At 61.8% G+C, this 54,075-nt stretch carries 57 protein-coding genes and 2 pseudogenes (1 of these 59 only partly in view); 22 read left to right on the top strand and 37 right to left on the bottom strand.

Annotation, left to right across the window (positions count from 1 at the left end):
• Positions 1–110: 110 nt before the first annotated feature.
• On the bottom strand, positions 111–326 hold the full coding sequence (locus tag ACQ7C1_RS14770; protein WP_430958786.1) for a hypothetical protein: 216 nt from the start codon (positions 324–326) through the stop codon (positions 111–113).
• A 188-nt stretch (positions 327–514) separates the two neighbouring features.
• Here ACQ7C1_RS14770 and msrB point away from each other — a divergent pair, with 188 nt between their 5' ends.
• Positions 515–928 (top strand): peptide-methionine (R)-S-oxide reductase MsrB, encoded by a 414-nt coding sequence (msrB, locus tag ACQ7C1_RS14765; RefSeq protein WP_064801305.1) that lies wholly within the window; start codon positions 515–517, stop codon positions 926–928.
• A 162-nt stretch (positions 929–1,090) separates the two neighbouring features.
• Here msrB and ftsH read toward each other — a convergent pair whose 3' ends face one another.
• The 7 genes from ftsH to ACQ7C1_RS14730 form a co-directional block, all read right to left on the bottom strand.
• Positions 1,091–2,926 carry an ATP-dependent zinc metalloprotease FtsH gene (ftsH, locus tag ACQ7C1_RS14760; RefSeq protein WP_430958785.1) on the bottom strand — a complete coding sequence of 612 codons (1,836 nt, stop codon included), beginning with the start codon at positions 2,924–2,926 and terminating at the stop codon, positions 1,091–1,093.
• A gap of 14 nt (positions 2,927–2,940) precedes the next feature.
• Entirely contained in the window at positions 2,941–4,326 is a 1,386-nt protein-coding gene (locus ACQ7C1_RS14755) for a DegQ family serine endoprotease (protein ID WP_085777479.1), read from the bottom strand.
• 79 nt (positions 4,327–4,405) lie between these two features.
• Positions 4,406–4,771: an SPW repeat protein gene (locus tag ACQ7C1_RS14750; protein ID WP_097599839.1), complete on the bottom strand. Its 366-nt coding sequence runs from the start codon at positions 4,769–4,771 to the stop codon at positions 4,406–4,408.
• A gap of 30 nt (positions 4,772–4,801) precedes the next feature.
• Positions 4,802–5,131 carry a DNA-directed RNA polymerase subunit omega gene (locus ACQ7C1_RS14745; RefSeq protein ID WP_430958784.1) on the bottom strand — a complete coding sequence of 110 codons (330 nt, stop codon included), beginning with the start codon at positions 5,129–5,131 and terminating at the stop codon, positions 4,802–4,804.
• A gap of 8 nt (positions 5,132–5,139) precedes the next feature.
• Positions 5,140–5,883, bottom strand: a complete 744-nt coding sequence (locus ACQ7C1_RS14740) for an NADH dehydrogenase ubiquinone Fe-S protein 4 (RefSeq protein ID WP_430958783.1) — start codon at positions 5,881–5,883, stop codon at positions 5,140–5,142.
• 66 nt (positions 5,884–5,949) lie between these two features.
• The gene (locus ACQ7C1_RS14735; RefSeq protein ID WP_183703722.1) at positions 5,950–6,459 is read right to left on the bottom strand and encodes an Hsp20/alpha crystallin family protein; all 510 of its coding nucleotides are present in this window, start codon (positions 6,457–6,459) and stop codon (positions 5,950–5,952) included.
• 88 nt (positions 6,460–6,547) lie between these two features.
• A complete protein-coding gene (locus ACQ7C1_RS14730; RefSeq protein ID WP_183703719.1) occupies positions 6,548–7,027 on the bottom strand; it encodes an Hsp20 family protein in 480 nt (159 codons plus the stop codon).
• Between the two features lie 214 nt (positions 7,028–7,241).
• On the opposite strand from ACQ7C1_RS14730, the gene ACQ7C1_RS14725 reads away from it, so the two are divergent.
• Positions 7,242–7,463 carry a hypothetical protein gene (locus ACQ7C1_RS14725; protein ID WP_183703716.1) on the top strand — a complete coding sequence of 74 codons (222 nt, stop codon included), beginning with the start codon at positions 7,242–7,244 and terminating at the stop codon, positions 7,461–7,463.
• 38 nt (positions 7,464–7,501) lie between these two features.
• Here the strand turns inward: ACQ7C1_RS14725 and ACQ7C1_RS14720 are convergent, their stop codons facing one another.
• From ACQ7C1_RS14720 to groES, 5 genes are all read right to left on the bottom strand, one after another.
• Positions 7,502–9,712 (bottom strand): amylo-alpha-1,6-glucosidase, encoded by a 2,211-nt coding sequence (locus ACQ7C1_RS14720; protein WP_183703713.1) that lies wholly within the window; start codon positions 9,710–9,712, stop codon positions 7,502–7,504.
• 14 nt (positions 9,713–9,726) lie between these two features.
• Positions 9,727–10,821, bottom strand: a complete 1,095-nt coding sequence (locus ACQ7C1_RS14715; RefSeq protein ID WP_430958782.1) for a glycosyltransferase family 4 protein — start codon at positions 10,819–10,821, stop codon at positions 9,727–9,729.
• Positions 10,822–10,907: 86 nt separating this feature from the next.
• Positions 10,908–11,330, bottom strand: a complete 423-nt coding sequence (locus tag ACQ7C1_RS14710; protein WP_183703708.1) for a hypothetical protein — start codon at positions 11,328–11,330, stop codon at positions 10,908–10,910.
• Between the two features lie 90 nt (positions 11,331–11,420).
• A complete protein-coding gene (gene groL, locus ACQ7C1_RS14705; protein WP_430958781.1) occupies positions 11,421–13,049 on the bottom strand; it encodes a chaperonin GroEL in 1,629 nt (542 codons plus the stop codon).
• 51 nt (positions 13,050–13,100) lie between these two features.
• Complete coding sequence (gene groES / locus ACQ7C1_RS14700; RefSeq protein WP_430958780.1) at positions 13,101–13,415, bottom strand: co-chaperone GroES; 315 nt, start codon at positions 13,413–13,415, stop codon at positions 13,101–13,103.
• Between the two features lie 279 nt (positions 13,416–13,694).
• Here groES and ACQ7C1_RS14695 point away from each other — a divergent pair, with 279 nt between their 5' ends.
• The gene (locus tag ACQ7C1_RS14695) at positions 13,695–13,967 is read left to right on the top strand and encodes an usg protein (RefSeq protein WP_430958779.1); all 273 of its coding nucleotides are present in this window, start codon (positions 13,695–13,697) and stop codon (positions 13,965–13,967) included.
• An 86-nt stretch (positions 13,968–14,053) separates the two neighbouring features.
• Here the strand turns inward: ACQ7C1_RS14695 and ACQ7C1_RS14690 are convergent, their stop codons facing one another.
• From ACQ7C1_RS14690 to ACQ7C1_RS14675, 4 genes are all read right to left on the bottom strand, one after another.
• Positions 14,054–14,755 carry a pentapeptide repeat-containing protein gene (locus tag ACQ7C1_RS14690; protein WP_221113204.1) on the bottom strand — a complete coding sequence of 234 codons (702 nt, stop codon included), beginning with the start codon at positions 14,753–14,755 and terminating at the stop codon, positions 14,054–14,056.
• A 171-nt stretch (positions 14,756–14,926) separates the two neighbouring features.
• Complete coding sequence (locus ACQ7C1_RS14685) at positions 14,927–15,478, bottom strand: GNAT family N-acetyltransferase (RefSeq protein ID WP_430958778.1); 552 nt, start codon at positions 15,476–15,478, stop codon at positions 14,927–14,929.
• A gap of 75 nt (positions 15,479–15,553) precedes the next feature.
• Positions 15,554–16,222 carry a PAQR family membrane homeostasis protein TrhA gene (gene trhA, locus ACQ7C1_RS14680; RefSeq protein ID WP_097599851.1) on the bottom strand — a complete coding sequence of 223 codons (669 nt, stop codon included), beginning with the start codon at positions 16,220–16,222 and terminating at the stop codon, positions 15,554–15,556.
• 129 nt (positions 16,223–16,351) lie between these two features.
• Positions 16,352–16,771 carry a universal stress protein gene (locus ACQ7C1_RS14675; protein WP_085777466.1) on the bottom strand — a complete coding sequence of 140 codons (420 nt, stop codon included), beginning with the start codon at positions 16,769–16,771 and terminating at the stop codon, positions 16,352–16,354.
• Positions 16,772–16,957: 186 nt separating this feature from the next.
• On the opposite strand from ACQ7C1_RS14675, the gene ACQ7C1_RS14670 reads away from it, so the two are divergent.
• Entirely contained in the window at positions 16,958–17,911 is a 954-nt protein-coding gene (locus ACQ7C1_RS14670) for a VOC family protein (RefSeq protein WP_430958777.1), read from the top strand.
• Between the two features lie 11 nt (positions 17,912–17,922).
• On the opposite strand, the gene ACQ7C1_RS14665 is transcribed toward ACQ7C1_RS14670, so the two are convergent.
• Positions 17,923–18,306: a hypothetical protein gene (locus tag ACQ7C1_RS14665; RefSeq protein WP_430958776.1), complete on the bottom strand. Its 384-nt coding sequence runs from the start codon at positions 18,304–18,306 to the stop codon at positions 17,923–17,925.
• Positions 18,307–18,521: 215 nt separating this feature from the next.
• Between ACQ7C1_RS14665 and ACQ7C1_RS14660 the strand changes: the two genes are divergently transcribed.
• Both ACQ7C1_RS14660 and ACQ7C1_RS14655 read left to right on the top strand, forming a co-directional pair.
• Positions 18,522–19,688, top strand: a complete 1,167-nt coding sequence (locus ACQ7C1_RS14660; RefSeq protein WP_430958815.1) for an AI-2E family transporter — start codon at positions 18,522–18,524, stop codon at positions 19,686–19,688.
• Positions 19,689–19,706: 18 nt separating this feature from the next.
• Entirely contained in the window at positions 19,707–20,999 is a 1,293-nt protein-coding gene (locus tag ACQ7C1_RS14655; protein ID WP_430958775.1) for an NAD(P)/FAD-dependent oxidoreductase, read from the top strand.
• A 54-nt stretch (positions 21,000–21,053) separates the two neighbouring features.
• Here the strand turns inward: ACQ7C1_RS14655 and ACQ7C1_RS14650 are convergent, their stop codons facing one another.
• Both ACQ7C1_RS14650 and ACQ7C1_RS14645 read right to left on the bottom strand, forming a co-directional pair.
• Positions 21,054–21,851, bottom strand: coding sequence for a polysaccharide deacetylase family protein (locus tag ACQ7C1_RS14650; protein WP_430958774.1), 798 nt, complete (start codon positions 21,849–21,851; stop codon positions 21,054–21,056).
• 98 nt (positions 21,852–21,949) lie between these two features.
• Positions 21,950–22,339: a DUF930 domain-containing protein gene (locus tag ACQ7C1_RS14645; protein ID WP_085777460.1), complete on the bottom strand. Its 390-nt coding sequence runs from the start codon at positions 22,337–22,339 to the stop codon at positions 21,950–21,952.
• Positions 22,340–22,582: 243 nt separating this feature from the next.
• On the opposite strand from ACQ7C1_RS14645, the gene ACQ7C1_RS14640 reads away from it, so the two are divergent.
• On the top strand, positions 22,583–24,691 hold the full coding sequence (locus ACQ7C1_RS14640) for a S9 family peptidase (RefSeq protein WP_430958773.1): 2,109 nt from the start codon (positions 22,583–22,585) through the stop codon (positions 24,689–24,691).
• 249 nt (positions 24,692–24,940) lie between these two features.
• Positions 24,941–25,480 (top strand): DUF1697 domain-containing protein, encoded by a 540-nt coding sequence (locus ACQ7C1_RS14635; protein WP_430958772.1) that lies wholly within the window; start codon positions 24,941–24,943, stop codon positions 25,478–25,480.
• Positions 25,481–25,500: 20 nt separating this feature from the next.
• On the opposite strand, the gene ACQ7C1_RS14630 is transcribed toward ACQ7C1_RS14635, so the two are convergent.
• Positions 25,501–26,958 (bottom strand): MFS transporter, encoded by a 1,458-nt coding sequence (locus ACQ7C1_RS14630; protein ID WP_430958771.1) that lies wholly within the window; start codon positions 26,956–26,958, stop codon positions 25,501–25,503.
• A gap of 260 nt (positions 26,959–27,218) precedes the next feature.
• On the opposite strand from ACQ7C1_RS14630, the gene ACQ7C1_RS14625 reads away from it, so the two are divergent.
• Entirely contained in the window at positions 27,219–28,721 is a 1,503-nt protein-coding gene (locus tag ACQ7C1_RS14625; protein ID WP_430958770.1) for a protein adenylyltransferase SelO, read from the top strand.
• A gap of 140 nt (positions 28,722–28,861) precedes the next feature.
• On the top strand, positions 28,862–31,201 hold the full coding sequence (locus ACQ7C1_RS14620; protein WP_430958769.1) for a glucose/quinate/shikimate family membrane-bound PQQ-dependent dehydrogenase: 2,340 nt from the start codon (positions 28,862–28,864) through the stop codon (positions 31,199–31,201).
• Positions 31,202–31,510: 309 nt separating this feature from the next.
• On the opposite strand, the gene ACQ7C1_RS14615 is transcribed toward ACQ7C1_RS14620, so the two are convergent.
• Complete coding sequence (locus ACQ7C1_RS14615) at positions 31,511–33,517, bottom strand: BTAD domain-containing putative transcriptional regulator (RefSeq protein WP_430958768.1); 2,007 nt, start codon at positions 33,515–33,517, stop codon at positions 31,511–31,513.
• Between the two features lie 174 nt (positions 33,518–33,691).
• Here ACQ7C1_RS14615 and ACQ7C1_RS14610 point away from each other — a divergent pair, with 174 nt between their 5' ends.
• A complete protein-coding gene (locus ACQ7C1_RS14610; protein ID WP_221113215.1) occupies positions 33,692–33,931 on the top strand; it encodes a DUF1127 domain-containing protein in 240 nt (79 codons plus the stop codon).
• Between the two features lie 28 nt (positions 33,932–33,959).
• Here ACQ7C1_RS14610 and bla read toward each other — a convergent pair whose 3' ends face one another.
• The 3 genes from bla to dmeR form a co-directional block, all read right to left on the bottom strand.
• Entirely contained in the window at positions 33,960–34,865 is a 906-nt protein-coding gene (bla, locus tag ACQ7C1_RS14605) for a class A beta-lactamase (protein ID WP_430958767.1), read from the bottom strand.
• 150 nt (positions 34,866–35,015) lie between these two features.
• Positions 35,016–36,023: a CDF family Co(II)/Ni(II) efflux transporter DmeF gene (gene dmeF, locus ACQ7C1_RS14600; protein WP_430958766.1), complete on the bottom strand. Its 1,008-nt coding sequence runs from the start codon at positions 36,021–36,023 to the stop codon at positions 35,016–35,018.
• 19 nt (positions 36,024–36,042) lie between these two features.
• Positions 36,043–36,315 (bottom strand): Ni(II)/Co(II)-sensing transcriptional repressor DmeR, encoded by a 273-nt coding sequence (gene dmeR / locus ACQ7C1_RS14595; protein ID WP_430958765.1) that lies wholly within the window; start codon positions 36,313–36,315, stop codon positions 36,043–36,045.
• 277 nt (positions 36,316–36,592) lie between these two features.
• Here dmeR and ACQ7C1_RS14590 point away from each other — a divergent pair, with 277 nt between their 5' ends.
• Both ACQ7C1_RS14590 and ACQ7C1_RS14585 read left to right on the top strand, forming a co-directional pair.
• Entirely contained in the window at positions 36,593–37,087 is a 495-nt protein-coding gene (locus ACQ7C1_RS14590) for a GNAT family N-acetyltransferase (RefSeq protein WP_221113218.1), read from the top strand.
• Between the two features lie 41 nt (positions 37,088–37,128).
• The gene (locus tag ACQ7C1_RS14585; protein ID WP_430958764.1) at positions 37,129–37,758 is read left to right on the top strand and encodes a glutathione S-transferase family protein; all 630 of its coding nucleotides are present in this window, start codon (positions 37,129–37,131) and stop codon (positions 37,756–37,758) included.
• Between the two features lie 48 nt (positions 37,759–37,806).
• On the opposite strand, the gene ACQ7C1_RS14580 is transcribed toward ACQ7C1_RS14585, so the two are convergent.
• From ACQ7C1_RS14580 to ACQ7C1_RS14570, 3 genes are all read right to left on the bottom strand, one after another.
• Entirely contained in the window at positions 37,807–38,721 is a 915-nt protein-coding gene (locus ACQ7C1_RS14580; protein ID WP_430958763.1) for a c-type cytochrome, read from the bottom strand.
• A gap of 86 nt (positions 38,722–38,807) precedes the next feature.
• Positions 38,808–39,248, bottom strand: a complete 441-nt coding sequence (locus ACQ7C1_RS14575; protein ID WP_183703662.1) for a c-type cytochrome — start codon at positions 39,246–39,248, stop codon at positions 38,808–38,810.
• A 129-nt stretch (positions 39,249–39,377) separates the two neighbouring features.
• Entirely contained in the window at positions 39,378–40,013 is a 636-nt protein-coding gene (locus ACQ7C1_RS14570) for a LysE family translocator (RefSeq protein WP_430958762.1), read from the bottom strand.
• Between the two features lie 129 nt (positions 40,014–40,142).
• Here ACQ7C1_RS14570 and ACQ7C1_RS14565 point away from each other — a divergent pair, with 129 nt between their 5' ends.
• Positions 40,143–40,835: a helix-turn-helix transcriptional regulator gene (locus ACQ7C1_RS14565; protein ID WP_097599868.1), complete on the top strand. Its 693-nt coding sequence runs from the start codon at positions 40,143–40,145 to the stop codon at positions 40,833–40,835.
• Positions 40,836–41,094: 259 nt separating this feature from the next.
• Here the strand turns inward: ACQ7C1_RS14565 and ACQ7C1_RS14560 are convergent, their stop codons facing one another.
• Together ACQ7C1_RS14560 and ACQ7C1_RS14555 are read right to left on the bottom strand one after the other, a co-directional pair.
• Positions 41,095–41,940 carry a metallophosphoesterase gene (locus ACQ7C1_RS14560; RefSeq protein ID WP_430958761.1) on the bottom strand — a complete coding sequence of 282 codons (846 nt, stop codon included), beginning with the start codon at positions 41,938–41,940 and terminating at the stop codon, positions 41,095–41,097.
• Between the two features lie 102 nt (positions 41,941–42,042).
• Positions 42,043–42,645 (bottom strand): superoxide dismutase, encoded by a 603-nt coding sequence (locus ACQ7C1_RS14555; RefSeq protein WP_430958760.1) that lies wholly within the window; start codon positions 42,643–42,645, stop codon positions 42,043–42,045.
• Between the two features lie 212 nt (positions 42,646–42,857).
• On the opposite strand from ACQ7C1_RS14555, the gene ACQ7C1_RS14550 reads away from it, so the two are divergent.
• The 3 genes from ACQ7C1_RS14550 to ACQ7C1_RS14540 all read left to right on the top strand — a co-directional run bounded on the left by ACQ7C1_RS14550 (position 42,858) and on the right by ACQ7C1_RS14540 (position 44,826).
• A complete protein-coding gene (locus tag ACQ7C1_RS14550; RefSeq protein ID WP_430958759.1) occupies positions 42,858–43,184 on the top strand; it encodes a hypothetical protein in 327 nt (108 codons plus the stop codon).
• A gap of 197 nt (positions 43,185–43,381) precedes the next feature.
• Positions 43,382–44,035: a class I SAM-dependent methyltransferase gene (locus ACQ7C1_RS14545; RefSeq protein ID WP_183706349.1), complete on the top strand. Its 654-nt coding sequence runs from the start codon at positions 43,382–43,384 to the stop codon at positions 44,033–44,035.
• A 59-nt stretch (positions 44,036–44,094) separates the two neighbouring features.
• A complete protein-coding gene (locus tag ACQ7C1_RS14540; protein ID WP_183706347.1) occupies positions 44,095–44,826 on the top strand; it encodes a sulfite exporter TauE/SafE family protein in 732 nt (243 codons plus the stop codon).
• A 15-nt stretch (positions 44,827–44,841) separates the two neighbouring features.
• On the opposite strand, the gene ACQ7C1_RS14535 is transcribed toward ACQ7C1_RS14540, so the two are convergent.
• Positions 44,842–45,186: a nuclear transport factor 2 family protein gene (locus ACQ7C1_RS14535; RefSeq protein WP_430958758.1), complete on the bottom strand. Its 345-nt coding sequence runs from the start codon at positions 45,184–45,186 to the stop codon at positions 44,842–44,844.
• Positions 45,187–45,296: 110 nt separating this feature from the next.
• On the opposite strand from ACQ7C1_RS14535, the gene ACQ7C1_RS14530 reads away from it, so the two are divergent.
• The gene (locus ACQ7C1_RS14530) at positions 45,297–46,559 is read left to right on the top strand and encodes an MFS transporter (RefSeq protein WP_430958757.1); all 1,263 of its coding nucleotides are present in this window, start codon (positions 45,297–45,299) and stop codon (positions 46,557–46,559) included.
• On the opposite strand, the gene ACQ7C1_RS14525 is transcribed toward ACQ7C1_RS14530, so the two are convergent.
• On the bottom strand, positions 46,521–47,138 hold the full coding sequence (locus tag ACQ7C1_RS14525; RefSeq protein WP_430958756.1) for a TetR/AcrR family transcriptional regulator: 618 nt from the start codon (positions 47,136–47,138) through the stop codon (positions 46,521–46,523). The two genes, ACQ7C1_RS14530 and ACQ7C1_RS14525, sit on opposite strands and share 39 nt — an antisense overlap.
• Before the next feature lie 117 nt (positions 47,139–47,255).
• On the opposite strand from ACQ7C1_RS14525, the gene ACQ7C1_RS14520 reads away from it, so the two are divergent.
• Positions 47,256–47,927 carry a glutathione S-transferase N-terminal domain-containing protein gene (locus tag ACQ7C1_RS14520; protein ID WP_430958755.1) on the top strand — a complete coding sequence of 224 codons (672 nt, stop codon included), beginning with the start codon at positions 47,256–47,258 and terminating at the stop codon, positions 47,925–47,927.
• A 12-nt stretch (positions 47,928–47,939) separates the two neighbouring features.
• Here the strand turns inward: ACQ7C1_RS14520 and nadE are convergent, their stop codons facing one another.
• Both nadE and ACQ7C1_RS14510 read right to left on the bottom strand, forming a co-directional pair.
• Positions 47,940–48,773 (bottom strand): ammonia-dependent NAD(+) synthetase, encoded by an 834-nt coding sequence (nadE, locus tag ACQ7C1_RS14515; protein ID WP_430958754.1) that lies wholly within the window; start codon positions 48,771–48,773, stop codon positions 47,940–47,942.
• A 233-nt stretch (positions 48,774–49,006) separates the two neighbouring features.
• Positions 49,007–49,337: pseudogene (locus tag ACQ7C1_RS14510) on the bottom strand (adenylate/guanylate cyclase domain-containing protein); the annotation flags it as partial.
• Here ACQ7C1_RS14510 and ACQ7C1_RS14505 point away from each other — a divergent pair.
• A pseudogene (locus ACQ7C1_RS14505) lies at positions 49,336–49,458 on the top strand (LysR family transcriptional regulator); the annotation flags it as partial. The pseudogenes ACQ7C1_RS14510 and ACQ7C1_RS14505 overlap by 2 nt on opposite strands.
• A 146-nt stretch (positions 49,459–49,604) precedes the next feature.
• Here ACQ7C1_RS14505 and ACQ7C1_RS14500 read toward each other — a convergent pair.
• The gene (locus tag ACQ7C1_RS14500) at positions 49,605–51,044 is read right to left on the bottom strand and encodes a tetratricopeptide repeat protein (protein WP_430958753.1); all 1,440 of its coding nucleotides are present in this window, start codon (positions 51,042–51,044) and stop codon (positions 49,605–49,607) included.
• 86 nt (positions 51,045–51,130) lie between these two features.
• Here ACQ7C1_RS14500 and ACQ7C1_RS14495 point away from each other — a divergent pair, with 86 nt between their 5' ends.
• Positions 51,131–51,406 carry a DUF4242 domain-containing protein gene (locus ACQ7C1_RS14495; protein ID WP_183706334.1) on the top strand — a complete coding sequence of 92 codons (276 nt, stop codon included), beginning with the start codon at positions 51,131–51,133 and terminating at the stop codon, positions 51,404–51,406.
• Positions 51,407–51,703: 297 nt separating this feature from the next.
• Here the strand turns inward: ACQ7C1_RS14495 and ACQ7C1_RS14490 are convergent, their stop codons facing one another.
• Positions 51,704–52,591: a branched-chain amino acid aminotransferase gene (locus ACQ7C1_RS14490; RefSeq protein WP_430958752.1), complete on the bottom strand. Its 888-nt coding sequence runs from the start codon at positions 52,589–52,591 to the stop codon at positions 51,704–51,706.
• A 243-nt stretch (positions 52,592–52,834) separates the two neighbouring features.
• On the opposite strand from ACQ7C1_RS14490, the gene ACQ7C1_RS14485 reads away from it, so the two are divergent.
• Positions 52,835–53,878, top strand: coding sequence for a zinc-dependent alcohol dehydrogenase family protein (locus ACQ7C1_RS14485; protein ID WP_430958751.1), 1,044 nt, complete (start codon positions 52,835–52,837; stop codon positions 53,876–53,878).
• Between the two features lie 164 nt (positions 53,879–54,042).
• Here the strand turns inward: ACQ7C1_RS14485 and ACQ7C1_RS14480 are convergent, their stop codons facing one another.
• On the bottom strand, positions 54,043–54,075 hold the 3' end of the coding sequence (locus tag ACQ7C1_RS14480; protein ID WP_430958750.1) for a LysR family transcriptional regulator. It continues 891 nt past the right edge of the window; 33 of the gene's 924 nt are visible here — the last part of the coding sequence; its start codon lies off the right edge, out of view; the stop codon is at positions 54,043–54,045.

The following is a 54,075-nucleotide window of genomic DNA, read 5'->3' as shown; positions in this document are numbered from 1 at the left end:
ACGAAGAATTATAGGACTTTAGGCCAAGCTTTACTCACAGCTTCCTGTGCATAAGTTCGGGGTAAAACAGGTTAAGGCGGCAATAGCACGGGTTCAGAGAGTTGCCGTGATCAGGCCAGTGAGCGGGAGAGACGCGTCAGCAGCCGGACGACCGAACCGTGCAGGATAAAGAGCAGAAGCGTCAGCGGCCAGAGCAGGCAGGCGACAAGTCCGGCGAGACGATGAAACGTCAAACCGGCATGATTCGCCCAGCCCTCCAGCAGCGTGACCGCCATGGCGGTCACGGCCACGAGGCCGTAGAGCAGGACGATTGCAGCTTCAAACACCAATGGCTCCTCAATGTACGTAACATTAACCCTAACAGAAAACCCTTAATAGATGTAAAAGCAGACGTCTTTCCCTGATAGCTGCATGCCGCCATTCCCGCGGCCCGGCGCCGGAGGCTTGATGAAACAAGGACGGCGCACCACATTTCTGGCGAAACGGAACCGCCCTTCGGCGAAAGGAGCACGTCATGTCCGAAACTGCAACCACCGCCAAGATCCATAAGTCAGACGCCGAATGGAAAGAGCAGCTCACGCCCGAGCAATACCGCATTACCCGCCAGCACGGCACCGAACGCGCCTTCACCGGCCCCTACTGGGATTCCTTCGAGACGGGGCTCTACCGCTGCGTCGGCTGCAACGCGCCGCTTTTCCGTTCTGACACGAAATTCGACGCCGGCTGCGGCTGGCCGAGCTATTTCGAAGCGGTTTCTCCCGATGCTGTGACCGAGCATCGCGACACGAGCTACGGTATGGTGCGGACCGAAATCCGCTGCGGCACCTGCGACGCCCACCTCGGCCACGTCTTTCCCGACGGCCCGCCGCCGACCGGCCTGCGCTACTGCATCAACGGCCACGCCATGGTATTCGAGCCAGGGGAATAACGCCGAGCCATGATCGGCACGATCAGAGCACTCCAGGCGGCATAGGTCGCCGCGGCGAATTAAGTTCCGGAGGCCACCTGAGCCCGGCAAAGGCCGCGCCGGCCTACGACGTCTCGGCCGCAATTGTCACCTTCTCGGCGGCCGATTGATCGTGCCGCCCACTCAAGTGGGCTGATCCGCCGCTTCGACCCTGACCAGAAGGGACCGCAAGTCGGTCTCATTTAGAGTCTCTTTTTCGAGGAGAAGCCGCGCCGCCCGTTCCAGCATGCTTTTGCGTTTCCGAAGCAATTCCACCGCCCTGCCGAACGTCTCGTCGACAATCCGTCGGACCTCTTCGTCGACCGCTGCGGCGGTTTCGTCGGAATATTCATGCTCCTGTGGTCCGTAGAACGGCTGGTCTGTCGCAAGGAATGAGCGCCGGTCCTTCTCAAGCGCGACGTGCCCCAGCTTTTCCGTCATGCCGTATCGGGTGACCATGGCGCGGGCGATATCCGTGACCTTGACGAGGTCGTCGGCCGCACCCGTGGACAAACGGCCATAGATGATCCATTCAGCCGCGCGTCCGCCGAGCAAGACCGCCATCTTGTTCTCGAGCTCCTCGCGGGTCATCAGAAATCTATCCTCCGTTGGCCGCTGAATCGTATAGCCGAGCGCGCCAATGCCGCGCGGGATGATCGAGACCTTGTGGACAGGATCGACACCAGGCAATGCCATCGCAACCAGTGCATGGCCCATCTCGTGATGGGCGACAATCTCCCGCTCCTTGGGATTGAGCAGCCGGTTGCGCTTTTCGAGACCTGCGACAATGCGTTCTACCGCGTTGTTAAAATCCTCCATACTGACAGCATCGGCTTTCCGGCGCGTGGCGAGCAGCGTTGCCTCGTTCGCGAGATTGGCAAGGTCCGCACCCGTAAACCCTGGTGTCAGCGCGGCAATCTGCTCGATGTCGACTTCCGGCGCCAGCTTCGACTTCTTCAGATGCACGTTGAGGATCTCGATGCGTCCGGCCTTGTCAGGTCGGTCGACCAGCACCTGGCGATCGAAGCGGCCGGCCCTCAGGAGGGCGGGATCGAGGATTTCCGGCCGGTTTGTGGCGGCAAGCAATACCAGCCCCGTAGACGAGTCGAAGCCGTCGAGCTCCACGAGCAGCTGGTTGAGCGTCTGCTCCTTTTCGTCATGACCGCCCGCCATCGGACCGATGCCGCGGGCGCGGCCGAGTGCATCGAGCTCATCGATGAAGATGATGGCCGGCGCCTTGGCGCGCGCCTGTTCAAAGAGATCGCGGACGCGCGCAGCACCGACGCCGACGAACATCTCGACAAATTCGGAGCCGGAAATCGAGAAAAATGGTACACCGGCCTCCCCTGCGACTGCGCGCGCCAGCAGGGTCTTGCCGGTACCAGGTGGGCCGACGAGCAGCACCCCTTTCGGCATCCGGCCACCCAGCCGGCCGTAACCTGCCGGATCCTTGAGGAAGTCGACGATTTCCTTGAGCTCCTCCTTGGCTTCGTCGACCCCGGCCACATCCTTGAACGTCACGCCGGTGTCAGACTGGACATAAATTCGTGCCTTGCTCTTGCCGATCTGCATGAGGCCGCCGCCAATCCCGCCACCCATGCGCCTCAGCACGAACATCCAGATGCCGACGAAGAGCGCCACGGGAATAATCCACGAAAGAAGATCACGCAGGAAGGTGCTTTCGATCTGACCGGTTACGATCACCCCATGGCTCTGAAGCTGCTGGGCGAGGCTGGGCTCCACACGCGTCGTCAGAAAAAAGGCCCGGCCGTTCTGCGGCTCCTTGTAGCGCCCCTGGATAAAGTTGTCGGAGACGGCGACTTCGGCGACCTTGCCGTCCCGGAGGTCCGTTTCGAACTGGCTGTAAGAGATCCCTGCAACTTGCGTCGTCGTCGCAAAAAGATACTGGATTGCCACGAGGACGAAGAAGGCGGCGATCCAATATCCGATGTTGAACTTTGTCTTGCTGTTCATAGCCATGAGGCCGCTCCCGGCTAGCGGATGACCAGCAGCAGCCGGCCGCCATCGCGGATCAGTTCGAGGGCGACTATAGCTGGTTTTTCGGCAATCGTCCGTCGCAAGTCGGCGATGGAAGCAACGGGAACGCGGTTTATCGCAACGATTAAGTCGCCGGCCCGAATACCGGCGCGAGCCGCGGTGCTGCCGGGAGCCACATTCTCTATCAGCACGCCGGAGACGCCCCCATCCCGCAATCCCCCTTTAGGGGCGTCCCGCATGCTGGCACCCTCCAGCGCCGTGCCGGACAGATCTGCAGGAGAGTGGTCTTCGGCAGCGATGGTGGCAGCAATCACCCTCTCGTCATCGCCACGCTTCACAGTCAAGCGGACGTTGCTGCCCGCCGGCGTAAGGCCGATCCGATTCCTGAGGTCAGTCGCGCCATGAACGGGACGCCCGTCGATCGCCGTCACCACATCGCCGGTCTTTAGTCCGGCCTGCTCGGCCGACGAGCCAGGCTCGACATTGGCAATCAGGGCGCCCCGCAAATCGCCAAGTCTTAGTGCCTCAGCCAGGTCGGGCGTTATATTCTGGATACCGATGCCGAGCCTGCCACGTCGCACTTCCCTATGGGCAATCAATTGATTCATCACCGTCACCGCCATATTGCTTGGAACGGCAAATCCGATGCCGACATTGGCGCCGGCGGGGCTGAGGATCGCTGTATTGACCCCGATCAGCTTGCCATCGAGCGTTACCAGGGCGCCCCCGGAATTTCCCGGATTGATCGAGGCATCCGTCTGAATGAAGTCCTCATAGCCTTCGATGTTCAAGCCGCTGCGTCCGAGGGCGCTGACGATGCCCGACGTAACCGTTTGACCGAGCCCGAAAGGATTCCCGATCGCAACGACATAGTCGCCCACCTTGAGGGCGTCGGAATCGCCGACCTGGATCGCCACAAGATTTTTTGCGTCGATCTGGAGCAGCGCGATATCGGTTTCCTTGTCACTGCCGATGAGTTTTGCCGGGAACTGACGCCCATCCTTCAGCGTGACGGAAATCTCCGTCCCGCCATCCACGACATGATGATTGGTGAGCACATAGCCTTTCGCAGCGTCGATGATGACCCCAGAACCGGCACTCATCCTACCCCGCCGTTGCTGCTCCGGCACATCAAAGAAGTGGCGGAAGTTCGGATCGCTGTAGAGAGGATTGTTTTCGGCTGGTGACCGCGAGACGACAGCGATATTAACGACGGCTGGGGTGATATGATCGAGCATCGGCGCTAAGCTTGGCAAGCTGGCAGCCGAAGGTACAGGCGCCGCTGTCTGTGCAATGACGGGGGTGACGGTGATCAGGACGGCTCCGGCGGCGATAGCTGCGGAAACGGCGATCGTGCGGAGCCTCGGGGCTAAATCGAACATCGGTTTGATCCTCGACTCTCCTCGTTTGAAACTTGAATTCGGAAGAACGGGCCCGGCGGCCGGACCCGTTCTGAGCCGCTTATACGGTTGACAGCGGATGGTTATGGCTGAACCAGATGCTGCCGGCGGCCACTACGGCGACCACAACACCCACAATCAGATGCACCCACATCGCCGCTGTCACGGCCGCAAAGCCCAGCACCCACGGTGCGACGACGGCCCATACGCCCAGGACAAGATTGACCCATTCCTCCACCTCATAGAAGGCGTAGAGAGCCGCTGCGGCGATCAGGGCGATGGCAGCGCCGACGATCCAGGCATTCCATGCGGCGCCGCTCTCGGCTGCGAAGCCGAGCAGCCATGGTGAGATCAGAAGAGCAAGACCGGCAACGATATTGACGATATCGAGAGCCGTCCGGTTGTTCGAATTCAGGGACTTCAGCATCGTTCATTTCTCCTCATCTGTTGTTTGACATCATCGATCGACCGCCTCATGCGATGAGGCGACGGGTGCGGCGGCAGTGCTTGAAAGGCCGTCGCCGCGAAGCTCGATTTTCGTGGGTGCAGGTGGTGGCAAAAAGCATGCGCCCGCTTGCGATGCGAACAGAAATGGCGCCATCTCGTCGTCGGCGAACGCACCGCAAGCAATCTCCTGCAATGCCATCTCGCTCGCGCTTGCGCACCGCGGATCAAGCCTTGGTTCGGCACCCCGCCTTAGTGCGCGGGTGCGGGCTGCTGCCGCGAGCGACAAAGCGAACCTGTTCGGAAGAATGTTCTGGCAATCGAAAACGATATGCGGATCCATGACCCACCTCATGCAGCTTCCCGATTGACCACAGGATGTGTTTGCGCGCTCTCGACATTTCGCTCGAGGGCAAGCAGCGCCTGCTCGACCTCATGGAGACGCGACGACCGGTCGTTCTCCGGCATGCCTTCGTTTGTTGCCTGGTCGAGAAGATATTCCGTCCAAGCCCAATTCATAAGGATCGAGCGCTTCGCTTGCAGCGAAAGCGAGGGATCAACAACGATGTCCATCGGCGACGACCACGTCGCCGGACCGGAAGAATCTCCTCGACTTGTCGCACCGTCCATGGCCTGCCCGTAGCTCTCGCTCAGCGGGGCAAGGCCAAGCCGGTCCAGTGTCGCGTCAGCGAAAGCATGCGACATTCTTTCGGTTCGGCGGCCGGTCATACGCTTTGCCGTAGCAGCAGCAGGCCGTTGCACGACATAAGTCAGACCGTGACGCTCGGCGTACCGGATGGCGGATCGCAGCGTGGGAAATTCGAGTTCCACCTGCGTCAGCATATCGCGATCACCCGTGTAACCCATCAAAGGCTCGATGAATGGGGCGCTGCTGCGCTCGAAGACGAGCCGCCAGCCCTTCGTTCGCGCTTTGCCCGACGTCGCAACGGAGCGGCACGGTTTGAAGATACGGGCAACGGCATTTTCGGGAAACAGTGATTGTCCGAACGAAAGTTTGCTCCGTTCGTTATCGTTCGACGCGCAGATAGTGTCAGATATTGGGGTTTTCCGATGTGTGTCTCTTGCGGTCTCCATGGTTCTATCCCTCCCTATCGGCGAAGGATGAGCGGCGGCCGGCCCGGGGGCCGGCCGCCGCGCTCGTCAGCTTCTGATGGCGATGCGCTTGACCTGTGACTGCGCCTTTTCGGTCTTTGGCAAAGTGACAGTCAGAACGCCGTTCTTGAAGGTGGCGTCGACCTGGTCTTCCTTGACCTCGGTGCCGAGCGGGATGCGTCGTTCGAAGCGGCCGTAGTAGCGCTCCGAAAACTGCTTCTCCTTGTCTTCCGTTTCCGAACGCTTCTCACCCTTCAGCGTGAGCACGCCGTCATTGAGAAAGACCTCGATGTCCTTTTCTTCAAGACCGGGTACTTCGGCCGTAACCTTGATTTGCTTCTCAGTGTCCGAAATCTCGACACTCGGCCAGCCTGCACCGAAGCCGCCGGCGCCGCGATGTGACGGCAGGCCGGGGCCAAAGCCGCGAAAAACGTCATCGAACAGCCGGTTGACCTCGCGGTGAAGCGACAGGAAAGGATCGCGGTCGTCGTCGCGAAGGAGACTCGGCATCTGATTGCCGTTGTTGCGGCCCCAGGGAATCAAATCACGAACACTCATGGCTTTACTCCTTTCTGGTGGTTCTTCGGCATTCCGGTGGGCGCCAGACGACGTCTGGCGCCACGTCTGCTCCCTGCTATTGGAACGCTTAGGCCGCCACCTGTTTCTCACCTTCGATCTGCTTTGTCTCGGCCTTGGGCAGCACCCCGTCGGCCTTGATCTCGATCTGGCGCGGCTTCATCTCTTCGGGAATTTCGTGCTTGAGATCGATGGTCAGCAGACCGTTGACCAGACCGGCGTCGACAACCTTGACATGATCGGCCAGTTCGAACCGACGCTGGAACGAGCGTCCGGCAATGCCGCGATGCAGATATTGAGCATCTTCGCTGTCTGCCTTCTGCCCTGATACCATCAGCATGTTCTGCTCTTGGGTGATTGCCAGCTCGTCCTGCGAGAAGCCCGCCACTGCCATGGCAATGCGGTAGTCGTTCTCGCCGGTCTTGACGATATCGTAGGGCGGCCAGTTGTCGATTGTCTCGGCGCGGCCTGCAGCCTCAAGCGCGTTCAACATTCGCTCAAAGCCGATGCTCGACCGGAACAGGGGAGAGAAATCGAGGTTTGTCCTCATAGCCATATCCTCCTTGCAAGCAACATGGACACAAGGAGACGCCAAGAGCGACCGGCGTCTCCTGGGCTTTCTGTCGATCCCTATTGGGCGATCAACAATACTAATATAATTCAGTGTCTTACAGTTTCAAGGGGATCGAATTTCTCGACGAGAAAAATTGATCTTTTTGAAGACGCCACCATATGTTCTGGAGCTTGAGCGAGGAGCAATTGTTATGACAATGACTTCACACGACGTCATCGCCGTCCTTGGGCCCGCCGACAAAACGCTTGTGGCCGAGATCATCGCAACAGGTGCAACCCAAGCCGAGCTTGCCGAGGCGTTTGCATGGGCCAACAACGACGAGGCCCTGGTGGGTGAAGGGCGGCATCTACCGACCGGCAGGGTTGCTGCGCTTGTTGACCTGCTGAGGTCGGACGAAGAGGAACCCGATTAGAAAAGGCGGTTGACCCGCCTTCCCTGCACCGTCCTTCATCAGGCCGTGGTGAGCACGCTGACATCGCCCTGTCGATTGATGACATCGACCACGACCTGGTGTCGAGACCGACGGATGGCCACGTCAGCCGAGCAATTGCCGATCAGCAGACGCCGCAAGATTACCTCGTCGAGAAACGAAGGAAGCCGCGGCACGCTGAAGCTGATCTGCAAATTATTCGGATCGAAGTCGAGGCCAAGGCAGGATTGCAGCAGCGACAAAGGGGCTGCTGCCGCCCATGCTTGCGGCGAGCAGGCAACCGGATAAGAGGTAGGACCGCGTGCGCGTTGACGTGGCAGGCCGCAGAGGAGTTCGGGAAGCCGCCGCAGGTCGATATAGGTCGCAGCGGCAAACAGCCCCTCGAAGATTCGCGCGGCTTCGGCGCGATAGCCATAGCGGGCAAGACCACTGGCGATCATGGCATTGTCATGTGGCCAGATCGAGCCATTGTGGTAGCTCATAGGATTGTAACGTGCTTCGGTCGAGGGAATGGTCCGGATGCCCCAGCCACAGAAGGAGGAAGCATTCATAAGGGTGCGGGTCACCTGTGCGACCCGTTCAGGATAAGCAATACCGGTGAACAGAGCATGGCCGGCATTGGAGGATCGGACCCGGCAAGGCCGTTTATCCCCGTCGAGAGCCAACACATAGGTGCCGAGTTCCTCATCGAAGAAGCTCATGTCGAAGGCGTGGCGCAGTCCCTCCGCGCGCGCGAGAAAGCTCGCCGCGCGCTCCGGCTTGCCCCTCCACCGGAAGATTTCGGCAGCACTTTGCCAAGCGCCGTAGACATAGGCTTGGACTTCGGCGATCGCGATTGGGCCCCGGGCCAATGTGCCATCGGCATGGAAGACCGAGTCGTGGCTATCCTTCCACGCCTGATTGATCAGACCTTCTTCCGTCAGCCGCCCGTATTCGACGAAGCCGTCGCCATCGCGATCCCCATGTTCGTCGATCCATGTCAGCGCCGCTTCGAGATTCGGCAGGAGACGGTCGATGGTCGCAAGGTCACCAGTTCGTTTGAGATAGTCGCCGGCCAGCATCACGAAGAGCGGCGTCGAGTCGATGCTGCCATAGTAACGCCGGAAAGGAACCTCGCCGAGTTCGGCCATTTCGCCGCAACGCACTTCGTGCAGGATCTTGCCAGGCTCGGCGTCTGAAGCAGGATCGACGTTCGTCGCCTGATTGGCAGCAAGATGACCCAGAACCCCGCGGGCGATCTCCGGATCGAGCCAAAGTGTCTCAAGCGCCGTGATCAGGGCATCGCGGCCGAAAACGGTGCTGAACCAGGGAATGCCGGCATAAGGATAGGGGCCTTCCGGCTTGTCGGTGATCAGCATGTAGAGGTCAGAGGCGCTGCGCCGCGCGACTTCGTTGAAGATCTCGTTGGAAGTTGTGACCGACGCTGCGCGCGAGGAGGAGGCGCGCAACGCACGGCGGGCATCCCGCAAGGTAAGAAAGAAGGAAAGGCGGCTCAGTCGATCGGCGGAGGTATGGTCGCAGCCGATCTGGATAAAGAGCGATTTGGTCTCGTGCGGCTCCAGATGGAGGTCGTAAGTGACGAGATCGCTACGAATCTCGGCCGGTTCAGGCATGAAGGAAAGGCGCGTCGACCGCTTGCGATCGTCCAGGCCAATATAGGAAAGCAGGATCCAATCCTGTTCCACGACGGCGGGAAGATGGTGCCCTCGCCTTGCCCTTGCGGTGCCGCGGACTTCAAAAAGATCGGCGAAATCGGCCCCGAAAGAGATCTGAATGCGAACATGTTGCCGCCGCTCGTCATAATTCCTCACGGCCAGCCGTTCATAACAACAGGCATTCCAGAGAAAGCGTGATCTGCGCAGATGAATCACGTCATGGCCTAGAACCAGCCTTCCCTTGTCATCGAACTGATCAGGATTAGTAAGATCACAGGTCAGGGTGGCATTGTCATCCCGCAGCGTCGACGACAGAAGCATGGGCCGCTGTTCGTTGATCGTCAGGTAAAGATGCGAGAGATGACGGGTGTCCCGGTGAAAAAGGCCTTCCGGACTGCCGGGACCGGAAAGAGCATCGCCATTATGATCGAAGACGGCAAAAGTATCGCCGTGCTTCAAGGTACGCGGCCGGCGCTCCTGCAGCGATGCGGCGGCCGGAATGAAGAACTGAGCGACCGGCGCCGTCAGGCCTGACGATGCCTTGGCGGGGTTGCTGTCCGCAGACACGTTCGACATGCCTCCTCCTTGCCTCAGGCAACAGCCTGCAGGTCGGGCGCTTGACTACGCGACCGGCGGATCGGCGCGGCTTTGATGCGAACGCCCGGCAGGTTGCGATAGATGTCGAGATAGTCGCACGCCATTCGTTTTGCAGTGAAGCGCTTTTCAAACGCGGCCCGTACCTTGTGCCGATCGAGGCGCAGCGCCCATTCGACGTTTTCGGCCGCCTCGGTGACGCTGTCGACCAGGATGCCCGAGATGCCATTGTCAATGACCTCGGGAACCGAACCACAGCCGAAAGCGATGACCGGCGTGCCGCAGGCCATGGCTTCGATCATCACCAGCCCGAAGGGCTCCGGCCAGTCGATCGGGAAGAGCAGAGCGCCTGCATTTCCAAGGAAGGCAGCTTTCTCACGTTCATCGATCTCGCCGATGAATTCAACATGCGGATGGCTCTTTATCATCGGCTCGATGACGGTTTCCCAATAGGCCTTGTCGGCATTATCGATCTTGGCGGCGATCTTCAGCTGCATTCCGACCTTTGCAGCGATCTGGATCGCGCGATCGGGGCGCTTTTCCGGAGAGATCCGACCAAGAAAAGCCAGGTAATTGCCTCCAGGGTTTTGCGTGAAGGGAAGCAGATCAGCCGGCAGTCCATGATAGACCGTTCCGCGCCAGTCGACCGGCGGCATCGGACGGCGCTGGTCGTTGGAGATCGACACCATCGGAATATCCGGGAACGCCGCGTAGAACGGCTTGAGATCCGGCAGGTCGAGCCGGCCGTGCAGTGTGGTGACAGTGCGGTCGGCGAAATCGCGGATCAGCGGGAAATGCAGCAGGTCGATGTGGAAATGCAGCACGTCGAACTCATGCGCCCGCTGACGGATCTCCTCCAGCATCAAGACCTGATGCGGCAAATGTTCCTTGACCGCAGGGTTCAGCCGCAAGGCGACGTCCGCACATGACACGAGCGTCGCCCGGGTGACGGAATCGCCGCTGGCAAAAAGCGTGACCTCATGCCCCTGTGCCACGAGTTCTTCGGTAAGGTAGGAAACGATCCGCTCCGTTCCCCCATAGAGCTTTGGCGGAACGCTCTCGGCGAGCGGCGCAATCTGAGCGATCTTCATCGGCAAAACCTCCTCAGTTGAGCAAACAGTCGTCGGCAACATCATGCCCGCGTCCTTTAGAGGCACACGGCAGGCCGGACGGAGGGTCAGGTTTCAAGTAGCGGTCGGCGCCGTCCTCCTTTCCAGTAGCTGCACAAGCCAAGGCCGGGAAGCCGGCGTACCGACGGTCTTCGACGACGCGTCCTGTGGGCACTCAAGGGAGCGGACGTATCTTGTTTCCCGGATGGTCGATCGCCTTTGTCCAAAGCCTTCAGCGCTTCGAGGATCTCGTCGTAGGATACAGCTTTTTCGGTCCCGGGGTAAAGGCGAAGGGCTGGTACGGATTCGATCGCGAAGATATCGGATGCCCATGAAGCGAGAATGGCCCGCTTCTCGTCGTTGCCGATGTCGGCGGCGGTAAGCACGTCACGCGGGTGACTGAAATGTTTCGCTGGATGAAGCAGATGTGCCGCACTGATGGCAGCCATGGCGCTCTGCTGCATGGAATTGCTGATGCTTTCCTTTCTCATAGCTCGCTCCATTGATGTTGACCGATGGAACTTGGTTCATTCGAGAGCGTGCGGCCCGCCCCGATGGCAGAGCGGGCCGAGTGGTCGCTGTTAGAAGTCCATGCCGGCGCCGGCGGGCATAGCCGGAGGAGCATCCTTCTTCGGCTTCTCAGCGATCATCGCTTCCGTCGTCACCAGCAGGCCGGCGATGGAGGATGCATCCTGCAGCGCGGTGCGAACGACCTTTGCCGGATCGATGACGCCCTGCGCGTAGAGATCGCCGAATTCGCCGGTCTGAGCATTCCAGCCATAGGAGAAGTCGCTCTTCTCGCGCAGCTTGCCGACGATGATGGAGCCTTCGGCGCCGGCGTTTTCGGCAATCTGTCGAGCCGGGGCCTCGAGCGCACGGCGGACGATGTCGACGCCGACCCGCTGGTCGTCATTGGCAGTCTTGATATTGCCGAGCGCCTTGACTGCGCGCAGCAGCGCCACGCCGCCGCCCGGCAGAATGCCCTCCTCGACCGCTGCCCTTGTTGCATGCAGCGCGTCGTCGACGCGATCCTTTTTCTCCTTCACCTCGACCTCAGTCGAGCCGCCCACGCGGATGACGGCAACACCGCCGGCGAGCTTGGCGAGGCGTTCCTGCAGCTTCTCGCGGTCATAGTCGGAGGTGGTTTCCTCGATCTGCGCGCGGATCTGAGCGGTACGACCGTCGAGCTCCGCCTTCGAACCGGCACCGTCGATGATGGTGGTGTTTTCCTTTTCGATGGCCACCTTCTTTGCCCGGCCGAGCATGTTGAGCGTCACATTCTCGAGCTTGATGCCGAGATCTTCGGAGATGACGGTGCCGCCGGTCAGGATGGCGATGTCTTCCAGCATGGCCTTGCGGCGGTCGCCGAAGCCGGGCGCCTTGACGGCGGCTATCTTCAGGCCGCCGCGCAGCTTGTTGACGACGAGCGTTGCGAGCGCTTCGCCTTCGACGTCTTCAGCGATGATGAGGAGCGGCTTGCCCGACTGAACGACGGCTTCGAGAACCGGCAGCATCGACTGCAGGTTCGACAGCTTCTTCTCATGAATTAGGATATAGGGATCCTCCAGTTCGACCCTCATCTTGTCCTGATTGGTGACGAAGTAGGGGCTGAGATAACCGCGGTCGAACTGCATGCCTTCGACGACTTCGAGTTCGGTTTCGGCAGTCTTGGCTTCCTCGACGGTGATCACACCCTCGTTGCCGACCTTTTCCATCGCTTCGGCAAGGTAACGGCCAATCTCGGCATCGCCATTGGCGGAGATCGTGCCGACCTGGGCAATTTCGGAATTGTTGGAGATCTTGCGGGCGTTGGTCTTCAGTTCCGCCACGATAGCATCGACGGCGAGGTCGATGCCGCGCTTCAGGTCCATCGGGTTCATGCCGGAGGCGACCGCCTTGGCACCCTCCTTGACGATCGCTTGGGCGAGCACCGTCGCGGTCGTGGTGCCGTCGCCGGCGAGGTCGTTCGTCTTCGACGCCACTTCGCGCAGCATCTGCGCACCCATGTTCTCGAACTTGTCTTCGAGCTCGATTTCCTTGGCGACCGAGACGCCGTCCTTGGTGATGCGCGGCGCGCCAAAGGATTTGTCGATCACGACGTTGCGGCCTTTCGGGCCAAGCGTGACCTTCACGGCATTGGCCAGCACATCGACCCCACGCAGCATGCGTTCACGGGCATCGCTATGGAATTTCACTTCTTTCGCAGCCATTCTTTAACTCCTTCAATAGGCAGCTTTTTTGACTAACGCGGGGCGAACGCCTCAAGCGGCGATCTTTTGGGCCGCCTGGGCTTCGATAACACCCATGACGTCGCTTTCCTTCATGATCAGCAGGTCCTCGCCGTCGATCTTGATCTCCGTGCCGGACCATTTGCCGAACAGGATGCGATCGCCGACCTTGACGTCGAGCGCCTGGATCTGGCCGGCATCGTTGCGCGCACCAGGACCGACGGCGATGACCTCGCCTTCCTGCGGCTTTTCCTTGGCGGTGTCGGGAATGATGATGCCGCCCTTGGTCTTTTCTTCGGAATCGACGCGGCGGACGAGAATGCGGTCATGAAGCGGTCGGAACGACATGTTTTCCTCCAATGGACAAACAATAACGATGTTGTTCCCCTGGCCGGACCGGATGACCAGTCCGGGCGGGTGCAAACCTCTGTCGAGCGTTTTGCGCGCATTGATCTGGTTTTGCGGTTTTTCGATTTCAAGAGGGCGCAGAGAAAAAATTAGCACTCACCCGAAGTGGCTGCTAACACCCTGAGAAGGAACAACAAAAGCCGCCGTTGCGTTGAGAATCCCGTTGATGGACGTCAAGATATGCGCCACCTTCTCGTTGTCGTGAAACGGAGATGAAGCATGCAATTTTCATCAGATCTAGAGCGCCAGCTCAGCGGTTACGGCCTTACCACTGCCCACATCCTCTACCGCCTTCCTGATTTCGAATCCGTCCTGCAGACTTATGTCTGGCAGGATTACGACCTCGCCCCGGGCTTTCCGGAAATGCACAAGTTCCTCGATTTCTGGCAGTCCAACCTTGACGGACCGCTGCATTCCGTCCGCTATAGCCATCAGCGGCTGATCGGACCGAATGAATGGCGTCGGGTCACTGGCGAGTTAAGGCTGCACTAGTTCGAACCGGACACAATCCACGTCGGCAAGGCATTGCTGCCATAGCTTTTCGTCAACCTGCACGGAATCTATGCAAAAGCCCGAGTTCACTCGTGCTCGGCAGGGCATGGCCAATTTGAAGGCGCAGAAAGGCCTGCCGGCAATTTGGTCGAGGCATCGCCGCAGGCCAGATCGATCTGCGCCTGCTCGAGGCCGGCGGCAGCCGAGAGGTCAAGGCCTTCGATGCGGGTCAGGAACATGAAGGCGCGCTCGAACGTCGCAGGGCCTTCGAAGACGGCGCTGGAGAGATCGGCGCGGGAGAGATTGGCGAAGGAGAATTTCACCCCCGTCAGTACCGCCTTATCGAAATCGGCGCGGCCGAGTTCGGCCTTTTCAAAGCTCGCGCCGGAAAGCCGGGCTCCCGCGAAATTGGCGCGCTGCAGCTCGGCCCCGGCAAAGGACGCGGCGTCCGCGACAATATTGGCGAAGCTGGCGCGATAGGCCTCGATCTTGGCGAAGTTGGCCCCTTCGGCATGTGACCCCTCAAGCGAGGCGCGCACCAAGCTCGCCTTTTCCAGATTGGCGGATTTGAAATTCGAACCGCTGAGATCGGTCAGCGAGAAATCGGTGCTGAAGAGATTGGCGCCTTGGAGATCGCTGCCCTGCAGCATCAGGTTCTTCTTCGTGCATTCCTGCCAGTCGAGCTTCGGCGAGGCCGTGCTGCCGCAATCGGCAGCACGCGAGGAAATCGGAGCAGCGGCGAGAAGAAGGAAGGCAAGGAGGCCGAGCGGCGATCTATGCATTACCATTGAATTGTTGATCTCCATGACGCTTATCACGCCGCCTCTCGCGAAGCAGGCGGCCTCTCTTTTCTACACAGCTCAGAATACAATAAAAAGATGGTGACCGCTCCGGCAATGATTTGCCGGTTCACTCCGTCCAGCGAGCGCTCGTCCCTCCGTCGGCCTTGGGCAGGCAGCTCAATCGGCCTCGCCGGGCAGGCGAAGCTCCATGCAGGTGAGGTCCAGCCAGCGGCCGAACTTGGTGCCGACCTCGGAAAATCTGCCGGCAATGCGGAAGCCGAGCTTTTCGTGCAGCCGGATAGAGGCTGTGTTATCAGCCTCGATGCCGGCGATCATCACATGGATATTGGCGGCCGCCGCACGCGCGATCAATTCGCGCATCAGGGCCTCGCCGATGCCGGCGCCGCGATGATCCTTGTCGACATAGACGGAATGTTCGACGGTGTGGCGATAGCCTTCGAAGGCGCGCCAGTCGCCATAGGAGGCGTAGCCCGCGACCTTGCCCGACATCTCGGCGACAATGACCGGAAAGCCGCGGCCCTTGCGCGCGCTAAGCCATTCCCGTCGGTTCTCGAGATCGACGAGCGTTTCGTTCCAGATCGCCGTCGTGTGCTCGACGGCATGATTGTAGATATCCCGGATGGCAGGAAGATCGGCTTCGGTGGCGTCGCGGAGAAGGACGGCGTCTGTCATGGGCGCTCGGTTCGGATTGACTGCGAGGGTTGGCATACGCTGCTGATCAAAAGATGTAAACGGCTGACACGCCAGAGAAAGGCTCGCGGGACGCGCTCGGCAGGCCGCAGCTCAGAAGGCTGGCATCGGCAGGCTGAAACAGGTGAAGACGGCTGAATAATGCACAGCCGCGGCGATGACGACGAAACCGTGCCAGATGGCGTTCTGGAAACGTAGTTTCTCCCAGACATGGAAGATGACGCCGAGCGAGTAGATAACGCCGCCGATAACGATCAACAGCATCGAAGCGGAGGGAATGCGCGCGGCGACAGGCCCCGCCACCAGCACGCCGCTCCAACCCATGGCCAGGTAAAGCAGGATGGCGAGGCGGTCATAGCGCCCTGGAAACACGCATTTCAGGACGATGCCGACAGCTGCGAACAGCCATATCGCCATCAGCATGAAGAAGAGCAGCGGATCGTCGGCGCCGCGTTCGAGAAAGGGCGTATAGGTGGCGGCGATCAGGATGAAGATCGCCGAATGATCGAAGCGGCGCAGGAACCATTTGGTGCGCGAGACTGGCCAGAGATTGTAGGAAAAGGAGATGGCAAGCGTCAGCACCAGTCCGACGCCATAGATCCAGGCGGCGGCGAGCGCGCCGTGGGAGCTCCAGACCGTGGCGTAGAAGATCAGAGCGGTGGCGCCGATCAGCGCCAGCACAAGACCGACGCCATGGACGATGCCGTCGGCGATCAGCTCATATCTGTCGTAAGCCCAGCGAATACCGTTGAACTCGGCCATGCACGCCAACCCGTTTCGTACCCGATTGCGATGGTCGCACCGAACGGGCGGGGGCGCAACAGCGGCGCATCGTGCGCGTGGTAAATCTTCGTGACAGACCACACAGGCGACCTCGACGGCGGCGCAGATTCAGATCTTCTGCCGCTCGACCAGCACGGAGCACTTGGCGTGCCGCACGACACGGTCGGCCGTGGCGCCGATAAAGTAGTTGGAAAAGTCCGGAATATGCGAGGCGAGGATGATGAGGTCGGCGCCGTGGCTTTCGGCGGCTGCGATGATGGCTTTGGCCGGCGGACCGTTGCGGATGTCGATCGTCGCCGTGACCCCGGTTGCGGCGACCAGCGCCTCCAGCTTGTCGCGACCATCCTTCATGGCGTCCTCGAGCATGTTGGCCGGCAGCTCGATCGCGACATAGGTCGGCACATCCTCGACGACGTTGAGCGCGACAATCTGGCCGCCCGCGTCGAGCAGCGAGGCGGCCTTGCGGAGAATGTTCTCTCCCCTGTCGAGGCTGCCGAGCGCGATCGCCACGATGATTTTCCTGTACATGGCTCCCTCCATGACTGAGATGCATAAGCTTGCTCAGATGAAGATATGGGCGCATTCACTCCGATCAAGCCGGTGAAGGTCATCGTCAACATCTGCTCAACGCTTCATCCTCAAAAACAAGCCTTCTGTGAACAATCGGGATAGGCCATATAGAGATCAAGTACGGCAACCGAAGAGACCAGGCGCATGAACCGGCGAGACTTCCTCGGATTTGCCACGGGCGGCATGGTTGCCGCCACCGCCGGTACACCTTCAACTGCAGAGGCAGGAGACCCATTGATGACGACAGAAACATCCTATGCGCTGACGCGGCCTGCCTATATCGACCAGTCGCATCTCGTCGTCACCGACCTCGGCCTCGTTTCCGGCTTCTATCAGTCGATGCTCGGCCTGAAGGTCATCGAGAAGACGACGAGCGGCGAAGTGCTGGGTGTCGGGAGCCATCCGCTGCTGACGCTGACCACGGCAAAGGACGCGGCAGTCGCGCCACGGAATGCCGCCGGTCTTTTCCACACAGCCTTCCTGATGCCCGACCGCACCGAACTGGCGCGCTGGCTGCGCCACGCCGCCCAAAACAACGTTGTGCTCGACGGCGCCTCGGACCATCTCGTCAGCGAGGCGATCTACCTTTCCGATCCCGAGGGCAACGGCATCGAAATTTATGCCGATCGGCCACACGAGCAATGGAAATTCCTTGAGGATGGCATGGTCGAAATGGCGACGCGGCGGCTAGACCTGCAGGCCCTCTATGACAGCGCACCGGAGGATCGCTGGGGCGGCATGGCTGAGGGAACTGCAATCGGCCATCTGCACCTGCAGGTCGGCGATATCCCGCAGGCTGATGCCTTCTACCGGGACGTGCTCGGCCTCAAGCTGATGGCCCGTTATCCCGGCGCGAGCTTCTTTGCCACCGGCGGCTATCACCACCATCTCGCCGCCAACATCTGGAACAGCCAGGGCGCCACCGCCCGCGCCGACAATATGACCGGGCTTTCGGACTACCGGATTCGTTTCAACGACAGGGAAGCACTCGACGCGGCGGTCTCGAGGCTCGAGGCGCTGGAGATTAAGAGCGAGAAACGCGATGGCGGCGTCTTCCTCAAAGATCCCTGGGGCATCGGCCTGACGCTGTCGGCCTGAGCCTCACGATCCTATTGAACCTTCTCGGTTCCTGATGGCGTCGTCACCTGCGTCGGCCCGCCGCCGTTTCCGCTCGGCGTTGGCGACCGGTCTGTCGCTTCGGGCGGCCGTGCAGGGCCGGAGGCCGGGTCGTTGTTGAAGGCGCCGGGACCGGAGGGCTGCGTATTGATCGCATCCGGCTTGGTCGAAGCCGTCGCCGTCGGATCATTGTTGCCGGGGTCCGGCCAGATCGCAACGCTTACGCCGGCAATGATCAGAACTGCCGCGCCCGCCACAAGAACGGTCCAAACCCACCAGCGCCGCTGATCCGCGGCTTTCAGCCTCGCCTCGTCCGCATAGGGGGGATCGGTCGAATAGGTCTCGGTGGTTTTCGTCTGATCGGGATCTGCAATCATGAGCACTCTCCTTCCGAGGTCGAACGCCAGCAACCGCGAGGTTGTTCCGGCGGCAGGATCAAATCGGCGCGCGAGCCGATGAAAGGATGAATGCTTCGGCGCCCTTGCCCGCAGGCTGACCGATGTCTTTAACGACGGCGCCATGGACCGGCGGAACCGGAACCGCATCGGCGCGTTTTTGTGGCGAAGCAATGGGGCTTCAGGGACCTCACCGCATGGGCATCGCCAACGGCATCCGCAAACACGCAAAGAAGATCGCCATCGGCGAACGCCAACCCAGTGCCTGGGCCAAGTCGTTGCAGGAGGCAGCGGAGGAACTTCCCGTCCCGCCGGTGCACCGGCTCGAGAAGGACGGGCTCGACATCAGCATGGCCTGGGCGATCATCGGCATTTTCGCCATCCTCGGCCTTGCCGCCGTCTACACGATGTCGCTGATCCTCATTCCGGTCACCCTTGCCGTCGTCGTCGGCATGATTCTCGGCCTCGCCGCTGAAAATCTCAGCAAAATGGGCGTGCCAAGGCTTGCCAACGCGTTCCTTCTGTCAAGCGGCGTGGCTTTGGTCATCGTCCTGCTGGTCAGTTCGCTTGCTGATCCGCTGGCGACCCTTGCCAACGAAGCCCCGGCTTTCGTCGAACGGATGATAAGCCGCATCATGCCCTATCTGGAGCGCATCGAATGGCTGCACATCACGCCGGCGACGTTCGAAAGCGGGCCGATGTCGATCGGCGCGCTGCTCGAAAACACCGGAAATGTGCTGCATGTGGTGACAACAAGCCTGACGCCGGCGCTGGTACAGGGACTGATCTTCTTCGCCGCGCTGCTGCTCTTTCTTGCCAGCCGGGTCAATCTGCGCAAGACGATCATCATGACCTTCCGCACCCGCCCACAACGACTGGCGGCGATCCGCGTCATCAATGGCGTCGAGCAGGTGCTCGGCTTCTATTTCGCCACCGCTTCGCTGATCTACATCGGGCTTGGCGTCGTCATGACCATCATCGCCTATGCGAGCGGCTTGTCGGCGCCGGTGCTCTGGGGCTTCTTCGCCTTCCTGTCGAGCTTTATTCCCTATCTCGGCATCACGCTGATGACGCTCTCCGTCGCCATCGCCGGGATCATTACCTATGACGGCTTCATCGTCGGCCTGGTGCCGGCGGCAGCCTTCTTCACCGTGCATCTCGTCATGGAGAACCTGATCTTCCCGGCGGTGATGGGGCGGCGGCTGGAAATCAATCCCTTTATCGTCTTCCTCGCCATCCTGTTCTGGACCTGGATGTGGGGTGCCGTCGGCGCAATGCTGGCGCTGCCGCTGTCGCTGATCGTCATGACTATCATCGAGGAACTGCTGATCGAGGAAAAACAGCAGCCGCAATTGCCGAAGTGATAAAGCGAGGAGACATAAGTGGCGGCCGATCTCGATCTCGACGAATCCGATCATGACCAGATGGTCAGCGGCCGTTCGCTCTGGGGGAAGAATGCCATACGTCCGCAATGGAGGCCGCTGGCCCAGAGCTTTTCGACCGATGTTGCGGTGATCGGCGGCGGCATCACCGGCGCGCTGATCGCAGATCATCTGACAGCGCGCGGCTTTTCCGTTGTTATCATCGACCGGGAAGAGCCAGGCTTCGGCAGCACTGCCGCCAGCACCGCGATGCTGCAATGGGAAATCGACAGCACGCTCACGGAACTCGAGGCCTATTACGGCTTCGAACGAGCGGCCGGAATCTATCGCCGCAGCGCCGCTGCCGTCGCCGGTCTCTCCAAGCTGATCGCAGCGAATGGAATCGCCTGCGGCTTCCGGCCGCGCAACACGCTTTATCTCGCCTGCAATCAGGAAGGCGCCCGCGACCTCAGGGAAGAGCGCCAGCTTCGCCGGCGGGCGGGGCTGCCCGGCGTCTATCTCGAACATCCTGATCTCTTTACCCAATTCGAATTCGATCGCGATGGCGCAATCTATTCGCCGGGTTCGGCGGAGGCCGATCCGCTGCTGCTCACCTGGGCGCTGATCGCAATGGCGATCCGGCGCGGCGCGCAACTGGTCAGCGCTTCCGTGACCGCGCTGCACAGCGAAGGCGATTGCGTCACGGCGGAGACGGACGGCACCTATGTCATCGAAGCGCGGCATGTCGTGCTGGCGACCGGCTATTCGATGCCGGGCTTCGACATGCCGAAGCTGCACCGCACAAGTTCGAGCTGGGCCTTCGCCACCGTGCCGCAGGATCCCGCCACATTCTGGCGCGACCGGGCCTTGCTCTGGGAGGACAACCATCCCTATCTCTACATGCGCACGACCGCGGACAATCGCATCGTCGCCGGCGGCGAGGACGACGGTACGACAGATGCCGCGGCGCGGGATCGAAAGCTGCCGGCCAAGATCAGCGCTGTCCAGGAGAAGATGAAGCGGTTATGGCCGAGAGCGGATACCCGCATCGCCCATGCCTGGGGCGGAACCTTCGGCGAGACGGCCGACGGCCTGCCGCTGATCGGCCCGGCGCCCGGGATGCCGCATGTCTTCGCCGCCCACGGTTATGGCGGCAACGGCATCACCTTCTCCTATCTCGCCGCCCAGATGATCGGGGCGATGATTGCGGGGATCTACCGCGACTGGTTCGAGGACTTTGCGCTCGACCGAGAAGGACCGGGGATACGGCGGTTTGGCGAGGACAGGTTGGCGGCTGGAGATGCGTTGCGGTAGAGGCTTCGCTTTGGCTATTGTGCCGCGCCACACGGCACATCTTCAACCGCAGCCCTACTCCGTCGTCTTGTCGTCGCCCATATCCTCGACATCCTCAAGACGAACGAACGCCGTGCCCTTCATCTTGAGATCGACCAGTGCCTTCGCCACACCCTCCCCCGCCGCATGGGTGGGCTGATTGATGTGGGAGATGACGACATCGCCGTCCTTGGCGGAGGCAATGCGCTTTTCGGTGATAACAGCGCCGAGCAGCGAACCACCGTCGCCGTTCACCGAGTAGCCGGCGATGCGATAGCCCATGGCGCGAATCTCGCCGATGGCGGAAAGATCGTATTTGGCCGTGGAGCCGCGGAACCAGTGCGGTGCGGGAATGCCGGCCGCGACCATCGCGGCGGCGCCGCCTTCGACTTCCTGCTTCACCGCCCGCGGCGAGCCGGCCGAGGCGATGCCATAGACGAGCGTCGGCGCGTCGACGGCCGGAATATGGTTCTCGCCGTGGTTTTCGAGCTCGAAGAGATCCGGATTTTGCAGGAAGACGGCAAGGGCTTGCGGGTTGCGCTTCAGCCAGCGGGCGGTAACGAAGATCGTTGCCGGAATGCGCTCGCGCACGAGGGTTGAAAGGATGCGCTCGTCCGCCTGCCCCATGCAGGCGTCGAAAGTGAGCGCGACGCGGGCATGGCCCGGTATGTTGGAACGGGCAATATGCAGATGCGGCTCGACGAGCTTGACCGCCGGCGCCTTGGACGGACCAATTCGGGCCGGAGCCGAAGCGATTGGCGGCGGCATTTCGTCCGCCAATGCAGCGGAGACGGAGGCGAGAAGCAAGGCCGATGTGAGCAGGATGCGGTTCATGTCATGGACTTTACGATTCGAGCGCCGCGACTCTAGCCGCTCGCCTTGCCAGACGCCATGTGGCCGGATGTCACCGCAGCCGCCGGCGGGAGACCGCATCAATCGTAGAGATAGTACTTGTCCCACTTCTCACGCGGCACCTTCTCACCGATCTGGTAGTCGAGCTGGCGCACGTTGATATGCTGCGGGCCGGTGATGCAATTGTAGGAAAGATGATACCAGTCGCCCTTGCTGCGGAAGACCGCGCCCGGCGCCTGCAGCGAATTGTCGCCGGCGATCGGGTCCTTGAAGGTATAGGCGATCACCTTGTCGGGCTTGAAGCCGGTGCTGTCCTTGTTGATACGGCTCATCGCTTCCGTGTCGCAGCTCTGTTCCAGGCGGGTGGAGGGATCGAGTTTTTCCAGCTGCTTCTTGATTGCCGGGTCGACGGCAAAGGCGGGGGCAGCCAAGCCGGCCAGGGATACAAACAGGAGCAGACGTTTCGGCATTGCGGAGGAAATCCCTTACTGTTGTACAGTCTTCATCCTGCCGCCGGCGGCTTGCCGGGGGCTGGGCGCGTGCAAAATTCGCTCTGTGATAGCGGACCTCCTTAAATATTGTGGTGACATCAAGGCAGGGCGGGCGATGCCGTCTCCTCGACTGTGGACGGTCACCTGCACCCTTGGCGCTTGATCCGGCGGCTGCGCGCCTCTATCTCTTGCCAACCCGACATTCCCACCGGAGCCAATTCCTTGTCCGTCTTCAAGAGCCTGCCGACACCGCCCGCCGCACCGAAAAAGCCCGTCTCCGATACGCGCCACGGCATTACCCGCACGGACGATTACGCCTGGCTGCGCGCCGACAACTGGCAGGCAATGTTCAAGGACCCGTCGATCCTCGACCCCGAGATCCGTCGGCATCTGGAAGCCGAAAACGCCTATATGAATGCGGCGATGGAGGATACCAAACCGCTGCAGAAGGCGCTGTTTGCCGAAATGCGCGGCCGCATCAAGGAAGACGACAGCTCGGTACCGATGAAGGACGGCGCCTATGCCTATGGCACGTTCTATGTGACCGGCGGCGAACAGCCGCGTTATTTCCGTATTCCCCGTGACGGCGACGTTGCCGACGAGACGATCCGTACGGTGCTGCTCGACGGCGACAAAGAAGCCGCCGGCAAAGCCTATTTCCGCCTCGCCGGCCTCGACCATTCGAGCGACCATAGCCGCGGCATTTGGGGCTATGACGACAAGGGCTCAGAATTCTTCACCCTTAAAGTGCGCGATCTCGCGACCGGTGAAGATCTCGAGGACCGGATCGAGAATACCGGCGGCGGCGGCGTCTGGGCGCCCGACGGCAAGAGCTTCTTCTATTCGGCTCTCGACGAGAACCACCGGCCCTCGAAGGTGTTCCACCACATACTCGGGCAGCCCCAATCTGAAGACCGGCTGGTCTATGAGGAAGCCGATGCCGGCTTCTTCATGGGTGTCGGCGGCTCGCTGCTCGACGACTTCATCTATATCGATATTCACGACCACGAGACCAGCGAATACCGGCTGCTGTCGACCAAGGATCTGACAGCCCAGCCGAAGCTGGTGGCAGCGCGCGAGGAAGGCATCGAATATTCGCTGACCGAGGGCGGGGATGTCTTCTACATCCTGACCAATGACGGCGGGGCCAAGGATTTCAAGATCATGGAAGCGCCGGTGGACAATCCGGGCAAGGAAAACTGGCGCGAAGTCGTCGCTCACAAGCCCGGCACGCTCATCATCAGCCACATGGCCTATGCCCGCCATCTTCTGTGGCTGGAGCGCAAGGACGGGCTGCCGCGGATCATGATCCGCGACCGGGCGACCGGCGAGGAACATGCGATCGCCTTTGCCGAGGAGGCCTATTCGCTCGGGCTTTCGGGCGCGGCGGAATACGATACCGACGTCATCCGCTTCTCCTATTCCTCGATGACGACGCCGTCGCAGCTTTACGACTACAATATGGTGACGCGCGAGCGCACATTGCTGAAGACTCAGGAAGTACCCTCCGGCCACGATCCTGAGGACTATGTCACCCGCCGCGTTTTCGCCCCGGCATGGGACGGCGAGACGGTGCCGGTTACCCTACTCTATCGCAAGGATACGGCGCTCGACGGCAGCGCGCCCTGCCTGCTTTACGGCTACGGCGCCTACGGCATTACCATTCCGGCCGGCTTCAACACCAATTGCCTGTCGCTTGCCGACCGCGGCTTCGTCTATGCCATCGCCCATATCCGTGGCGGCAAGGACAAGGGCTTTGCCTGGTACGAAGACGGCAAGATGGACAAGAAGACGAATAGCTTCAAGGACTTCGTCGCGGCGGCGGATTATCTGAATCAACAGAAGTTCACCTCTTACGCGAAGATCATCGCCGAAGGCGGATCGGCCGGCGGCATGCTGATGGGCGCCGTCGCCAACATGGCGCCGGAGAAGTTCGCCGGCATCATCGCCGCCGTTCCGTTCGTCGACGTGCTCAACACCATGCTTGATGACACGCTGCCGCTCACCCCGCCGGAATGGCCGGAATGGGGCAACCCGATCGACAGCAAGGAAGAATACGAGCAGATCGCCGCCTATTCGCCCTATGACAATGTCGAGGCAAAGGCCTACCCGCCGATCCTGGCGCTAGGCGGCCTGACCGATCCGCGCGTCACCTATTGGGAGCCGGCCAAGTGGGTGGCGAAACTGCGCGACAAGACAACGGGCGAGGCGCCGATCCTGCTGAAGACCAATATGGACGCCGGCCATGGCGGGGCGTCGGGGCGCTTCCAGCGGCTGGAAGAGATCGCGTTCGAGTATGCGTTTGCGATCAAGGTGGCGGGGAAGATGTGAGGTTGGATGTGGTGGGGCTGAATGGGTAAGGCGTGCGCGTGGCACCCCCCTCTGCCCTGCCGGGCATCTCCCCCACAGGTGGGGAGATCACAAGTGGCCAAACCTCCGCACCCGTCTATCGTTTCGCCGGGATGCGACACTAGTTGTTTGAGGAAGCCAGCGAGCCCAGCCAATCTCCCCCCTTTGTGGGGGAGATGCCCGGCAGGGCAGAGGGGGGTGCCCCACGGCACGCCGTCCACGGAGAGAGAAATGCCCGTCTACATCGCCCTCCTCCGCGCCATCAATGTCGGCGGCACCGGCTCTTTGCCGATGACCGAACTCAAAGCGATCTGCGAAGGCCTCGGCTTTACCGACGTGAAAACCTACATCCAGAGCGGCAATGTGGTTTTCCGCTCGGATGAGGCGGAAAAGACGGTGGAGGAGCGGCTCGACGAAGCGCTCGGCCGCAAGATGGGCAAACGTCCAGGCGTGATGGTGCGCAGCCGTAAAGAGCTTGACGATATCGTCGCCAACGCCCCTTTTCCCGATGCCAAGCCGAATTTCCTGCTCGTCTACTTCCTGCCCGAAAAGGCCTCCGCTGATGCGCTGGAGAAAATGTCTGCGCCCGATGGCGAGGAGGCGAAGCTCGCCGGCCGGGAGATCTATGTGCATTATCCCAATGGATCCGGCCGCTCGAAGCTGAAGCTGCCGGCGCTGAAGCCCGGGACCTCGCGCAATCTCAACACCGTCCGCAAGCTTGCGGAACTGGCCGCTGACATGGAGGGCAAGGACCGAGCGCAGCGCGCATAATTTGATTCAAGCGACGCGCGTCAAGCCTTTGTTTCTCCAGGCACCTTCATCCCTCTGGCCTTATAGCCGCTGATCTCCTCGCCAGCGGTCGGCGAGAAACGCAGATTCCAGACGGTCGCGGTGATCGAGATGAGGGTGACGACAATGAAGGCAGTAGAGAAATCGTCCAGCGACGGCGTTTCGACATTGTTGAAGGCCATCGAGCCGTGCAGCGCCAAGGCCCCGACGCAGATGCCGAGCGACAGCATCAGCTGCTGGAAAGTGGTGTAGAAGCTGGTGGCCGAGCTCATCCGCTCCTTTTCGATCTCGTCATAGGCAATGGTGTTGTAGGCGGTGAACTGGAAGGACAGGAAGAAGGCGCTGAGCACCAGGACGACGAAGATGAGCGGCATCGGCCAGTCCGGCCGAAAGGCGGCGCAGAGGGCATAACCGGCCGTGCCGAGGATGCCGTTGAGAACGAGACTTCGGCGGAAACCAAGCCGGCTGAAGACGAACCGCGCCATCGGCTTCATTGCGAGAGCGCCGAGCGCGGTGGCGATAACGATCTGGCCGGCTGCGGCGGCCGACAGCCCGAAGCCGATCTGGAACAGCAGCGGCAGCAGGAAGGGCTGGGCCCCTTGCGTGATGCGGGTCAGCGAACCGGCGATGACCGATGTGCCGAAGCTCGGCACCTTCATCAGCGAAAAATCCATGATCGGCGAGGGATGCCGGCGGGCATGCTTCAAATAGGCAATGCCGAAGATGAGGCCGACGGAGATCAGGAAGATCGAAAAGGCGCCCTCGCCCTCATGGCTCGACATTTCGAAGCCGAAGAGCAGCGAGCCGAGCGAAATGCCAGAGAGAATGAAGCCGATCGTATCGAAGGGGCCGGCCGCCTTGCCCTTGACCTCGTCGATATAGATCGAGACGAAGATCATGCCGATAATGCCGATCGGCACGTTGATGTAGAAGATCCAGCGCCAGTCGAGATAGGTGACGATGAAGCCGCCGAGCGGCGGACCGACGATCGGGCCGATCAACGCCGGCACCAGCAGCCAGGACATGGCGCTGACCATATCCTTGCGGGCGACGCTGCGCATCAGCACCAGACGGCCGACCGGCATCATCATGGCGCCACCCATTCCCTGCAGCAGCCGCGCCAGCACCAGGAAGGGCAGCGTCGGGGCCAACGCGCAGAGGACGGAGCCGATGACGAAGACGGCGATCGCCGCCCTGAACACTGTGCGCGAACCGAAGCTGTCGGCCATCCGGCCGCTCGTCGGAATGAAGATCGCCAGGCTGAGGAGATAGGAGGTCAGTGAGATCGACATGGCCGGCGCGCTCACAGCGAAATCGCGCGCCATGGTGGGCAGCGCGGTCGCCAGCACGGTCGCGTCGATATTTTCCATCAGCATCGCACTTGCGACGATCATCGCGATCACCCGAAAATTGGGCGCGGCGCGCCGAACCATCGGCGCCTGGCAAATCTGATCCGACATCGTCCGGAATCACTCACGGTGGCGCGGCGGAGCAGAGGAAGCAGCAAGGCCGCGGGGATGACATGGCACAAGGCCAAGGGGAGATGATCTGCTATACGCCCGAGATCATGGCGGGGCTATGGCCTTTCTGGCAAAGCAGCTTTGACGAGAGGTAAAAGCAGATCACGATTCCTTGCATCGGCATGATCTGCGTGACGGCCGACCGACCGGGCGCGCAAGACCGGCTTGCGCGCGGGCCACCCCGGCCCTACCTATGAACAATGACCTCGACCCCTCAGAAAATCCGGTCCGGTGCGGCCTTTCCGTTCGACAACAGCTATGTCGGCTTGCCCGAGCGCTTCTTTGCGCCGCAAATGCCGACGCCGGTGGCCGAGCCCCGCCTGATCAAGCTGAACGAACCGTTGGCCGCCGAGCTCGGCCTTGACGTCGAGACGCTACGCCGCGACGGCGCGGCGATCTTTTCCGGCAATCTCGTTCCGGAAGGGGCCGAACCGCTGGCGATGGCCTATGCCGGGCATCAGTTCGGCGGCTTCTCGCCGCAGCTCGGCGACGGCCGGGCGATCCTGCTCGGTGAGGTGGTCGACCGCAGCGGCAAGCGTTTCGATATCCAGCTGAAGGGCGCCGGGCCGACACCTTTTTCGCGCCGCGGCGACGGCCGGGCGGCAATCGGGCCGGTGCTCAGAGAATATATCATCAGCGAGGCGATGTTCGCGCTCGGCATTCCCGCCACCCGGGCGCTGGCGGCCGTGACAACGGGCGAACCGGTCTATCGCGAAGAGGTGCTGCCGGGCGCGGTTTTCACCCGGGTGGCGGCGAGCCATATCCGTGTCGGCACTTTCCAGTATTTCGCCGCAAGAGGCGACACAGACGGCGTGCGGGCGCTCGCCGATTATGTAGTCGACCGCCACTATCCCGAACTGAAGGCTGCCGAAGAACCCCATCTCGCGCTGTTTTCGGCTATCGCGGAGCGCCAGGCGGCGCTGATCGCCCGCTGGCTGCATGTCGGCTTCATCCATGGCGTGATGAATACGGATAACATGACGGTATCTGGCGAGACGATCGACTTCGGCCCTTGCGCCTTCATGGATGTCTATAACCCGGCGACCGTCTTCTCGTCGATCGACCAGCATGGCCGTTATGCCTATGCCAATCAGCCGGCCATCGGCCAGTGGAACCTTGCCCGGCTCGGCGAAACGCTGCTGCCGCTGATCGGCCCCGAGCCGGACGGCGCGGTCGACAAGGCCAATGCCATCATCCGCGCCTATGGCGAGCGGTTCCAAGCCGAGTGGCTTGCCGGCATGCGAAGAAAAATCGGCCTTGCCGGCGAAGAAGATGGCGATCTCGAGCTTGTCCAGGCGCTGCTGTCGCTGATGCAGGCACAGGGCGCCGATTTCACCCTGACCTTCCGGCGGCTCGCCGATCTGGCGGGCAACGACGGCGCAGAGCCCGCCTTTGCCCGGAGCTTCCGGGAACCGAAAGCCTGCACCCCCTGGCTCACGCAGTGGCGCGAGAGATTATCGCGCGATCCGCAGACATCGGCCCAACGCGCCAGCGCCATGCGCCGCGTCAACCCAGCCTTCATCCCCCGCAACCACCGGGTCGAACAGGCGATCGAGGCTGCGGTCGAACACGGCGATTTCTCGCTGTTCGAGGCGCTGCTCACCGTGCTGTCGAAGCCGTACGAAGACCGGCCGGAATTTGCCGCTTATATGGAACCGCCGAAGCCGGAGGAACGAGTGCTGCAGACTTTCTGCGGGACCTAAGCGGCTTCAATACAACCGTACCGTGACATCCACCTGCGGCAAATGCAGCCGTTGAAAGGCATCTCCCTCGCTCTATCTGCCTGACCGGCGGACCTTTTCCGCTGATCCCCCACCGGCTAACCCACGCGGGAGACAGCCTTATGGCGCTCGTCATCACCTCCATTCTCTTCATCATCATCGGCGTTGCGCTCGGCGGCGGCGGGCTCTGGCTCATCACGCTCGGCGGCAGCATTTTCTATCTGTTTGCCGGCCTGATGTTCCTCGTCACCGCAGCGCTGCTGCTGATGCGCAACGCGGTTGCGCTCTGGGTCTATGCGGTGCTCGTGGTCGCCGCACTCGCCTGGGCGATCTGGGAGGTGGGATTCGACTGGTGGCAGCTCGGCCCGCGCGGCGGCGTCATCATCCTGCTCGGCCTCTGGCTGCTGACGCCCTGGATCCGTCGGCCACTCGGCTTTCGCAGCCCGACCGGCATCGTCTACGGCGCTAATCCCTGGCCGCTCGCCGTGCCGGTCATTCTCGCTATCCTCGTCGCCGTCTATTCGATGACGACGGATCCGCATGATTTGGCCGGCGATCTGCCGAAGGATGCGGTCGCCGCCAATCCAAGCTTCGGCGGTAGCGTGCCGGACGGCGAATGGCACCAATATGGCCGCACGCCGTTCGGCCAGCGCTATTCGCCGCTCGACCAGATCAATGTCGAGAATGTCTCCACCTTGAAGGAAGCCTGGCGGTACCAGACCGGCGACGTCAAGCGGCCGGAGGATATCAGCGAGACAACCTATCAGGTGACGCCGCTGAAGGTGAAGGACACGCTCTATCTCTGCACGCCGCATAACTGGGCGATCGCACTCGACGCCAAGACCGGCAAGGAGAAATGGAAATACGACTCGAACTCGGGCATGAATCCCAACCGGCAGCACCAGACCTGCCGCGGCGTCACCTATTATGCCGATCCTGATGCCGCCGCCGGCGAGCCCTGCGCCGAGCGCGTCTACCTGCCGACCTCAGACGCCCGGCTGATCGCGCTCGATGCGGCCGACGGCAAGGTCTGCACCAGTTTTGCCGATCAGGGCGTGCTGCATCTCGAAACCGGCATGCGCTTCAATCCGGCCGGCTATTATTATTCCACCTCGCCGCCGGTCGCGGTGGCCGGCAAGATCATCATCGGCGGGGCGGTGAACGACAATTATTCGACCGAGGAGCAATCCGGCGTCATCCGCGCCTTCGACATCAAGACCGGCGCACTGATCTGGAACTGGGATTCCGGCAATCCCGACGTGACGACGCCGATCGCCGACGGCCAGACCTACACGACCAACTCGCCGAACAGCTGGTCGGTCTTCAGCGTCGACGAGGCGCTCGGCATGGTCTACATCCCGCTCGGTAACCAGGTGCCCGATCAGATCGGCATCGGCCGCAGCGACAATGTCGAGAAATTCTCTTCTTCGATCGTCGCGCTCGATATCGCCAGCGGCCAGCTGCGCTGGGTGCGCCAGACGGTGCATCATGACCTCTGGGACATGGACGTGCCGGCCCAGCCGGCGCTCATCGATCTGACCAAGCCTGACGGCAGCGTGGTTCCCGCCCTCGTCGGCCCGACCAAGCAGGGCGATCTCTATGTGCTCGACCGGCGCAGCGGCGAGCCGATCATCCCGACCAAGGAGATTCCGGCGCCCGGCGGCGCAGTCTCGGGCGATCATACGTCGCCGACGCAGCCGATCTCCGACCTCACCTTCTCGCCCGAGCCGCTTCGGGAAAAGGACATGTGGGGCGTATCGCTGTTCGACCAGCTCCTCTGCCGCATCGACTTTCACCGCTACCGCTACGAGGGCCGCTACACGCCGCCGTCGCTGAAAGGCACGATCGTCTATCCCGGCAATTTCGGCACCTTCAACTGGGGTTCGGTGGCTGTGGATCCGGAGCGGCAGATCATGTTCGGCATGCCGACCTATCTCGCCTTCACCTCGCGCCTGGTGCCGGCCGCCGACATTCCGCCGCGAGGACAGGACGAGAAGGGCAGCGAACAGGGGCTCAACCGCAATGACGGCGCACCCTACGGCGTCTTCATGGGTCCCTTCCTCGGACCGCTGCAGATCCCCTGCCAGGCGCCGCCATGGGGCTATGTCGCCGGAGTCGACCTGCGCACCGGCGAGATCGCCTATATGCACAAGAACGGAACCGTCCATGACATGACGCCGCTGCCGCTGCCCTTCAAGGTGGGCGTGCCCGGCATCGGCGGGCCGATGCTGACCAAAGGAGGACTCGCCTTTCTCGGCGCGGCGGTCGACAACTACCTGCGCGCCTATGACGTGACCAACGGGCGCGAGCTCTGGCGGGCGCGCCTTCCGGCCGGCGGCCAGGCGACGCCGATGACCTATACGACCGACGACAACAAGCAATATGTCGTCATGGTCGCCGGCGGCCACGGCTCGGTCGGCACCACGCCCGGCGATTACGTGATCGCGTATACGCTACCGTGATGGGAAATCTTCTCGCGAGCTCCATGCGGCCGCCGCATGAGCCCCACGGAAAGTGGAGCGTTTCGATCACCCGCGTTTCCCTCACATTCCGTCATCGGCGGGCCTGACCCGGCGATCCATGCTGCGGGCGCCGACTGGAGAGGTGACGTCCGGCGAAACCCACCCTGAAGTCAGGTGCATGGATGCTCGGGTCAAGCAAAAAGCGGATGCCGGGAGCCTCTATCGCCGGCCTCGGCGACATAGTCGGCGGCACGACGGGCACCAGCGGAGCGGAAAGCGAATGGGGCAGAGGTCTCCTTCGCCGCATGCCTACTCCGGCAACCCCGCCATACGAAGCGCCTCTATATAGCGGTTGCGGTCATCCGGTCGCCGGAACGGTGGGAGAATATCGGCGAGGTTCGAAAGCCGAAGCGCCGGATCCAGCAAGCGCAGGCGCGCAATCGTTTCCCCTGCTTCCGCTTTCCGCCCGGCCATGGCTTGGCCCGCCGCCATCACCCGCATCGCGCTCGGGTAATTCGGCTGATGGCGCAACGATTTTGCGGCCCAGACGGCGGCGTCCTCGTAACGACCGGCGCAGAAGTGAGCCAGGCCGGTGTTGAACTGCCAGGCAAACAGGCGCGGATCCACGGGGCTCAGCCTCATGGCGAGGGCAGCATGTTCGACGGCCTTGTCCGGCTCGCCGAGGCAGGCTCGCACCCAACTGCTGACGCCCAGGGCAACGGCCAGGTACGGGTTGAGGAAGAGCGCGCGATCGATGCAAGCCGCGCTGTCATCGAGGTCGCCGCCGACATAACCGAGCACATATCCGCCATAGGTGAGCGCGACTGCATCGTCCCAGCCGAGTTCGACGGCTCTTCTCGCCAGTTGGGTCGCCTCGGCAATTTCGTTGGCCGGATCGATCATCCAGCCATTGCTCTTGCGGGTCGCGTAGCATCGCGCCGCCCGGGCGTGGGCGATGGCAAAATCCGGATCGCGGTCGATTGCCTTCATGAATAGCCGCAGAGCCTCGTCGACGACTGATCTATTGGTCACCGTCCGGTCGAAGGCCGCCAGCCCGCGGAGATAATAGTCATAGGCGTCGAGGCTCTCGGTCGGCTTGCGTTTAGCCCGCTCGATCTCCGCCTCTTCCACTTTCGGCGTTATTGCGCCGACAATGCTGGATGCGACCTGATCCTGCAGATCGAACAGGTTCGCCAAAGTTCCGTCAAAACGGTCTGCCCAGAGATGCGCGCCGGTCGAGGTGTCGATGAGTTGTCCGGCGATACGAAGCCGGTCGCCCGCGCGGCGCACGCTTCCCTCGACCACATAGTCCACGTCCAGCTCGCGCCCGACCCGCTTTATGTCGACGGCCTGCCCCTTGTAGGTGAAGCTCGAATTGCGGGCGATGACATAGAGGTGACGGAACTGCGCAAGAGCGATGGTGATATCCTCCACGATGCCGTCGGCAAAATATTCCTGCTCCACATCGCCGCTCAAATTCTGAAACGGCAACACCTCAAGGGATGGCCGATCATGATGTTTCGTCGGAGCGGAGAAGACCTGCAGCTGCGGCTCGACTGCGGCCGCGGCCCGCCGATCACCGGATCGCTGCCGCGGTTGCAGCGAGGCAGCCAGGGACGATGTCTCCGCTTCGGGTTCGACATCCAGATGCTTCTTCAGGAGAGCTCGGCAGGTCTCGAACTGGCGCAAGGCCATGTTCTCGTGGCCGCGGAGAGTGTGGATCCGCATCAACGCCCTGTGAGCACCCTCCGCCGTCGGGTCAGAGGCGAGAAGCCTCTCGGCAAGCGCTTCACAGGGCGGTTCTTCCGCGGAGCCTGCTTCCAAGAGGGCAAGGCTCAAACGTTCCACGAGCTGCAGCGCCTTGCGCTGATATGTGCTTCGGTACGGTGCGAACCACTCAGCCAATTCATCCGGAATGGACTCGCCTTCAAGCAGATCGCCGCGGTAGAGATCCGCTGCGGAGGCGAGATCTGCGCTCGCCCCCGTCCCCAGCTTCCGGTCGAAGAGCGAAATGTCGGCTTGATCGGGATCGACGAAAAGCGCCACCGTCTCCTGATCCCCTTCGATAGAGACGGTGCCGTCACTGCTCGCCGGGAACGACCGCCTGATGTCGACCAGCGCCTGCCGCAAACTATTGCGGGCCTGCTCATTACCTCGTCCCGGCCAGAAGGCTTCGGACAGCACCTCCCTGCGGCAGCCGCGGCGGCCTGCCAACACCAGGGCAGCAAACAGCAGCGACGTCTTGCGCGTGGCGAAGCGGACTGGCCGGCCTTCTCCGGAGATGACCTCGAGACCGCCTAGCAACCTGATGCGCATAGAAAGCCCCCAGACTTTGAACCGCCGCTCGCAGAATAGCATTTGGGAAGACGGATTTAACACCGATTTAGCGGCGGCTTGTCGAAGTTTTCTTCCCGGTTCACGCTCAGCCGAACAGGCCGAAAACGCTCGTATGGCAGATTTCCACCCGCACATCACAAGTGGAGATCGGAAATGGCTCATACGGAAACACAGCCCATCGTCAGCGCGCCGACAAACCAGGTGGCTGGCCCCATGAACATCATCGCAAACCTGATCGCTGGCCTGCAGGCGTGGCGACGGGCGGTCGTGAGCCGGCAACGACTGGCCGAGCTGACACCCGATCAGTTGAGAGACATCGGTCATCCGGAGGCCAATCGGCCCGTGCTCGAAATCAAAGCGGGCCTGATCACGAACTTGATGTCGATGCGGTAATCAATTGCTTCTGAAGCGATTTAACACATCACACCATCTCGGTGATCATCCTGCCGACTTCGGCAAAGATCGGGTTGAGATCCTTCATCGGCGCCGTCGCTTCGGCGATATAGACGGCAGCGACGATCGGCCCACGGTCCGGCGGCCAGATGACGGCGATGTCGCCGAGGGAGCCGTTCGGGCCGGTGCCGGTCTTGTCGCCGACCTTCCAATCGGCAGGCAAGCCGGCCCGCAGCCTTTCCTTACCCGTGGTGCTCGCCACCAGCCAGGCGATCAGCTTGTCGCAAGAGGCCCCGGTCAACACCGAGCCGAGCGTCAGATTGCCGAGCGTATCGAGCATCGCATCCGGTGCCGTGGTGTCGCGCGGATCGTCCTTGCGACCCTCGTTCAGTGTCGGTTCGGTGCGGTCGAGACGCGTGGTGCCGTCGCCGATCGAGCGCAGCCAGTCGGTCAGTGCCGGCGGGCCGCCGAAACTTTCGAGCAGCAGGTTGCCGGCGGTGTTGTCGCTGACCGTTACCGCCGCCTCGCAGAGTTCGGCGATCGTCATGCCGTCGGCACCGGCGTGTTTTTCGCTGAGCGGCGAATAGTCGACGAGCTTGTCCCTGCCGTAGGTCACCCGGCGCTCGAGGCTCTCCTGCCCCTTGTCGACGCGGGCAAGGACGAAGCCTGCCGCCAGCGCCTTGAAGGTGCTGCACATCGGAAAAGCTTCGCTGCCGCGATAGCCGAAGGAAATGCTCGTCTGGGTGTCGAGCACCGAGACGCCGAGGCGTCCGCCGGTGCGCTTTTCCAGCGCGGCCAGGCGACGCTCGATATTGTCGTCGCCCTCCCCCGCAGTTTCCTGTGCATTGGCCGCAAGCGCCAGCGTGGACAGGCCCAAAGCAGGCAGGCAGAGTGCCGAGCCGATCAGCATGCGGCGAGTAAGGCTGGGATCCATGAATTCCTCCGACGATTCGGAGAATAGAGCTAAGGACCGATTGCGGCGGCATCTCGTCCCCGCCGCAACTTGTTGTCGGCCGCTGCAACCTTGTTGTCAGCCGCTGCACCCTTGTTGAGTAGCAGCGATTTCGTTCTCCGCCCGCAGCAATCAGGCGGCGCGCGTGACCTCGACCGTCACATGCGACAATTCTTCCAGCGCCGAAAGCCTGTCCTTGTAAAAGGCCGGATCGCGCGGCTGCGAGGTGACGACCGCGACGATCGCTGCATGATGGCCGGGGCCGACCTGCCAGACATGCAGGTCGGTGATCCGATCCTCCTCTGTCTCGATCGCCTGGCGGATTTCGCCCGGCAGGCTCTCGCCTTCGGGCATGATGTCGAGAAGGACGCCGCCCGACGATTTCAGCAGGCTCCAGGACCAATTGGCGATGACCAGGCCGCCGACGATGCCCATGATGGGATCGAGCCAAAGCCAGCCATAGAGGCTGCCGAGGGTGAGCGCCGCGATGGCGAGCACTGACGTGAGCGCATCGGCCATCACATGCAGATAGGCAGCGCGGATATTGTTGTCGCCGGCCTCTGCGTGATGGTGGGCATGGTCACCGTGACCGCCATGGCCGTGATGGTGTGCGTGGTGCCCATGCGCGTGATGGCCATGCGCGTGCGCATGATGTCCATGCGCGGCATGACCGCCGCCGGCCAGCAGCCAGGCGCTGGCGAGATTGACGGCAAGGCCGATGACCGCGACGGCGATTGCCTGGGCAAAGCCGATCGGCACCGGATTGGAGAGGCGCAGCAGGCTCTCCCAGGCCATCAGCAGGGCGATCAGGGCAAGGACAATGGCGCTGGCGAAGCCGGCGAGATCGCCGAGCTTGCCGGTGCCGAAGGTGAAGCGCGGATTGCGCACCTGCCGGCGGGCAAAGAGATAGGCGAGCGCAGAAATCAAAAGAGCGCTGGCATGGGTCGACATATGCCAGCCATCAGCGACGAGGGCCATGGAGCCGTAGACGGTGCCGGCGGCGATTTCCGCCACCATCATCACCGCCGTCAGCGCAATCACCAGCCAGATGCGCCGCTCGTTGCGCAAATGATCGGCCCCGAGGAACACATGATCGTGTTCGAGGGCTTTCACTTCGACTTTCCCGATCCCGGCATTCATTCCCAGGGTCCTTCTCTCATCAGCGGATATAGGTTCTCAGCACTTCAGATATTTCTTCGACCGCCTCGGCCCGGGCTCTGTCGTCCTCGGCATTGAGCACGTGCTCGCGCAGGTGATCATCCAAAACCTCGCCGGTCAGCCCGGTCAGCGCGCCCCGAATGGAGGCGAGCAGTTGCAGGATTTCGCCGCAGGGGCGTTCAGCCTCGAGCGCCCGCTCGACCGCTTCCAGCTGCCCCTTCAGGCGGCTGACGCGGGCAACAAGCTTCTTCTTCTGCAGGGTGGTGTGAGACATCGCGGACCTTCATGTAGCATAGGGGGGTATCCTATTGAGGTTCTCGGCTGGATTCAAGGTCTGAGATGTTTCAACGTCACGCGCTCACGCCATTGACAAATGCCGCATTTGCGGCGATGGATGCTGCATGATCAAGAACGTGCACCAGAGCCGCTCGTATTTTTGGCTGTACCTGTAAAGGGCGGCCGGACAGATCATATTGTCAACAAGCCGCCGTCAGGCGGCTTTGTTGTATCGGCAGCGTCCTGACGGCAGATTATCAAAGGACGCGAAAACCATGACTGAAATCGAAGACAGCGAAATTTCACTGATGCGCCCATCGGTGGTGACGATCCGCGCCGCCAAACCGCGCGACCTGCCCGAGCTCAACGAGATGATCGCGCTGCTTGCCGCCCATCATGGCGACGCGGCCGCGACGACGCCGGAGCAATTGGAGCGCGACCTGTTCGGCCCGCTGCCCTGGATCACCGCACTTATTGCCGAAACCGGCGAAGGGCTGATCGGCTACGCGATTCTCGTGCCGCTCTACAGGGCGCAGGAAGGCAAACGCGGCATGGACCTGCACCATCTCTTCGTGCGCGACGGCCATCGCGGCCACGGCACCGGTCAGCTGCTCGTCGACCGCGCCCGCGAGACGGCGCGCAATGCCGGCTGCGGCTATCTCTCCGTCAGCGCCGCGACCGGCAATGTGCTCGCCCACCGCTTCTACGAACAGATGGATTTCACGCCGAGACCGGTGACCGGCATGCGTTACATGCAGTCGATCGCTTAACCCGCGTCGCGGGTCTAAGTCTGTGTTGATGAGGAGATTTCATGCCTGACTTCAAACTCCATTGCTTCGCTCTCTCGGGGAACGCCTACAAGGTCGCCCTCTTCTTCGCCCTTGCCGGCATCGAGTGGGAGAGCATTTTCGTCGATTATCTCGGCGGTGAAACGCGAACCGAACAATGGCGCGAAACCATGAACGAACAGGGCGAGGCGCCCGTGCTCGAACATGGGCAAACTAAGATCAGCCAATCGGGGGTTATCCTCGACTACTTGTCAGAGGTGACGGGGCAGTTCGGGGCGCAGTCAGCCGAAGAACGGCGCGAGATCATGCGTTGGATCCTTTTCGACAACCATAAATTCACGAGCTATTACGCGACGTTGCGGTTCATCTATGGCCTTCAGAAGAGCGGCGAGACGCCGGTCGTCGAGTTTTTGAGGCTGCGGGCCAAGGCTGCCTATGCAATTGTCGACGGCCACCTTGCCCACCGAGCCTTTATGGTCGGCAACCGGCTGACAATCGCAGACCTCTCCTTGGCAGGCTACGTCTTCATGCCGGAGGAAACCGGGATCGATCACAGCGCCTATCCGGCGATCGCAGCCTGGAAAGACCGGATCAGCAGCATGCCAGGCTGGCGCCACCCCTATGATCTGATGCCGGGTCCCACCTCGCTTTAAACAATTTGAACAAGCGTCCTCGTCCGTCCCAATGGACGCACCGCCGCTTTAACGTCCCGGCACGGCCTTGAGATAGGCGGCGATCGCCTCGCGGTCGGCAGCCGGCAGGCGGGCGATATTGTGCTGCACATCGACCATCGAACCGCCGACGGAATCGAAATCGGGCGTGAAGCCGGTTTCGAGATAGTTGGCGATATCCGCCTCGCTCCAGTTGCCGATGCTCTTCGAAGTTGGGGTGATATCAGGTATGCGCCCCTTCCCCTCCGGATTAGGCGCGCCGGCGAGCCACAGATCGGCCTGGAAGCCGCCGAGCGCGTCGCGCGGCGTGTGACACTCGCCGCAATGGCCGGGGCCTTCGACGAGATATTGCCCGCGCTTGATCTTGTCGTCGCTCTTGGCGAGCGCGACGCGCGGCTGATCGTTAAAATAGAGGAATTTCCAGCCGCCGAGCGCAAGGCGGATATTGTAGGGAAAGGGCAGTTCATGCGCGGGGGCGACGTTGGCGCTCCTCGGCAGGGTCTTCAGGAAGGCGAAGAGATCGTTGACGTCCTTGTCGCTCATGCGGGAATAGGAACCATAGGGAAAAGACGGGTAAAGATGCTCTCCGTCCGGACCGACGCCCCGCTTCATCGCATTGCCGAATTGGGCGAGCGTCCAGGCGCCGATGCCGGCCTTTTCATCCGGCGAAATGTTCGGCACGTGGAAGGTGCCGAAAGGGCTCTTCAGCGCCAGACCGCCCGCCAGCGTCAGCCTGGCATCGCCTTCGGAACCGGGTGCTGAATGACAGCTGACGCATCCGCCCGCCCAGAAGACCATCTCACCGTTTACCGGATCCGGCGCGCCGAGGCCGGCCCAATGGCTCTCCGGCAGCGGATCGGGCGCGGTAACGACATAGACGGCGCCGCCGCCGAGAAAGGCGACGCCGATCAGACAGAGCAGTAACCGGATGAACCTGCGGACCATGCGCCGCCTCCCCTGTTGCCGACGTGACCCGCCGTCGATCGCAAATCAGACGATCCGCGCCGGCGGAAATTGCTCAGGCCGGGCTATCATTCCTTAATACGATAGGCCTTGTGACAGCCACCGCAATTGGCGCCGAGCGTATTGAGCGCGGCACCGACACCGGCGGCATCGGCCGGGAGCTGAGCGAGGGCGGTTTCCGCGTCGGTCGAGAGCTTTGCGGCGCGCGCCTTGAAGTCGTCCATGTTTTCCCAGACCTTCGGGCTGACCTCGGGATCGTTCTTATCGCTGCCCGGCTTGAACTGATCGGGGAAAACCTTGGCGGTGGCGGCGATCGTCGTCAGCGCCGACTTTACCGTCTCGGCATCATAGGGCTTCTCGCCCTTGGCGATGGCGGCCATGGCGCCCGCCGAGCCGCCGATCTTCTTCATCAGCGCAATACGCGAATCATGGGTACCATCGGCGGCGGTCACCGAACCGAAGGCGATGGCGGCGATCGCTGCGGCGGCAGCTACTGCTTTCCAATTCATATTTCCTCTCCGTTTTCTTGAGGCCAGGGCGGCCGCTGGCCAATCTGCACCGGCAGCATGACAAAATCCATGCGTCCAGGCAGTCACGTTTTGCCGGAGGGTCATAAAAACAATGTGATAACCGGCGGCTCAGGCGGTTTTCCAGCCTTGCCACAGGCTGAAGGCGGAGACCGCAACCAACAGCAGTCCGGCGCAGCGGCCGACAAAGGCCGTGGCGTCGGGATTTGCCACCAGCAGATCGCGGCTGCGGCCTGCCGTCATCGCCAGCGTTCCGTAAACGGCAAACTGCGTGACGACGGTCATGGCGCCCATGATCAGCCCCTGCAGCCAGATCGGGCCATATTCAGGCTTGAGAAACTGCGGGTAGACGGCGAACATGAAAATATAGGCCTTGGGATTGAGGAGACATGTTACGGCGCCCTGGCGGAAGGCGCGCCAGCCGGAGCGCGCCGTCGCCGGTCCGACCGCCCCGACGGTGATCGAACTGCGCATCAGCGAAACGCCAATCCAGATCATATAGGCGACGCCGGCAAAGAGCAGCAGGTTGAAGAGCTGCGGCAGCATGGTGACGAGCACGCCGATGCCGGCCGCACCATAGGCCGAATGCACGGCACCGCCCGCCATGATGCCGCCCGTTGCCGCGAGCCCCCGCCTGATACCGCCGGTCAGCGCGTTGGCAAGCACGAAGAGCATGTCCATGCCCGGCACGATGATGATGCCGAAGAGAAGGGTAAAGAAGAGCCAGAGGTTTTCATGGTAATTCATGTCAGTTGCCACCTTCAGTTCCACGGGCCATTTTCAAAAGACACCGATTGATTTCAATCCGATAGGCGGCTCTATACGCAAACCCAACTGACAGTGTATTGTCAGGAGCGTGAGAAATGGAGTGGCAAAATGCGCAAGGCCTCGCGGCTTTTCGAGATCATTCAGATCCTGAGGCTCGCCAGAAAACCGATGACGGCCGCTGTCATGGCCGAGACGCTCGAAGTGACCGTGCGCTCGATCTATCGCGACATTGCCGCCCTCCAGGCAATGCGGGTGCCGATCGAAGGCGGTCGCGGCATCGGCTACATCATGCGGCCGGGCTTCGACCTGCCGCCCCTGATGTTCTCGATCGAGGAGATGGAGGCGATCGTTCTGTCGCTGGCGCTGCTCGAACGCACGGCCGACGAGGAGCTGAAGCAGGCCGCCCGCAGGGTCAACCAGAAGATATCAGGCGCCGTGCCGGGGCCGCTTCGTGAGGCGATGAACAGCAAGGCGCTTTATGCCTGGGGCTCGACCGCGCAGCCGGCTGCCATCGACCTTGCGGTCGTGCGCCGGGCGATCCGCGACGAACGCAAGCTGATGCTCGCCTACCGCGACGAACTCGGCCGCGCCAGCGAACGGACGATCCAGCCGATCGCGCTGATCTATTATTCGCAGACCGCCAATATCGTCGCATGGTGCGAGTTGCGACAGGCGATCCGCAATTTCCGCAGCGACCGGGTGGAGGGTTGCGAGGAGGCCGACGATTTCTTCAAGGGCGACGGCGACCGGCTGCGGGATTTGTGGACGAGCGGGTGGACGGAGAAGGCTGTGTCTGCGTGAATCAGCCGCATGGCCGATCATCGACGCTCACATGCGCGTCGACGTGCCCCTCATCCGCCTGCCGGCACCTTCTCCCCGTAAACGGGGCGAAGGGGATATGCCGCGGCCCCTCCGTTCCTCATCAACCTCTGGTATGGCACGTCCCCTCGCCCCGTTTACGGGGAGAGGGTTAGGGTGAGGGGCAGCTATTGCACTGATCTGACGGCAGAGTGGCACAAGCCTGAGCAGGATGAAAAGACGTGCCGGCCCCGGTCGCAGTCTAATAAACCAGCGTGCGGCTTTCCTCTCGGCCGAAACCGCGGATCTCGATGCGGTTGGGGTGCAGCTCGACGATGGCGAAAGCGTTCTGGTTCTCGGTGTCGACCACGCCCTTGAAGTTGACGAAGTGACAGGCGCCGGCCTTGCCGTAATTGCCGACATGGTCGTGGCCGTTGAGATAGGCGACGACATGGGGCTGCGAGGCGAGCAGCGCGACGACGCGCTCGCTGTCCCACATGCCGTGCTCACCCGGCGGATACACCGGATAGTGGTTCATGACGATGACCTTCTCGCCGGCGGCAGCCGCGTTGGCGATCTCATCACCGAGCCAGGCGAATTGCTCGTCGCTCAACGCACCGTTCCAGTGATGGGCGTTCGCCGCCTCTTTGGCCTGCAGCTCCGCCAGCATCCGTGCGGCAAGAGCGCGATGAGGATGGTTTTCCGGCGGCGCGAAGGTGCTGACCTCGTTGCCGTCGAGGACGATGAAGCGCCACCCGTGACGGGAGAAGCTGTAATAGGGAGACGGCATGCCGAGACGAGCGGCTATTTCGGACAGATGCCCCGCGGAGACGGAGAAATCGTGATTGCCGAGCAGGAAGAGCGCCTCGTGCCTCAGCTTGCCGTAGACAGGCAGGATGTCGTCGAAGCTGGCGAAGCTGCGGTCGATGACGTCGCCGAGCGTCATGACGAAGCTCAAGTTCTCGCCGTTGAAGATCTCGATCGCCTCGGCGACTTTGGTCAGGCTGTTGGCGTAATAGCGCTCCATGGCCGCGTGTGGGGCGACCGCCGCATATTGCGGGTCGGCGATGATGCCGAAGCGGAACAGGGGAACAGCAGAGGACGACATGGGGCGTGCTTAAGAGCGGCCGATGACAGGGCTGTGACGGCTTTATGCAAAAAGAAAACACCCGGCGTTTGCGACGCCGGGTGTCGAATTGGGCGAAGTCGCTTACTTCGTGGCTGCTTCATAGCGCTCCAGGACGTAGTCCCAGTTGATCAGGCTATCGATGAAGGCTTCGAGATACTTCGGACGCGCGTTGCGATAGTCGATGTAATAGGAGTGTTCCCAGACGTCGACGCCGAGGATCGGGATGGCGCCGTGAACGAGCGGGTTTTCGCCGTTCGGGGTCTTGGAGATTTCGAGCTTGCCGTTCTTGACGGAAACCCAGGCCCAGCCGGAGCCGAACTGGGTGGCGCCGGCATTGGCGAAATCGGCCTTGAACTTGTCATAGCCGCCGAGATCGGAGGCAAAGGCCGCTTCGAGCTTGCCCGGCAGCTTGTTGCCGCCGCCGCCCTTCTTCATCCACTTCCAGAAATGGATGTGGTTGTAGTGCTGGGCAGCGTTGTTGAAGAGCCCGGCATTCGTGCCGAAAGACTTCTTCACGACCTCTTCGAGCGAGAGATCCGAAAGGCCGGCTTCGGCGGCGAGCTTGTTGCCGTTGTCGACATAGGCCTTGTGGTGCTTGTCGTGGTGAAACTCCAGCGTTTCCTTCGACATGAAGGGGGCAAGCGCTTCGTAATCATAGGGAAGTTCAGGCAATTCGAAAGCCATGTCAGATCTCCTCTTGGCAATAGATTGCGTCCTCGGCAGGTGAGGCGGAACATAGGAGGGGAAAGGAGGAGAGGCAACCGGCGAAATATCAAAAAACGATCGGACGGAGGAAAATTTGCCTCAGTTTCAGGGCGAGATTCAAGCGCGCAAATCGCCCGCCATGCCGCCGCCAAAACCGCTTACACCGGCAACAGACACAATGGAGATCAGATATGAAAAGGAATATAATCCCGCATCTTGCCATTGCCGCGCTTCCGTTTCTTGTCACTGCGGCCCGTGCCTCTTCGGACGAGGCCTGGGAACAGCTGGCAGCCGACGTGGAAGCCAAGTGCAGGAAGGCCGCGGTCGCGATCGAGAAGCCGAAGGCCGCCGTCGATCCCTTCGGCACCTCGCATTACGGGCTGGCCCTGGTGACGGGAAAGCCGAAAGGGGCCAAGGGGCTCATCGTCCAGATCTGCGTCTATGACAAGCAGGAGAAATCGGTCGAGATCGGCAGCGCGATGGATGCTGAGAAGCTCGGGTTCACGTCAGTGAGATAGCCGGCCACCGTGGCGGTTGGTGACTTCAGTCACATTCCGAGCGGAACCCAACCCCGCTCTCAGGAGTTGAAGTTCTCAGTTTTTGGAGCGCCGCGCCTCTGTGAGAGGCGCTCAGGCGCTCTATGTTTGCGACAAACGCATGATTTACTCCGAAAATCGATTCCGATTCTCAGGTTCATGCGCAGGGAGGGTCAGGCATGTCGGAGCGTCGCAACAGGGCGGAAGATCAGCAGAAAATCTATCAGCGCTGGGCACCGGTTTATGATCGCGTCTATCGCGGCATCCTGCGCGACGGCCACCGCAAGCTGGCCGCATTTGCCGCCGCGGCCGGCACCGATATTCTTGAAATCGGCGTCGGCACCGGCCTGACGCTCGCCCACTATCCCAACCGATGCCGGGTGACAGGCATCGACATTTCCGAACATATGATCGCGCGGGCGCGCGAAAAGGTGCGGCGCGAAAACCTTCAGCATGTGCAGGCGCTCGAGGTGATGGATGCGCATGCGCTGCGCTTTGCCGAGAATTCCTTCGACGTGGTCTGCCTGCCCTTCGTCATCACCCTCATTCCCGAGCCCGAGCGGGCGCTGGACGAATGTGCCCGGGTGCTACGGCCGGGCGGCGAGATCATCCTGGCAAGCAAGCTCGGCGACGGCGCGGGTCTGCAAGGTGTGATCGAGGCGGCGGTGGCGCCGCTGGTGCGCCACATCGGCTGGTCGTCCGCCTTCCGAATCCACCGCATCGTCGCCTGGGCCGAGCGTCGCGGCGATTTTTCAACAACCGATATTCTGCCGGTTTTTCCGAACGGCTTTTTCAAGATCGTCCGCCTGAAGCAGCGCGGCTTTTCCTCCTGACACCAGAAGATTTTTCCGCATCGCCGATCCTGATGCTACCGTTCACCTGAGGGGACCGCATGACATCGGATATCTTCTTCTTCATCGCTGTCGGCTTCTGCGCGCAGATCGTCGACGGCGCGCTCGGCATGGCCTTCGGCGTGCTGTCGACGACGAGCCTGCTGGCTTTTGGGGTGCCGGCGGCCAATGCCAGCGCCATGACGCATGTCACGGAAATGTTCACGACGGCGGCATCAGGCCTGTCGCATGCCTATCATCGCAATGTCGACTGGCGGCTGGTGGCGCGTCTCGCCCCGGCCGGCATGATCGGCGGCGCGATCGGCGCCACTCTGCTTGCCAATATCGACGGCAAGGTGATCGAGCCCTTCGTGTCGGCCTATCTGATCGCGATCGGCCTCCTGATCCTCTACAAGGCCTTCCGACCGCAGATCAGGCGCGAGGTGCGCGACTGGGCCGTGCCGCCCGTCGGCTTTTGCGGCGGCCTGCTCGACGCGATCGGCGGCGGCGGGTGGGGTCCTGTCGTCACCAGCACGCTGATCGGGCGCGGCCATGATCTGAAGCGGGTGATCGGCTCGACGAATTTCACCGAATTCGCGGTGACGCTGACGATTTCGATCACCTTCGTCGTGACGCTCGGCTGGTCTGAGCTCAATTCGGCAATCGGCCTCATCATCGGCGGCGTCATCGCCGCCCCTTTCGGCGCCATCCTCGTCAAGCGCCTGCCGGTGCGGGCGCTGATGGTGGCGGTCTCGATGGTCATCATCACGACGTCGGCGTTGCGGATCTTCTAATGCCGTTTCGGCGGGTCAGAGATTGCGGCCGAAATAGACCTCTACGGCGGCGATCCTGTCGCCGCTGAAACGAAGGCTTTCCATGTTGGCGAAGCTTCCGCCGTCCAGTTTTTCAGCGCGGTAGCGGACAGCAGCCTCATCGCCGTTTATCGCCAGGAACTCGATGTGGATCGCGCGGAAGAGCGGCTCCTTTGGCCAGCAGCGCTCGAAATAGGCGGCTCGATCGATATGATCGTCGCGCGGGCTGGAAAAGGTGAAATCCTCCGTCAGCATCGCGCCGGCAATATCCTTGCGGTCAGCGAGATAGGCGGCGTAGAGATCACGGACGGTCTGCTCCCGTGTCGGGATCATGGCGTTCATGGCATGTCCTCCGATTGACTGATTGCATTACGCAATCGGATATGTCCTAGCACTTTTCCGAGAAATGATCCAGATTGCGGCGCGATTGCGCTACAGGATCGATGCAAGGAATGACAGACACACAATGGGGCGCCGGGGTTAAGCTTGGCTCGATCTACTGGAAGCGCAACCTTGCCGTCTCGCTGATCGGCTCCTTCACCACGATCGTGGCGATGACGCTGCTGCTTCCCTTCCTGCCGCTCTATGTCGAGGAACTCGGCGTGACCGACCATGCGGCGATCGTGCAATGGTCGGGCATCGCCTATGGCGCCACCTTTCTTGCCGCGGCCCTCGTTGCGCCGCTCTGGGGGCGGCTCGGCGACATCTACGGCCGCAAGCTGATGCTGGTGCGCGCCAGCCTCGGCATGACGCTGGCGATTTCGCTGATGGGCATGGCCGGCAATGTCTGGCAACTGGTGGCGCTACGCCTGTTCGTCGGGCTTGCCGGCGGCTACTCCTCCGGCTCGATGGTGCTGGTGGCGACGCAGACGCCGAAGGACCGCTCCGCCTGGGCGCTCGGCGTGCTCTCCTCCGGCATCATGGCCGGCAATCTCGTCGGGCCGCTGATCGGCGGAGCTCTGCCGCCGATCATCGGCATCCGCGGCACGTTTCTCGCCGCCGGCGGCATGATCTTTTTCGCCTTTCTCGCCACCACCTTGCTGATCAAGGAGGAGAAGTCGCCAGCCCGCAGCCGGGCGGCCAAGGCGAGCGGCGGCTGGAAGTCCATCGCCGACAGGCGGCCTGTTATCGCCATGCTGGCGACCGGCATGCTGCTGATGCTCGCCAATATGTCGATCGAACCGATCATCACCGTCTATGTCGCCGAGATCGTCCCCGTCGAAGCGCAAGTGACGATGATATCCGGTCTCGTCATGTCGGCTGCCGCCCTCGGCAGCATTCTTTCAGCCTCCTGGCTCGGCAGGCTCGCCGACAGGATCGGCCACTGGCCGGTCATAGCAGGCGCGCTCGCCGTCGCGGGCCTGCTACTGATCCCGCAGGCCTTCGTCACCAGTTCCTGGCAGCTAATCCTCCTGCGTTTCCTGATGGGGGCAGCCCTCGGCGGGCTTCTGCCCTGCATCACCGCCGTCATCCGCCATAGCGTGCCCGACAGCGCCGCCGGCAGCATTCTCGGGCTTTCCGTCTCCTCGCAATATGTCGGCCAGGTGGCCGGCCCTGTCCTCGGCGGTTTCGTCGGCGGGCATATCGGCATGCGGGCAGTTTTCCTCGGCACCTCGCTGCTGCTTCTGGCGGGTGCCGCCTATGCCTGGGCGGTACGGCCGAGGGATACGGAGACATCAAACATGCGTGCTTCCGCAGATCAGCTCGACGCCTGAGCGGGCGATCGCCTCCAGCGTTTCGCGGCTGTCGCCGGCGCGGGCGCGCACGGCGAGCGAATGCATGACGGCGGAAGCGAGCCTTGCCAGCGCCAGCGGGTCGGCGCTTTCGGGAAGCTCGCCCCTTTCAACGGCAATGCGCATGCGCTTTTCGATCTCACCGTCGAAATCATTCAGGCTGCGGCCGAGCACCTCGCGAACACGCTCATGTTCGACAGCCTCGACCGAAGCGGTGCCAATCAGCAGACAGCCGCGGGCGGCGGTTTCGCCATGCAGATAGATCGCCAAAGCACCGGCATAGACGCGCGCGAGATTGTCGCGCAGCGGCAGCGACGGATCGAGCGCCTGCTTCAGGACGTCCATGCCATCCTGCCGATAGGCCTCCAGCGCATCGAGATAGAGGGCCTCCTTATCGCCAAAGGCGCCGTAAAGGCTTGGGCGGTTGAGGTTGGTCGCGGCACTGAGATTGTCCAGCGAGGCGGCGGCAAAGCCCCTGTCCCAAAAGACATCCCGCGCCTTGCCGAGCGCTGCCTTGGCGTCGAAGGCCCGTGGGCGGCCGCGCTTCTTCTCGTCCTTCATATTTTGTACCGCTTCGCATTAAATTCTTGACGAAGGTTATTTTATGCGAAACAGTACAAATGTTCAAATATCAACCGGCGGCGGCATTTCGCCACCTTCGGAGAAAGGGAACCGACGATGAAACTCTATATGCACGCCGCGGCCTGCTCGCTTTCGCCGCACATCATCTGCCGGGAGCTGGGACTCGACATCGAGCTCGTCCAGGTCGACCGGAAAACCCACAGGACAAGCAAAGGCGAAGACTACCTGGTCATCAATGGCAATGGCTATGTGCCGGCGCTGATGCTCGACGACGGCAAGGTGCTGACCGAGGGACCGGCGATCGTGCAGTTTCTGGCGGAAGGCTCGGCCCTGCTGCCGGAAGTCGGCGACATCAGGCGCAACGAGGTTCAATCCTATCTCAATTTCATCACGGCCGAACTGCACAAGCCGATGGTGCTGCTGTTCAATCCGATTTATGCCAGCGTGCATGAGGAGATCCGCGCGCTGATCTCGAAACGGCTTGCCTGGCTGAACGATCGTTTCAGTGCACCCTACCTTACCGGCGATGCCTTCACCGTGGCCGACGCCTATCTCTTCGTCTGCCTCAACTGGTCGCCCTGGATCGACATCGATCTGAAACAATGGCCTGATCTGCACGGCTTCATGGCTCGTGTCGCGGCGCGTCCCAAGGTGCGCGAGGCGCTGCAGGCGGAAGACCTTCAGGCCTTCGATGCCGACGGCGTCTACTTCGCCCCGCAAGCCTATCTTGCCTCGGCCGGACGGGTGGGCGAGCCGGTACGGCCGTAGCGCCGGCCGCTATCAGAGTGCGTTGACGGCGACCGGCAGGGCGCGCTTATGCGCCGTCGCCCGATAGGCGGCAAGGATCCGGCGGCGAGCAATCTCGCCGACCGGCTTGCCTTCAAGAAAATCGTCGATCTCATCATAGGTGACGCCATAGGCCTCCTCGTCGGGACGCAGCGGCCGCTGATCCTCGAGATCGGCTGTGGGCACCTTGAACACCAGATCGTCCGGCGCGCCGAGCCGCTTTGCCAGCAGTCGGACGCGGCGTTTGTTGAGCCCGGCAAGCGGCAGGATATCGGCCGCACCGTCGCCGAACTTCGTGAAGAAGCCCATGACAGCCTCGGCGGCATGATCGGTACCGATCACCAGCGCACCGAGCGCGCCGGCCAGCGCGAACTGGGCGATCATCCGCTGACGGGCCTTGATGTTGCCGAGGATAAAATCCTGCCGGCCGGCATCGGCGAAAGCGAGGCCGCCGTTTTGAGCGGCGGCCAGCATCGCATCCGCCGCCGCCTTGATGTTGACCACCATTGATCGGTCGGCGCCGATCGTGGCAAGCGCCCGCTCCGCATCGGCCTCGTCCACCTGGACGCCATAGGGAAGGCGCACGGCAATGAATTCTGCAGAGTGGCCGCTGTCGCGCAGCTCCCGCACGGCCTTCTGAGCGATGAGCGCCGCCGTCAGCGAATCGACGCCGCCGCTGATGCCGAGCACATAGCCGCGCATGCCGGAAGCGACGAGATAATCCTTGAGAAATTCGGTTCGCCGCTCGATCTCGTGCTCGGGATCGATCTCGGCGGCAACGCCGAGCTCGCGGATGATCTCGCCTTGTTCGTCGGACAGCACGGTCATGGGTCGTTTCCTCGGTGTTATGGAGTTCGCGGGCACTATGGCGGAAAGATGTGGGAAGGGTAAGTAAGAGGCCTCCTTCGCAGCTGCCGACTGCCCCTCTAACCCTTTCCCCGTAAATGGGGAGAAGGGACGTGCCCTGCGAGAGGTTGGTGGGGATGGCGAGATTGCGGCATGGTCCCCTTCGCCCCGCTTGCAGAAGGTGCCGGCAGGCGGATGACGGGCGGACGCGCCAACCTTGCGATCGTAAACAGCTCCACCGGCTCAACAAATCCCTTCAGCCGATGGGCTCCGACGGAGACGGCGTCCACTGCCCCCGCCTCTGTGCGGAACGGCGCCGACATCAGCATGGCCTCTCCCAACTCACTGCAGCCGGTCTGGATGCGGCTGAGCAGATTGACGTCGCGCTGATCAGGGTGAAGTCGAGACGGTTGCCGGAGCCGATATTGCCGTAGCTGACCTCGCCGTATTGCAAGGCGATGCCGGCCTCCACGCCGATGCCTTCATATTGGAACGGTCGATCTCATCGAGAATGGCGCTGGCCGAGGCGAGAGCGGCGCCGCAGGACGACTACCGGCCGGTCGAATTCAGCATCAACGCCGTCTATCCCAACCGCAGCCATCTGGCGACGAAAGTACGACTGTTCATCGATCTGCTGGCGGAGAGATTTGCGGAGAATCGGAAGTAGATGACCTGAGGGGCAGTCATCGGGGCTATGGCTGCCCTCACAGCAAGAAAATTGCCCCTCACCCTAACCGTCTCCCCGCTCGCGGGAGAGCGGATGTGCCAAGCGAGAGGCGGGCGGGGAACGGAACGGTCGCGGAATATCCCCTATCATCTCGGCGAATGGTTCGATTGCGGGAGCTGCACATTTGCGGGCGATCTGCATTCACCGGCCCGCAACGCTTCCGCAAGGCGGAAATGACGATTGGCCGCTTCCGCGTCGCCTTTTGCCTGAGCGAGCAGAGCCAGATTGTAGTTCGTTCCCGGGTCGTCTGGTTTCAACTGGAGAGCGGCGAGGTAGTGGCGCTCTGCCGCGGGCAAGTCCCCGATCTCGTGAAGCAGGACGGCGAGATTATTATGGGCCTCCACATAGTTCGGCCTCGCACGAATGGCGGCGCGGTACTCTTCCTCCGCCCTACGCTGATCACCCGGTTCGAGCAGCATGGCATAATTGTAATGCGCCTCTGCGTAATCGGGCTGATGCTCCAACGCTCTCACATAATGGGCTTCTGCACCTGCCGTATCTCCCATCCGCTCCAAGAAGACGCCGTAGTTGTTATTGGCCTCGGCGAAGGCGGGTCGGAGACGAAGGACTTCCCGGTATTGGCAGTCGGTCTGAACCGGATCGTCATTCGCCTCGAGAAGGCCCGCATATCGCAGACGAGCATCCACAAAGTCGGGACGAAGGCGAATGGCGTCACGATAATGCATTTCCGCGCAGCCGATATCTCCCATTTCCTGCAGCAGGATCGCATAATTATAATGGCCTTCGGGATAATTCGGCCAAAGGCGGAGCGCCTCCTGGTAATGCTCGGCGGCTTCGACGGCGTCACCCAGCCTTTTCAGAAGAATTCCGAGATTGTTGTGAGCCTCCGGGTATGTGGCGCGGAGTTCCAGTGCCCTGCGATAGCAAAGCAGTTCGTCCTCCACCGCACCAGCACTTCGCGATCCGAACCCGACCCCTCTCAGGAACCAGTCCTCCGCGGTCATTTTGTCCTCGGGCCTTGCGGCAAGTGCGGCCTGGTCGACGGACACCATCCTGTAGAGCTGGCGACAGGCCAGAAAGTCGCCTTTGAGCTCGAAACTTCCAGCATCCTGGAAATTATAAACGGGAAGGTCGATAAGCTCGAGAATAGTCTGTGAGATAAACAACGAGTCCGGGTCGGCGCTCGCTTCCACACGCTTCGCGATATTGATAGCCCGGCCGATCCACGCGTCGTCGTCTGAAATCCGGTAGCATTCGCCGAAGTGGCAGCCCACGCGGATGGGAAGATCATGCCCGTACTGAGATGCGGCCAGAGAACGGCGGCGTTGCTTCCAATACGCGATAAGCTTCAGCGAGAAGTGAACCGCGACGTCCGCGGATTCGAAAAGAAAAAGGTGACCATCCCCCGTGAAGTTTTCATGCCGCCTGCCGTACTGGCTGGCCAGGGACTGCGACAGGTAGCGATATTCCGTGACGATTTCCGCTGCCGCATCCCGTGAGACATTGTTCCAGACCGCGGAGTGGCGGACGAGATCGGTGAAGATAACGGCGAAGTAGATACTCATTTCGTTTACCGCCGATCGGCGCTATCATCTTACAAAGTGAGCGCATCGAGGTTGAACTTCATCCAGTACACAGAAGGAAACCCATCATGCCACAGTATATGGTCGAAAGACACTTGCCCGGCATCACTCCGCAGCAGCTTTCAGCCGCCGCGGCACGCGCAAAGGTCGTCACTGCTGAAATGACCGCACAAGGCAAGCCGGTCAGGTATCTGCGCTCGACCTTCGTGCCATCGGAAGAGAAATCTTTCTGCCTATTCGATGCGCCTTCTGCCGAGCATGTCGAGGAAGCAAACCAGATCGCGCAAATTCCTTTGCAGCGTATTATCGAAGTCCAGCACATTGCTGCCGACGATCTCGCCTGAGATACTATTTTCAAAGGATCGACGGTCGCGACCTGCGAAACGCGGTCCAACGGGTTGAGACCCGTGGCTCGACCCACGCCAAGGTATTGGCAGGCGGATGAGGCGCAGACTTGAAACTTACCAGCTCGGACCTCCCATGCCCTACGCTTGCGCTTGGGACGTTCGCGGCTGCAATCAATTCACTGGATCGATTGCTCCCGCTTCGCCGGACCTCTCCGGCCCTGCGCTTGCGCTCCGGGCGTTCGCAGTTGCAATCGATTCACCGGATCGATTGCTTCGGCTGCGCCGAACCACTGCTCACTCCTCGCTCTCACTCCTTCCATGGGCCCAGTCCATGTAGAGTTCCAGCGCCTTGCGGGTGACGGGACCTTCCTGGAAATTGCGGTCGTCGAGGCGAGTGACGCCGACGACCTTGGAATAGTTTCCGGTGGTGAAGATCTCGTCGGCCTGCATGAAATCCTCCACCGAGAGCGTGGCTTCCACAACGTCGAATCCGGCCTTGCGCAAGAGGCCGATGACGCGGGCGCGGGTGATGCCGGCGAGGAAGGTGCGGTTGGCGGCCGGCGTCATTACCACGCCGTCGCGCACCAGGAAGACGTTGGAGGAGGCGGTTTCGACGACGTTGCCGTTGAGGTCGCGCACCAGCGCATTGTCGAAGCCGCGGCTGCGGGCCTCGGCGATCATGCGGCCGCTGTTCGGATAGAGCGAACCGGTCTTCGCCTCGGTCATCGCCGTTTCCGGCGAGGGACGGCGATAGGGCGAAACGGTGAGGCTGGTGCCGCCATGGCCGCCCATCGGCGCCTCGAACAGGCAGAGCGCGAAGCGGGTCGATTCGGCATCGACGGAGACGACGCTGCCGGGCGAACCATGTTCACCCCAATACATCGGCTTGATGTAGATCGCCGTGGCGCCATCGAATTTGGCAATACCCTCCCAGGCGAGTGCGGCGATTTCCTCGGCCGATTTCACCGGCTTCAGGCCCATGGCGAGGGCGGAACGGTTGACACGCTGGCAATGCAGGTCGAGATCCGGCGCGATGCCGTCGAACCAGCGGGCGCCGTCGAAGACCGAGGAGCCGAGCCACATGGCGTGCGAGGTCGGCCCGATCAGCGGCGGATTACCGGGGAGCCACTCCCCGTCGACATGAGTCCAGGTGGTTGAACGCGGTGATGTATCGACGGCCATGCTGCCCTCCCTATCAAATCGGGAAAGCAAAAGCCGCAGCGGCAAGCCCGGTCAAGGACAAATCCAGGTGGGAAATGCGGAAGCAAGAAAATGCCGGACCACACCGCCGGGCCGCAATATTCGTGCGCGGCGACGCGAGCTTCGGCGATGGGTGCATCAGCAAAAATGATGGAATGAATGTTGGATCGGCCAGCTGCCGCATGCGATGATGATGAACCGCGGATAGCTGCAAGGAAGACGCCGATGAAAGCCATGTTCTACGAAGCCTTCGAACAGGCGCCCGAAATCCGCACCCTGCCCGATCCCACGCCTTCCGAAGACGGCGTCGTCATCGCGGTCGGCGCAAGCGGTCTCTGCCGCAGCGACTGGCACGGCTGGATGGGCCACGATCCCGATATCCGCCTGCCGCATGTGCCGGGACACGAGCTTGCCGGGCGGGTCGTCGCCACCGGCCGCGGCGTCATGCGCTTCAAGGTCGGCGACCGGGTGACCGTGCCCTTCGTTTCCGGCTGCGGCCATTGCGCCGAGTGCCATTCCGGCAACCAGCAGGTCTGCCCGAACCAGTTTCAGCCGGGCTTCACCCATTGGGGCTCCTTCGCCGAATATGTGGCGATCGATTATGCCGACACCAATCTGGTGCACCTGCCCGATTCGATCGAGGACGCGACGGCAGCAAGCCTCGGCTGCCGCTTCGCCACCTCGTTCCGCGCCGTCGCCGACCAGGCGCGCACCGGGCCCGGCGAATGGATCGCCGTGCATGGCTGCGGCGGCGTCGGCCTGTCGGCGATCATGATCGCCACCGCACTCGGCGCCAATGCGATCGGCATCGACATATCGGAAGAGAAACTCGCCTTCGCGCGCGAATGCGGGGCGGTGGCGACGGTCAATGCGTCTGAAGTCACCGACGTAGCCGAAGCGGTGCGCGAGATCACCAAGGGCGGCGCGCATGTCTCGATCGACGCGCTCGGCCACCCCGCCACCTGCTTCAATTCGATCAAGAATCTGCGCCGGCGCGGCCGGCATGTGCAGGTGGGGCTGATGCTCGGCGAATACGCCACCCCGCAGATTCCGATGGCGCAGGTGATTGGCCACGAACTGGAAATCTACGGCAGCCACGGCATGCAGGCCTGGCGCTATGACGCGATGCTGGCCATGCTTTCGGCCGGCAAGATTGCCCCGCAGAAACTGATCGGACGCCGCGTCAGCCTCGAGGAGGCCGTGCCGGCGCTGATGGCTCTCGACAAGGCTGAGGCGACAGGGATCAGCGTGATTACGCGGTTTTCATAGGGAGCGTTTCCCCCTCCCGGCTGGGACGAACACGAGAGGAAGCGATAACTTTCCCGGAACGACCAATGACTCCTTTGGGGCCGCTCTTTGACCGGAAAGTCGAGAATGCGGAACAAAATTCGGAAGCACCCCAACAAGCAGAAATCGGATGAGCTTGATCTCTGCTATGGAACCTCAGCATAGCGGATGATGCTCTG

This window comes from Rhizobium sp. Nf11,1 (assembly GCF_050587665.1).
GTDB lineage: Bacteria > Pseudomonadota > Alphaproteobacteria > Rhizobiales > Rhizobiaceae > Rhizobium.
This window is presented reverse-complemented; position numbering and strand designations above follow the sequence as displayed.

Bases quoted from the DNA above. Each gene is read 5' to 3' on its own strand.
- ACQ7C1_RS14630 (WP_430958771.1), bottom strand. From the start codon at position 26,958: ATGTCGGATCAGATTTGCCAGGCGCCGATGGTTCGGCGCGCCGCGCCC.
- ACQ7C1_RS14715 (WP_430958782.1), bottom strand. From the start codon at position 10,821: ATGAAGATCGCTCAGATTGCGCCGCTCGCCGAGAGCGTTCCGCCAAAG.
- ACQ7C1_RS14690 (WP_221113204.1), bottom strand. From the start codon at position 14,755: ATGGTAATGCATAGATCGCCGCTCGGCCTCCTTGCCTTCCTTCTTCTC.
- ACQ7C1_RS14565 (WP_097599868.1), top strand. From the start codon at position 40,143: ATGCGCAAGGCCTCGCGGCTTTTCGAGATCATTCAGATCCTGAGGCTC.
- ACQ7C1_RS14585 (WP_430958764.1), top strand. From the start codon at position 37,129: ATGCCTGACTTCAAACTCCATTGCTTCGCTCTCTCGGGGAACGCCTAC.
- ACQ7C1_RS14495 (WP_183706334.1), top strand. From the start codon at position 51,131: ATGCCACAGTATATGGTCGAAAGACACTTGCCCGGCATCACTCCGCAG.
- ACQ7C1_RS14650 (WP_430958774.1), bottom strand. From the start codon at position 21,851: ATGAACCGCATCCTGCTCACATCGGCCTTGCTTCTCGCCTCCGTCTCC.
- groL (WP_430958781.1), bottom strand. From the start codon at position 13,049: ATGGCTGCGAAAGAAGTGAAATTCCATAGCGATGCCCGTGAACGCATG.
- ACQ7C1_RS14740 (WP_430958783.1), bottom strand. From the start codon at position 5,883: ATGGAGACCGCAAGAGACACACATCGGAAAACCCCAATATCTGACACT.
- ACQ7C1_RS14645 (WP_085777460.1), bottom strand. From the start codon at position 22,339: ATGCCGAAACGTCTGCTCCTGTTTGTATCCCTGGCCGGCTTGGCTGCC.
- ACQ7C1_RS14520 (WP_430958755.1), top strand. From the start codon at position 47,256: ATGAAACTCTATATGCACGCCGCGGCCTGCTCGCTTTCGCCGCACATC.
- ACQ7C1_RS14490 (WP_430958752.1), bottom strand. From the start codon at position 52,591: ATGGCCGTCGATACATCACCGCGTTCAACCACCTGGACTCATGTCGAC.
- ACQ7C1_RS14755 (WP_085777479.1), bottom strand. From the start codon at position 4,326: ATGTTCGATTTAGCCCCGAGGCTCCGCACGATCGCCGTTTCCGCAGCT.
- bla (WP_430958767.1), bottom strand. From the start codon at position 34,865: ATGGATCCCAGCCTTACTCGCCGCATGCTGATCGGCTCGGCACTCTGC.
- ACQ7C1_RS14615 (WP_430958768.1), bottom strand. From the start codon at position 33,517: ATGCGCATCAGGTTGCTAGGCGGTCTCGAGGTCATCTCCGGAGAAGGC.
- ACQ7C1_RS14525 (WP_430958756.1), bottom strand. From the start codon at position 47,138: ATGAAGGACGAGAAGAAGCGCGGCCGCCCACGGGCCTTCGACGCCAAG.
- ACQ7C1_RS14590 (WP_221113218.1), top strand. From the start codon at position 36,593: ATGACTGAAATCGAAGACAGCGAAATTTCACTGATGCGCCCATCGGTG.
- dmeF (WP_430958766.1), bottom strand. From the start codon at position 36,023: ATGAATGCCGGGATCGGGAAAGTCGAAGTGAAAGCCCTCGAACACGAT.
- ACQ7C1_RS14685 (WP_430958778.1), bottom strand. From the start codon at position 15,478: ATGCCAACCCTCGCAGTCAATCCGAACCGAGCGCCCATGACAGACGCC.
- msrB (WP_064801305.1), top strand. From the start codon at position 515: ATGTCCGAAACTGCAACCACCGCCAAGATCCATAAGTCAGACGCCGAA.
- ACQ7C1_RS14530 (WP_430958757.1), top strand. From the start codon at position 45,297: ATGACAGACACACAATGGGGCGCCGGGGTTAAGCTTGGCTCGATCTAC.
- nadE (WP_430958754.1), bottom strand. From the start codon at position 48,773: ATGACCGTGCTGTCCGACGAACAAGGCGAGATCATCCGCGAGCTCGGC.
- ACQ7C1_RS14735 (WP_183703722.1), bottom strand. From the start codon at position 6,459: ATGAGTGTTCGTGATTTGATTCCCTGGGGCCGCAACAACGGCAATCAG.
- ACQ7C1_RS14500 (WP_430958753.1), bottom strand. From the start codon at position 51,044: ATGAGTATCTACTTCGCCGTTATCTTCACCGATCTCGTCCGCCACTCC.
- ACQ7C1_RS14745 (WP_430958784.1), bottom strand. From the start codon at position 5,131: ATGGATCCGCATATCGTTTTCGATTGCCAGAACATTCTTCCGAACAGG.
- ACQ7C1_RS14730 (WP_183703719.1), bottom strand. From the start codon at position 7,027: ATGAGGACAAACCTCGATTTCTCTCCCCTGTTCCGGTCGAGCATCGGC.
- trhA (WP_097599851.1), bottom strand. From the start codon at position 16,222: ATGGCCGAGTTCAACGGTATTCGCTGGGCTTACGACAGATATGAGCTG.
- ACQ7C1_RS14575 (WP_183703662.1), bottom strand. From the start codon at position 39,248: ATGAATTGGAAAGCAGTAGCTGCCGCCGCAGCGATCGCCGCCATCGCC.
- ACQ7C1_RS14610 (WP_221113215.1), top strand. From the start codon at position 33,692: ATGGCTCATACGGAAACACAGCCCATCGTCAGCGCGCCGACAAACCAG.
- ACQ7C1_RS14710 (WP_183703708.1), bottom strand. From the start codon at position 11,330: ATGAGAAAGGAAAGCATCAGCAATTCCATGCAGCAGAGCGCCATGGCT.
- ACQ7C1_RS14560 (WP_430958761.1), bottom strand. From the start codon at position 41,940: ATGTCGTCCTCTGCTGTTCCCCTGTTCCGCTTCGGCATCATCGCCGAC.
- ACQ7C1_RS14720 (WP_183703713.1), bottom strand. From the start codon at position 9,712: ATGTCGAACGTGTCTGCGGACAGCAACCCCGCCAAGGCATCGTCAGGC.
- ACQ7C1_RS14625 (WP_430958770.1), top strand. From the start codon at position 27,219: ATGACCTCGACCCCTCAGAAAATCCGGTCCGGTGCGGCCTTTCCGTTC.
- ACQ7C1_RS14535 (WP_430958758.1), bottom strand. From the start codon at position 45,186: ATGAACGCCATGATCCCGACACGGGAGCAGACCGTCCGTGATCTCTAC.
- ACQ7C1_RS14550 (WP_430958759.1), top strand. From the start codon at position 42,858: ATGAAAAGGAATATAATCCCGCATCTTGCCATTGCCGCGCTTCCGTTT.
- ACQ7C1_RS14670 (WP_430958777.1), top strand. From the start codon at position 16,958: ATGAACCGGCGAGACTTCCTCGGATTTGCCACGGGCGGCATGGTTGCC.
- ACQ7C1_RS14540 (WP_183706347.1), top strand. From the start codon at position 44,095: ATGACATCGGATATCTTCTTCTTCATCGCTGTCGGCTTCTGCGCGCAG.
- ACQ7C1_RS14665 (WP_430958776.1), bottom strand. From the start codon at position 18,306: ATGATTGCAGATCCCGATCAGACGAAAACCACCGAGACCTATTCGACC.
- ACQ7C1_RS14620 (WP_430958769.1), top strand. From the start codon at position 28,862: ATGGCGCTCGTCATCACCTCCATTCTCTTCATCATCATCGGCGTTGCG.
- ACQ7C1_RS14545 (WP_183706349.1), top strand. From the start codon at position 43,382: ATGTCGGAGCGTCGCAACAGGGCGGAAGATCAGCAGAAAATCTATCAG.
- ACQ7C1_RS14580 (WP_430958763.1), bottom strand. From the start codon at position 38,721: ATGGTCCGCAGGTTCATCCGGTTACTGCTCTGTCTGATCGGCGTCGCC.
- ACQ7C1_RS14725 (WP_183703716.1), top strand. From the start codon at position 7,242: ATGACAATGACTTCACACGACGTCATCGCCGTCCTTGGGCCCGCCGAC.
- groES (WP_430958780.1), bottom strand. From the start codon at position 13,415: ATGTCGTTCCGACCGCTTCATGACCGCATTCTCGTCCGCCGCGTCGAT.
- ACQ7C1_RS14485 (WP_430958751.1), top strand. From the start codon at position 52,835: ATGAAAGCCATGTTCTACGAAGCCTTCGAACAGGCGCCCGAAATCCGC.
- ACQ7C1_RS14660 (WP_430958815.1), top strand. From the start codon at position 18,522: ATGGGCATCGCCAACGGCATCCGCAAACACGCAAAGAAGATCGCCATC.
- ACQ7C1_RS14570 (WP_430958762.1), bottom strand. From the start codon at position 40,013: ATGAATTACCATGAAAACCTCTGGCTCTTCTTTACCCTTCTCTTCGGC.
- ACQ7C1_RS14555 (WP_430958760.1), bottom strand. From the start codon at position 42,645: ATGGCTTTCGAATTGCCTGAACTTCCCTATGATTACGAAGCGCTTGCC.
- ACQ7C1_RS14675 (WP_085777466.1), bottom strand. From the start codon at position 16,771: ATGTACAGGAAAATCATCGTGGCGATCGCGCTCGGCAGCCTCGACAGG.
- dmeR (WP_430958765.1), bottom strand. From the start codon at position 36,315: ATGTCTCACACCACCCTGCAGAAGAAGAAGCTTGTTGCCCGCGTCAGC.
- ACQ7C1_RS14750 (WP_097599839.1), bottom strand. From the start codon at position 4,771: ATGCTGAAGTCCCTGAATTCGAACAACCGGACGGCTCTCGATATCGTC.
- ACQ7C1_RS14635 (WP_430958772.1), top strand. From the start codon at position 24,941: ATGCCCGTCTACATCGCCCTCCTCCGCGCCATCAATGTCGGCGGCACC.
- ftsH (WP_430958785.1), bottom strand. From the start codon at position 2,926: ATGGCTATGAACAGCAAGACAAAGTTCAACATCGGATATTGGATCGCC.
- ACQ7C1_RS14695 (WP_430958779.1), top strand. From the start codon at position 13,695: ATGCAATTTTCATCAGATCTAGAGCGCCAGCTCAGCGGTTACGGCCTT.